The organism is Paracidovorax sp. MALMAid1276 (genome assembly GCF_049198005.1).
In the GTDB taxonomy this organism is placed as follows: Bacteria; Pseudomonadota; Gammaproteobacteria; order Burkholderiales; family Burkholderiaceae_C; genus Acidovorax.
Genome location: NZ_JBMIRS010000081.1, coordinates 1 through 54,683, shown reverse-complemented (window position 1 = coordinate 54,683; position 54,683 = coordinate 1). Strand labels below are relative to the sequence as shown.

The window sequence follows — 54,683 nt, the reverse complement described above, 5'->3', positions numbered from 1 at the left end:
GGCGTTGCCAGACCCTCACCCTTTGGGCCGGGGCAGCGGCGGGCACCCGGCTGCGTTGCCTGCCTTGTCAAGGCAGCCAGCCTTGACTGCGCCAGGCGCCTGTCCGGGCATCCCGCTGCAGCCCCGGCGCACAGCCGATTTCTCGGATTCAGTGGACTAGGTGTGCAACGCCCGCGCGACCCAGCCCACTGAGGCAGGGTCTTGTTATGGCGATTCCCGGGCTCAGTGCACCAGGGCTTCGGCTGCGGCGCCGGTCAGGGCGGCAGACAGTGCGTCCAGCAGTTCCGACTCCAGGTTCCAGCAGTGCCAGTACAACTGCACCGGCAGTGAGTGCCCCGGCGCCAGATTCACCAGGCTGCCGTCTGCAATGCCCGCGCGCGTCATCAGCTCGGGCATCACGCCCACCGCCCATCCGGCGGCCACCGCGCGCATCTGGGCCTCGCTGCCGGGCACGAACAGGTGGCTCAGCGCCACGCGCTTGAGGCCGAAGGCCCGCGCCACGAACTCGGCGGCCATGTCGTCCTTGCGGTTGAACGAAAGAAAGGACACGTCCCGAAACGAGTGGGGAGTGAGCCCCTGCGGCAAATGCTGCCGGGCGAAGTTGGCCGAGGCCACGGCCACATAGTGCATGGCGCCCAGCGGCACCATCTTGCAGCCCCGCAGCGCCTGCTTGAGGGTGGTGACGCAGCCCAGCACCTGGCCTGACCGCAGCCATTCCTGCGTGAAGTCCTGGTCGTCCACGATGATCTCCAGCGGCACGCGCTGGCGCACCAGGTCGTGCAGCGCGCCCATGGCCCAGGTGGCGATGCTGTCGGCATTGATGGCGATGGAGATGCGTTCGTCCTCGCGGGTGCCGCCGGGCGCGCTCGGGGCCAGCTCCTGCAGGTCGCGCTCCAGGTCGGCGCGCAGCAGGCGCATCTGCTTGGTGTGCTTGAGCAGCAGCTGCCCGGCCGAAGTCGGCCGCAGCGGCCGGCTGCGCACGATAAGCACCGAGCCCACTTGGGCCTCCAGCGCCCGCAGTCGCTGCGACACGGCCGACTGCGTCACGTTCAGCCGCTGGGCGGCCCGCTCGAAGCCGCCCTCTTCCACGATGGCGGCAAGACATTCCAGGGCGGCTGGATCGTAGGTGCTCATACTATTAGATGGTCTGATGTTTTTGGATCAAGTTTAATTTTGCTTTTAGTAGAAAGCAATGCGGGGCACACTGCGCTCATGCGCGGCAGCCGGTTGGCGGGCCGCACGTCCTGGTTCACAACGCACCCTGTCTGTCCCATGAAAACCATTGTTCTCGGCGCCGGCATCATCGGCATCAGCACCGCGTGGCACCTGCTGGAGCGCGGCCACGAGGTCATCGTGGTCGACCGGCAGCCCGATGCCGCGATGGAAACCAGCTTCGCCAACGCGGCGCAGATCTCGGTCAGCTATTGCGAGCCGTGGGCCAACCGCGACGCGCCGCTGAAGGCGCTCAAGTGGATGTTCGACAAGGAAGCGCCGCTGCTGTTTCGCCCGCAGCTGGACTGGCAGCAATGGCGCTGGGGCCTGCAGTTCCTCGCGCAATGCAACGACGCCGCCTTCGAGCGCAACGTGGCGCAGATCGTGGCCCTGGGCGCCTACAGCCATGCGGCGCTCAAGGAGCTGGTGGGCAGCACAGGCATCGAGTACCACCGGCTGGAGCGCGGCATTGCCCACTTCTACACCGACCAGAAGTCGTTTGACGCCGCAGGCCATGCGGTGGAGCTGATGCGCAAGCATGGCGTGCAGCGCCGCCTGGTCAGCCGCGAGGAGCTGCTGCAGATTGAGCCGGCGTTCAAGGCCTATGGCGACCACATCACCGGTGGCACCTACACCAGCACCGACGAAAGCGGCGACGCCCGCGTGTTCACCCAGGAGCTGGCCCGCCGCTGCGCGGCGCGGGGCGCGCAGTTCTACTACGGCCACGACGTGTTGCGCCTCAACAAGATCGGCGATGCTATTGATTCAGTAGCTGTCATCCCTCGCCAGTCAAGCGCTGGGGGCAAAAAAGACTTCATATTGAAGGGCGACGCCGTGGTGGTGGCCTGCGGCTCGTACAGCGCACCGCTGCTGCGCACCGTGGGCGTGGATTTGCCCATCTACCCCGGAAAGGGCTACAGCGCCACCTTTCCGCTGCTCAAGCCGGAAGGGGCGCCGATGGTGTCCACCATCGACGACGGCAAGAAGATCGCCATGAGCCGCCTGGGCAACCACCTGCGCGTGGCCGGCACCATTGAGCTCAATGGCTGGGACCTGACGCTCGACAGCCCCCTGGCCCGCGCGCGCTGCCACATGCTGTCGCGCCGCATCGAGGCCATCCTGCCCGGCGTGTGCGACACCCGCACGCCCGATGAAGGCGGCAACCCGCAATACTGGGCCGGCCTGCGCCCCGCCACGCCCACCAACATCCCGTTCATCGGCCAGACCCGCGTGGGCAAGCTGTGGGTGAACGCCGGCCACGGCACACTGGGCTGGACCCACGGCGCGGGCTCGGGCAAGGCGCTGGCCGAACTCATCAGCGGCCAGGTGCCTGCCATGAACTTTGGCTTCTGCGGCGTGGACCAGCACCCACGCGGCCTGCACGCGCGGGCCGCCTGAAGCAAACCGCCGGCGCACGCGACCGGTTCCCATGCCGGGCCGGTACAGCCCCTGCCGACGGTATCAGGCAGAGAAAAAGCCTGCCAGCATGGCCACCAGCGTGCCCGCCAGCAACACCCCCACGGCCAGGGCCATGGCCAGGGCAGGCGCCCGCTGGCCGTCCCGGAGGTTCCAGTACAACGCGCACCCCACATGGGCGCACAGGGCGAACACCGCCAAGAAGTAGTACGGCGCAAAGAACCACTGCTGCGGCGGCGTGTGCAGGCCCGCGGCCGCAAACTGCAGGTTGGTGTCCACCCCCTGCTGGCGGGCGGCCAGCACGGCAGCCACATGGATCAGCAGGAACAGCGCCAGGTACGCGCCCGACACCGCCTGCAGCCACGCCACGCCCCCCTGGCGCTGGCGCCTCCCCCGCCACAGCAGCGTGAGGCCGCTGCCGCCCTGAAACACCACACAGCCCAGCAGCACGGCTTCGACCACCGGCTGGCGGTAGATGCCGCGCAGCGCCTCCAGCACCACCTGGTGGGCTGCGGCGCCCGCAACGCCGGCCAGGTGCCCCAGCACATGGGCGGCAATGAACACGGCCAGCAGCATGGCGCTGGCACGGTGCAGGCTGCGCAGCGCGGGGCGGTGGCGCGCAAGCGGCGTGCCGGCAGGGGCTGTGCGGGGCACTGCGTTGAGAGGGGTGTGGGGGCTGTGGGGGCTTTCGTGCATGCCAGGCTTCTCCGGTTGGCGGGGTCGATGGACAGCGGCAGAATAGGCCGCCCCCCGCCGTCTGCCTACTCGCATTGCGCTCAGGTTTGCATGTCCAAAGCCCCCACGCCCCCCCGCCGCATACCCCGTCGCACACCCCGCCAGGAACGCTCGCAGCTCACGGTGGACGCCATCTTCGAGGCCGTGGCGCGCATCGTCGCCACGCAGGGCGAGGGCGCACTCACCACCAACCGCATCGCAGAACTGGCCGGCGTCTCCGTGGGCTCGCTCTACCAGTACTTTCCGAGCAAGGAGGCCATCCTGCTGGCCATGCTCGATCAGCACTGCGACCGCACGATGCTGGCGCTGGACGCGCTGCTGGCCCAGGCGCGCGCCGAGGGCTGGAGCCCGCAGCAGCAGGTGCGGCAGTATGTGCGCCACTACCTGCAGGCCTTTGGCGGCGGGCCGCAGCCGCTGCGGCCCCTGGCGCGCCTGTCGTGGACGCTCGACTACCGCGCAGCGATGCTGGTCTCGGTGCGCGGCACCAGCGAGCGCATCGCGCTGCACCTGCAGCGCATGGCCGATGAACACGGGCTGCGCCCGCCCACGGCCGCGCAGCTGTTCGTGCTCACGCGCGCCTTCATGGGCGCGGTGCGCGCCGCGTCGCTGGAGCAGTCGCCGCTGCTGGACAGCGCCAAGTTCGAAGACGCGCTGGTGCAGCTGTGCCTGGCCTTTCTGCTGCCGGCTGCGGCGTCTGCGGCGCCCGCGCAGGCCGACGCCCCCGGCGCTACGATGGCGGCATGACGCCTTCCACCCCTGCACCGCACACCCTTTTCCTCACCACCTCCACCCGCGAGCCGGGCCATGTCGGCAACACCGAATGGCTGGCGCGCGAGGCCGCATCCCACCTGCCTGCCGAGGTCGGCCAGACCTGGCTGCACCTGGCGCGCATGGCGCTGCCGCCCTTTGTGGACCAGCGCCACACCACGGGCAGCTATGCGCCGCCCGAGGGCGACATGAAGACCCTGCTGGAGGCAACGCTGGCGGCCACCCACATCGTGTTCGTGGCGCCGGTCTACTGGTTCAGCATTCCCTCGCCGCTCAAGACCTATCTGGACCACTGGAGCGCCTGGATGCGCGTGCCCGGCCTCGACTTCAAGGCCCGGATGGCCGAAAAGACGCTGTCGCTGGTCACCACCAGCGGCGACCGCACCAAGGCCCAGCCCATGGTCGACTCGGTCATCCTGTGCGGCGACTTTCTGGGCATGCGCTGGGGCGGCGTGCTGTGGGGCAAGGGCGGTGCACCGGGGGCCGTGCAGGCCGACACGCAGGCCGTGGCCGCTGCGGCGCGCCACTTCGCCGCGCACTGACACGCGAAGCGCCAACTACCAGCACCCGCATCAGGGGCGGGCGGCCGCGTCCACCTGCGGCCAGTGCTCGCCCATCCAGCGCAGCAGGTCTTCCCACATCGACTGGATCTCGGCGGCGCGCGGCATGTCCAGCGCGTGCGGCAGCTCGATGGTCACCACCGGTATGCCCCGGTGCACCCCAGCGTAGTGCCCGAGCGAGCCGGGGAAGATGCCCACCTGGTCCAGCCACAGCCGCCCCAGGCGTTCGGGGGGTGACTGCGGGCCGTCAAAGTCCAGCACGCCATACGGCGCGTGGATGCTCACGATCAGCTGGGGCTGGAACGCGGCCATCTGCGCATGCAGGAAGCCGGATTCCGGCTCGGACAGGGGCGCAGTGCCGGGCCAGCGACGTGGGTCGCGGCGGGTGCGCTTTTCCCAGTAATGGGGCGCGTCCTGCGCCCAGCCCGGCGTGGGGAAGTTGCGGTTCAGGTCCACCCCCCGGGCGTTCGTGCGGGTGGCGGGCCGCGCCAGCAGCCCATCGGGGTTGAGCACCGGGATGAAACGCCAGTGCACCGGGCGGCGCGCCTGCTCGGCCAGCGCGATCCAGCGCACCGCGAGTGACGCTGACGTGATCTCGTCGCCGTGGATGGCGCCGGCCACCAGCACCCGCAGCGGCCGTTCGGTGCCCTGCGGGCCTTGAGCCCGCGCGGCGCCGTGCCCGGCTGCGGCGGCGGCCGGCACATCGCGCCAGTACAGCGGAACACCTTTGACCGACTGGGCTCCGCTGGGCGCCAGCGCGGCGCTCTCGCACTGGGCCCGAGACACCGTGGGCAGGCGGTGCAGCAGCACATCGCACGCCGACGGGGGCGGGGGCTCCGGCGGCACGGCAGCCGTCACGGATGAAGCGGCAGAGGCAGCGGCAGCCACCGGTGCCTGCGCCGGCGTACTGGCGGAGGCCTTGGCAGGGGCACTGCGCGCTGCTGCGCCTTGCGCGGCCCCGGCCGGGGCGGGCCGCGCTGTCTGGCCACGTTCCACGGCGTCGCCCGGGGCCATGCGCACGCCCACGGCAGCCAGCACCGCCAGCAGGGCGGCGGCCAGTGCGGGCGCGGCGCGCACGCGGTGCAGAGGGCCGGCGCTCAATGCAGAACCCGCTGGCTGGCCAGAAAGTCCAGCAGCGCGCCGTCAAAACCGTCCGGGTCTTCCAGCTGCGGCCAGTGGCCCACGTTGGGCAGGCTCACGTGCCGCGCGTCGGGCAGCACCTGGGCCAGCGCCTGCAGGGCGTCGGGGGGCGTGCAGCGGTCGCCTTCTCCGCTCACCAGCAGCACCGGAACATGCAGCCGCACCAGCTCGGCGGCGCCCCGGTCAAAGGTGGCCAGGGCCTCCAGCGCGCGGCGGTAGCTGCCGGCATACACCTGCGACAGCGCATGGACGGCCAGGCGCACGCCCTCGGGCAATGCACCGGTGCCGATGTAGCGTGGCACCAGCGTCTGCGCCAGCTGCTCCATGCTGCCGCCCGCTGTCTGCAAGGCCTGCAGCGCTTCGAGCCGGGGGGTGGCCCAGTCGTCCAAGGCCTGCGCATCCAGCGCGGGTCCGCCCGCGCACAGCACCAGGCGCTGCACAGCCGAGGGCGCACGCACCGCCGCCTCCAGCGCCACCATGGCGCCCATGCCGTGGCCCACCAGGGTCAGATGCTCGGCCTGCAGCGCGTCGACAAGGGCCAGGCAGCTCTGCGCAAGGCCCTTGAAGGTGTACGGCTCGATGGGCGCGCTGTGCCCGTAGCCGGGCATGTCCCAGGCAACCGCGCGGTAGCCCAGGCTGGCCAAGGTCTCGACCTGCGGCGCAAACGTGAGGTGCCCGCCGTCGGCGTCGTGCAGCATGAGCACGGTGGGGCCCGCGCCCAGGGTGGTGAAGTGGGGAAGAACTGCCATGCGTGAACCAGAACAGGGTAAGCCCCCGCCACAGCACCGTGGCGGGCAGCGCCCCATAATAGTTGCATCGCTGCAGCCCTCCGGCCGTGGCCGCCTCTTGTGATCTCGTGAGCCTCCCCGTGACCCGCCCTGCACTCGCCCGCCCCCCCAGTTTCTCCTCCCGCGAGTTCCGCGACGCGCTGGGCATGTTTGCCACGGGCGTGACCATCGTCACGGCGCGCGATGCGCAGGGCCAGCTGATCGGGCTCACCGCCAGCTCCTTCAATTCGGTGTCGCTGGACCCGCCGCTCGTGCTGTGGAGCCTGTCCCGCGTGGCCGCCTCCATGCCGGTGTTCGCCAATGGCTCGCACTACGCCATCAACGTGCTGGCAGCCGACCAGAAGGCGCTGGCCGAGCGCTTCGCGACGCGCGGCGTGGACCGCTGGAGCGGCGTGGAACACAGCCCCGGCATCAGCGACGCCCCCGTGCTGGCCGGCTGTGCCGCCACGTTCGAGTGCTTCAACCGCAGCCGCTATGAAGAGGGCGACCACGTGATCTTTGTCGGCGAAGTGGAGCGCTGCGGCCACCGCGCAGGCGTGCCGCCGCTGCTCTACCACGGCGGCCGGTTCTACACGGAGCACCCGCTGTAGCCCCACGGAGCGGCAACGAGGCATCGACACGCACGGCGCGAGGCCGGTGCATCTTCCGCCTCGCAGACGCGCCGCGCAAAACCATGCTGCGCGGTGCGACAAACCTCACTTTTTTTGACATCCGGCGTGCGCCTGAAAAAATGTCTGGCGTGGCCGCGCCAGCGGCGTGCGATGGGCGCACGCCGCGCTGGCAGGCCCGTTCAGGAACTGGAGCCCCATGCCCTTGACCGTTTCGTTTTCTTCGCCCCGACCCCTGCGCGGACTTCTTGTTGCACTGGCCCTGGCCGCGGGTGCCGCCAGCACGGCCGCCCGGGAGATGGTCAGCGTGGCGCGGCCCGAGATCAACATGCGCGCAGGTGCGGGCACGCGGCACCAGACGCTGTGGTCGCTCAGCCAGGGCTTCCCGCTCGAAGTGACCGGGCGCAGCGGCAAGTGGCTCAAGGTGCGCGACTTCGAAAACGATACCGGCTGGGTCTACCGGCCCCTGGTCAGCAAGACCCCCCACCACATCGTGAAGACGCGCGTGGCCAACATCCGCAGCGCGCCGACCACGCGCAGCCGCGTGCTGGGCAAGGCGGAGCGCGGCGAGGTGCTGCGCACGCTCGAGCGCCGATCAGGCTGGGTGAAGGTGCAGCAGCCGGGCGGCGTGCGGGGCTGGATCTCGCGGCCGCTGCTCTGGGGCTGGTAGACCGGCGCACCGCCGGCCTCTTTGCGCATGCGGATCGAAAGCATCAACCTCGGCACGCTCGAGCGCATCCGCATGGGCGAGCGCTCCATCCTCACAGGCATCGGCAAGCGCCCGGTGCTGGGCCCCGTGGCCGTGGGCCCGCTGGGCCTGCAGGGCGACGAACAGGCCGACCTGAGCGTGCACGGCGGCCTGCAGAAGGCGGTGTACGCGTACCCCGCCTCGCACTACCCGTTCTGGCAGGCGCAGCGCCGCCAGCACGGGGTAAGCCTGCTGGACGAGCCCCTTCCGGCAGGATTTATGGGCGAGAACCTCACGGTCGATGGCCCGCTGGAGCGTGAAGTCTTCGTGGGTGACGAGCTGCACTTCCCGGACTGCGTGCTGCGCGTCACGGCGCCCCGCGAGCCGTGCTTCAAGTTCAATGCCGTCATGGGGTTTGCGCAGGCCGGCCGGGCCATGGCGCTGGCGGGCAACTGCGGCTATTACCTGGCGGTGGACCAGCCCGGCACGCTGGCGCCGGGCCAGCAGGGGCAGTGGATTGCCGGGCGCCGCAGCCTCAGCATCGCGGCCGCCTTCGCGGCCAAGTTTGCCAAGCACGCACGCTGAAGCCGCCCGGCTGCGGCGGCCTTGCGGGGCGCTCAGAGCAGTCAGCGCTCTCAGCGCACGGCGTCGGGCAGCTCGATCTTGACTTCGAGCACCTCCAGGTTGTCCTGGCGCTCCAGGTGCACCTTGAGGTCTTCGGGGTTGATCTTCACGTATTTGGAGATCACGGCCACCAGCTCGCGCTGCAGGGCGGGCAGGTAGTCGGGCTCGGACGCATTGCGGCCGTTGCGCTCGTGCGCCAGGATGATCTGCAGGCGCTCTTTGGCAACGCTGGCGGTCTTTGTCTTTTCGCCCAGCAGGAAGGAGAGAAAGGATGCCATGGCTTACTTGCTCCCGAACAGGCGCTTGAAGAAGCCGGGTTTCTCGGCCTCGATGAAGCGCAGGGGTTTGTCGGTGGCGCCCAGGAAGCGGTCGATCACGTCCTTGTAGGCTTCGGACACATCGGTGCCCTGGGCGTGGATGGCCGGCGTGCCCTGGTTGGACGACTGCAGCACCACTTCGGACTCGGGGATCACGCCGATGAGCTTGATGCGCAGGATGTCCTGGATGTCCTCCAGGCTCAGCATCTGGCCGTCTTCCACGCGGCTCGGGTTGTAGCGCGTGATGAGCAGGTGCTCCTTGATGGGCTCGCCGCCTTCGATGGCGCGTTGGGTCTTGCTGCCCAGCATGCCCAGGATGCGGTCGGAATCGCGCACGCTGGACACCTCGGGGTTGGTCACCAGCAGGGCCTCGTCGGCGTAGTGCATGGCCATGAGCGCACCGCTCTCGATGCCGGCGGGCGAGTCGCAGACGATGTACTCGAAGTCCATCGCGGCCAGGTCCTTGAGCACCTTTTCGACGCCGTCCTGCGTGAGCGCGTCCTTGTCGCGCGTCTGGCTGGCAGCCAGCACGAACAGGTTGTCGCACTGCTTGTCCTTGATGAGGGCCTGGTTCAGGTTGGCCTCGCCCTGGATCACGTTGATGAGGTCGTACACCACGCGGCGTTCGCAGCCCATGATGAGGTCCAGGTTGCGCAGGCCGACGTCGAAGTCGATCACGGCGGTCTTGTGGCCGCGCAGGGCGAGGCCGGTGGCAAAGCTGGCGCTGGTGGTGGTCTTGCCCACACCACCCTTGCCGGAGGTCACAACAACGATTTTGGCCATGGGTCTACTGTGTTTCTCGGGGGTTGATACGTACGGGGTTGCGCAGGGGCTCGATGAGGAGCTTCTCGCCTTCGAGCCGCACCTGGGCGGGCTTGCCGGCCACCTCGTCGGCCAGCGCCGTCTCGGTGGTGCGGTAGATGCCCGCGATGGAGACGAGCTGCGGCTCCAGGCAGGTGGAGAAGATGCGGGCCTCGGTGTTGCCGCGCGCACCGGCAATGGCACGGCCGCGCAGCGGTGCATACACGTGGATGTTGCCGTCGGCGATCACCTCGGCGCCAAAGCTGACCACCGCCAGCACCACCAGGTCGGCGCCACGGGCATAGACCTGCTGGCCCGAGCGCAGCGGCTTGTCGATGACCACCGTGCCGGGGCCGGCCACGGGCACTTCGACATGCACTTCGCGCACCACCTCGACCTCGCGCACCACTTCGCGGGCTGCGGCGGCCGGGGTGGGTGCGGGTGCCTCGGCGCGCGCAGCAGGCGCGTCGGGCGCGGCGGCCAGACCCGCAGCGCGGGCCGCGTCCATCTGCGCCGGGCTGCCGCCGCGCACGGCCACCGGCAGCGTGCTGTGGCTGCGCAGCGCCGCCACCAAGGCGGCAAAGTCGACAGGCTCCGGCGCCTCGCGCACGGCGGCCAGGTCGATCAGCACCGGGTCGTTGTCGAAAAATCCGGGGGCCTCGGCCACGCGCTCGGCCAGGTCGGCCGCGAACACGGCCGCGTCGGTGGTTTTGAGCATCACGGCCACCACGGGCAATGAGGCGCTCTTGAGGTCAAAGCTGGTGCGGGACGGGGCCGACGTGGGGGAGACCATGGAAGGGTGCGCCGGGACGGCGAAGCGGTCTAGGGTGTTTCAGAAGCCGCAAAGTGTACCGTGCGCTGCAGGCCCGGCGGCCTGCGCGGCCCCGCACCCGCTGGATGGCCGCCGAGGGCGCAAAAAAGCCGGGCAAGCCCGGCGTTTCTGTGCGGCAAGCGCGGGGGGGCGCCATCAGTTGCGGTCGGCGCGCGCTGGTCGGGTGTTCTGTGCCACGGTGGTGCTGTCGGTAGCGCCCATGTTCGAGCCCTGCATGCTGGACGTGCCCATGTTCGTCGTGCCGCTGTTGTTCATGGTGGCCGTGCCGGCGCCGCTGCCGACAGGGGTGCCGGTGCTGCCCATGGGGGTGTTTTGCGTGCTGCGCTGGCCGGCGCCGGTGGCGGGGTCTGCGCTGCTGGTGGTGGGCGGTGTGCCCTGGGCGATGGCGGTGCCGACCACGGCGACGGCGGCGATGCTGGCCAGAACGGTCTTGAGGGACGTGGATGCTGTCATGTCGTTGCTCCTTGAGGTTTGAAAAAACGTGAGAAGGATGGTGACCGGCGGCGTTTGCGCCAGCTGTGTTTAAGTTAGCGGCTGGCGGTTTGGGCGGCGTCGTCCTCAGGCCGCAGGGTGTGTCGGACGACGCCTGCCGAGCGGGCAGGGAATCGGGCAGCCGGTCGCCAACTCCTTCACCGCGCCGCACTTTGCGCGGCCGCCGCGTGCGCCGCCAGCTCGACGCGTTCAGGCACCTCGTGGGCCCCAAAAAGCGCTGCGGCCGTCCGGGTTTCGGGCAGTACGTACACCACCGCCCCGCTCGTGCGCACGGTGGGGCTCAGCACCTTTTCATAGAACGCCACGGGCAGGTTGATGCACCCATAGGTGATGCGGTTGTCGGCGACGGTGTGTGAGGCCAGCCGCTCGAGCCGGCGTTCGGCCTTCACGGTGGGCCGCACGCGGTGCATGGAGACGGCGGCATCGTAGTCCACCCACACCACGTCTTCACCCTGGGCGTTCACGCCCATCTCGGCAACAAACCGCCCGGCGGGCGTGGTGCGCTCGGACGGCAGCACTTGCGCGATCGGCTTGTCACCCACACCGGGCACCGTGTGGTCGCCCACGGCAGAGCCGACCAGCGCGGGCGAGGCCCCCCGCAGCGTGCCATCGGGGTGGAACACGAACACCCGGGCCTGCGGCTTGTCGACCAGCACCACGGCCCGCCCGCCGTGGTCGCCGGACTGAAACGCCCAGCGCGCCACCAGGCGGGCGTCGGCCGAGGCCGGCCCGGGGCCGAAGCGCGGCCATGCGCGCGCCGCACCTGCGGGCGGGTTGGCAATGGCAAGAGCGGCAGGGCGCGCGGCAGGGTCGCGCGGCGCGGCCAGGGGCGCTGCGGAGAGCGCGGGCGGCTGCGTCTGCGCGTGGGCCTGCGGTGCGGGCGGCCACAGCGCCAGCATCATCGCGACGACGCCGCCCGCGAAGGTGGCGAGGCTGCCCAGGAACGCGGCGTCGGCCGGGCGCGCATTCCCACGGCCTGGGCCATCGGTGCCGGTGCCGTGGTGCGGTGGGGTGTGGGGTGTCGCAGGACGGGTCATGGGCCGACCTTAGCGAGCCGTCGGCCGCGCTGGCGTGCGCGTGCGCCTACGCAGCCTGTCGGACCAGGCCACAGGCCGACTGCGCGGCAGGGGCCGGGCGCGCCGCCCATCAAGGGATCGGGGCGGGGCGCACCCGGCCGCCACCCATAATCGGCCGATGCTTTCTTCTGACCGCAAGACACACCTCGATTCCCTGGCCGTTGCGCTGCTGCTGGCCTGCTGCATGTTCTGGGGGTTTCAGCAGGTGCTGGTGAAGGCCACCGTGGGCGAGGTGGCGCCGGTGTTTCAGGCGTTCGTGCGTTTTGCCATCGCCACCGTGGCCGTGGCCGCGTGGTGCGCGTGGCGCGGGGTGCGCCTGTGGGACGGGGCGCAGGACCCACCCGGCGCGCTGCGTGCGGGTCTGCTGGCGGGCGCGCTGTTTGCGGGCGAGTTCGCGTGCATTTATGTGGGGCTGCAGTTCACCACCGCATCGCGGCTCACGGTGTTTCTGTACTCGGCGCCCTTCTGGGTGGCGCTGCTCTTGCCGCGCTTTGTGCCGGCCGAGCGGCTGCACGGCTGGCAGTGGCTGGGCCTGTGTGCCGCCTTTGTGGGCGTGGGCCTGGCGCTGGGCGACAGCCTGCTGGGGCCGGCCAATGCGGCCATGCCGCGCGCCTGGGTGGGCGATGTGCTGGGGGTGGCCGCCGGCGTGCTGTGGGCGCTGACCACGGTGGTGATCCGCAGCACGCCGCTCGCGCGCGTGGCGCCCGCACGGCAGCTGTTCTACCAGGTGGGCGTGAGCGCCGCAGCCCTGCCCCTGCTGTCGCTGGCGCTGGGCGAAACCTGGAACTGGCAGTTCAGCGCGTTCGCCTGGACGTCGTTGCTGCTGCAGTCGCTGGTGGGCGCGTTTGCCAGCTATCTGGTGTGGATGTGGATGCTGGCGCACTACCCGGCCACGCGGCTGTCGGTGTTCGTGTTCCTCACGCCGGTGTTTGCGCTGCTGTTCGGCGCCTGGTGGCTGGGCGAGCTGGTGACGGCCGGGCTGGTGGTGGCGCTGTTGTTGGTGGCCACCGGCATCGTGCTCGTCAACCGCCGCGGTCGATAGCCAAAATATGCCTAAAAATAGCCCTCAGCGCTTTACCATCAACGATTTGTAGCTATCATTTTTAAAAACTCTTCTTCATGCAGCCGGGCCCGCCTGCGTTGGCGGGGGGCGGCATGTCAGAGCTTGGGAATCTTGATGCGGCTGATCATCAGCGAGCCCGACAGTGCAAACAGCAGCACCAGGGGGTGCAGGGTGAAACCGCCGATCAGCAGCTGGCCGAACCACAGGTGTTCGCGCACGGCGCCCGTCCACGCGGCCAGGGCCAGCAGGCCCACCAGCACGATGGACGTGGGGATGGGCGTGCCCTCGAAATACTTCACCTTGCCCGTGCCTTCGGACAGCGTTTCGGCCGTGACGTTGTAGCGCGCCAGGCGCGAGACTCCGCAGGCCACGAAGTAGGCCAGCACGACCCGGTCGTACAGGCCCTGCATGCCACAGGCGTAGGCAATGATGGCGGGCGCCACGCCGAAGGAGATCACGTCGGCCAGCGAATCCAGCTCGCGGCCCATGGCCGAGCTTTTCTGGCGCCAGCGCGCGATGCGGCCGTCCAGCACGTCAAAGATCAGCGCGGCCAGCACCAGCGCGGCCGCGAAGTACACATGCACCACGTCGCCGGTTTCGAGGTAGGTCATGGACGAGAACAGCGCGCCCACGCCGCACACGGCATTGCCCAGCGTGAACCAGTCGGCGAGATGGAACTCGCGGATCATCGAGAAGCGTTTGGGGTGGGAGGTGGGGGTGGTCATGGCGGGCTCTCCTGCGGCAGGCTGGGCGGTGCGGGGTGCGCATTATGTCGGGCGGCCCGCCGGCGGGCATTCATTCGGTCGGTCGGGCGGGCGCGTAATCCCATAGGGTGACGGGCCCCGGCCGCCGCGTATGTCAGCCAGAGCCCCTTCTTTGCCCCCCGCTCGGGGCGGGACGCGCTAGGCGGCAGCGGCCTGGCTGCGCTGGCGCGCAAAGTCCACATACCAGTCCAGGCACCCCGGGTTGGCCATGGCGTCCTTGTTGACCACCTTGTCGATGGGCTGGCCGAGCAGCAGCTTCTTGATGGGCAGCTCCTGCTTCTTGCCGGAGAGGGTGCGCGGCACTTCGGCCACGGCAAAGATGTCGTCGGGCACGAAGCGCGGGCTCAGGGCCGTGCGCACGGCGGTGTGGATGCGCGCGCGCAGCGCGTCGTCCAGCGTGTGGCCGGGGCGCAGCACCACGAACAGCGGCATGTAGCTCTCGCGGCCCAGGTATTCCAGGTCCACCACCAGGCTGTCGAGCACTTCGGGCAGCGATTCGACCGCGCTGTAGATCTCGCTCGTACCCATGCGCAGCCCGTGGCGGTTGATGGTGGCGTCGGAGCGGCCGTAGATCACGCAGCCGCCGTTGGCGCCGATCTTGAGCCAGTCGCCGTGGCGCCACACCGCGCCCATCGCGGCGGGGCCATCGCCACCGCCGGGCTGGCGGCCGTGGCCGGGCGGGTACATGTCGAAGTAGCTCGACAGGTAGCGGCTGCCGTCCTTGTCGCCCCACAGGTACAGCGGCATCGACGGAATCGGCTGCGCGCAGACCAGTTCGCCCACCGCGTCCTGCACCGGGCGTCCCTCGGCGTCCCACGACTCCACGGCCGCGCCCAGCATGCGGCACTGCATCTCGCCGGGCACCTGGGGCAGCTCGCGGTGTCCGCCGATGAAGGCGCCGCAGAAATCCGTGCCACCCGAGATGTTGTTCCACCAGATTGGTTCACCCCCACGCTCCCCCACTGCGTGTGGGTCGCTGCCCCCCGAGGGGGCCGCGCCTTGCTTGGGGCGGCCCGGCGCTGCGGCGGCATGGACGATGGAGGCGCTGCGAATGTGCTCGAACTGCTCCGTGCCCCATTCCTGCACCTCGGGCGACAGCGGCGAGCCCGTGGTGCCCAGCGCACGGATGCGCGAGAGGTCGCCATAGTCGCTCAGCGTGATGCCGGCCTTCATGCAGTTGGCAAAAAACGCCGCGCCCGCGCCGAAAAAGGTCACGCCCGTCTCGGCCGCAAAGCGCCACAGCACGCCCCAGTCGGGGTGGTCCTTGCTGCCGCCGGGGTTGCCGTCGTAGATCACGCAGGTGGTGCCCGACAGCAGGCCGCTGAGCTGCGCGTTCCACATCACCCAGCCGGTAGAGCTGTACCAGTGGTAGCGCTCGCCAAAGCTGTTGGGCTCGTAGCTGCAGCCGATGTCGTTGTGCAGCACCTTGAGCTGCAGCGCCACCAGCACCGTGCCGCCATGGCCGTGCACGATGGGCTTGGGCAGGCCCGTGGTGCCGCTGGAGTAGACGATCCACAGCGGGTGGTCAAACGGCAGCCACATCGGCTCGAACGCCGCCACTTCAGCATCATTTTGGGCGGTAGCGCTTGTCCAGCTTGCCCAATCTGCTATTGAAACAGTAGCATCTAGATTGCCCAGCACGATGGCATGGCGCACGCTGGGCAGGGCCGCGCGCAGTTCGGTCAGCACGGGCCGGCGGTCGTGGTCGCGGCCGCCGTAGGTCACACCGTCCACGCCGATCAGCACCGTGGGCTCGATCTGGCGGAAGCGGTCGAGCACCGCGTGCGTGCCCATGTCGGGTGCGCAGATGCTCCACACGCCGCCGATGCTCACCGTGGCCAGGAAGGCGACCATGGCCTCGGGCACATTGGGCAGGTAGGCGGCCACGCGGTCGCCGGGCTGCACGCCCTGGGCCTTCAGGTGCAGTGCGAGCGACGCCACCTGGCGGCGCAGCTCGGGCCAGCCCAGTTCGCGGTGGTTACCCTTTTCGTTGCGGCTGACGATGGCGGGCAGCCCGGCGGCGTGGGCCGCGTCCACATGGCGCAGCACCTGGCGCGCGTAGTTGACCTGGGCGCCAGGAAACCACTCTGCCCCGGGCATGGTGTTCTTCGCCAGCACGGCCGTGTGCGGCGTGGGCGACTGGATGTCGAAGTAGTCCCACACGCTTTGCCAGAACGCATCCAGCTCGGTGGTGGACCAGCGCCAGAGCGCGTCGTAGCTCTCGAACTGCAGGCCGCGCTGGTCGCGCAGCCAGTGCTGGTAACGGCGGATCTGGGGGATGTAGGGCGGGGTGGGGGGTGTTGTTGTCTCCATGGCGACGCAGCGTACCAGCGGCAGGCCAGCGGGGCCAGCCGCGCCGGTCGCGGGCTTGACAACGGGCGGGGCACGCGCTGATCACGCAGCGGTAACAAATCCGCACAACTGCGGGGCCGCGCTGTCAGCGGGCGTTGGGGTGAGCGCCGCCACAATGCGCCGCGCAAACGCCATCTCGCCAAAGGCCTGCGCTGCGGCGGGCATCTGAACGACGGCGTTTTTCGTCGCGCTCGCTGCGGATGCGGCACGGCGCAACTCCGCAACGCACACCCATTGCAACCATGCACCCTGCAAGCTGCCCCGGCCCGTCTGCGCTCTCTGCCGCCCCCAACAACCCCACCCTCCTAGAAGTCCGCGCGGCAGAAGGAGCATCGGCTGCAACGCGCGATAAACCGGGCCCACGGGGTCAGCCCGCGTGGGCGCGCACCGGGGCTGTATGGGCCGCATGGGCCGTGGCCGCCACGCTCGCGGCCTGCGGCGGGTCCGACAGCGCCCCGTCAGACACCCCTTCCGCCGCCGTGCCGCCACCGGTCAGCCCTGCCCCTGCCCCTGCCCCTGCCCCTGCACCTGCACCTGCCCCTGCACCTGCACCTGCACCCACTCCCACTCCCACTCCAACTCCTGCCCCTGCGCCTAGTCCTGCGCCGACGCCCACTCCAAGCCCCACGCCTGCACCGGCACCCGCACCGGCCGCTGTCTCGCTGCAGGTGCGCGTGCAGGGCCTGGGCCTGGGTGAATCGGTGTCGCTGGCCCACGGCCAGGCCACGCTGCAGGCCACGTTCAACCACCAGCCCTACGCCTTCGCGCCCCAGGCTCCTGCGGGCGCGCCGCTGGACCTGCGTGTGGTGGCGCAGCCCACCGGCCAGGTGTGCGCCGTCTCCGATGCCGCGCCCGCCACGGTGCCCGGCGACGGCGCCCCCGTGTTCGTGCGCTGCCGCCACACCGCAGCGCCGCGCGCGGCCATGCCCGCCACAGCGCCGGGCGGCGCACTCGCCCTGGCCTTTGGGTGGCGCGACATCGCCCATCCGGGCATCGCCTACGAGAGCCGCCCGGGCCTGGTGGGCGGGCTGTATCCGTATGAGTACCGGCTTCAGAGCCTGACCCTCAACGGCGTGGCGCAGAGCCTCGCGGCCGCCACGCTGGACGCGCGCCTGGGCACGCTGCGGTTCACGCCCCGCAGCGAAGGCACCTACCTGGCCACCGTCGAGGTGCGCGACAGCAGCGCGACCCCGCAGCTGATGACCACCACCGTGCAGATCGAGTCTGCGGCGGCGCGCTTTGTGTTTGTGGCGCCCCAGGGTGTGGACGACGCAGCGCGCGGCAGCATGGCGGCGCCCTACCGCACCCTGGCCTACGCGCTGGCCCGCACCACCGGGCAGCAGGCGGTGGTGCTGCGCCGTGGCACCTACGCAGCGGCCGGCGTGCAGCTGATCGATTCGCGCGCCAAGCAGCTGCTTGCCTACCCCGACGAAGTCGTGACGCTGGACATGGCGGAGGCAGGCAACCTCACGGTGCGCACCACGGCGCTGCCCATGGCCCGCATCGAAGGCATGGACGTCATCAACGTCAAGCAGTACGGCATCGTGAGCGACCCGAGCCGCGCCGGGCTGGTGGTGCGCAATGTGCGCTTCGTCAATGGCGTGGAAGGGCCCAACAGGAGCGAGAACCCGGGCTTCATCCTCGGCTGGGGCGACACGAGCCCGGTCTCGCGCCACAAGCTGCTGATCCAGGACAACGACTTCGGCCGCTATCGCGGTGCGGCGTATGCGTTCGTGCTGTTCGACGCCGGAAACTCCCTGGTGGAGGAGAACCAGGTACGCCTGGGCGCCGGCGTGAATGGCGGCTTCCACGACAAGGACAACGCGCAGAACAACACCTACCGGCGCAACTACCTCGAGTTCGACGCCGCCGAAAGCGGCAATTCGGGCATCCACATCTCGGCGCAGGCCAATTCCGAGAACGTGCACATCCACCACAACCTGCTGGTGAACGCGCCCATCGTGCTGGGCACCCAGTGTTTCCAGTCGACCTGCTTCATGCGCGAGCACAACGTGCACCACAACACGCTGGCCGGCGGCCGCATACGGCAGTCGTGGGGCGTGTTCAACCCGTCCAGTGACGGCACGCGGGTCTTCCACAACATCATTGCGTCGCGCACGCTGCCGCCCTACGCGGGCCTGAGCTGCAGCGCCGGAGTGCCCGCGGGCTTTGCCACCCAGATGACCACCGGCGCCAACCTGATCGAGAGCACGCACCGCCTGGCGCACAAGGACACCGAGTGCACGGGCAATGACATGGATTGGGCCGCCTGGCGGAGCACCTGGGGCCGCGACACGGTGGCGTCGGGCAGCGTGCTCTCGGGCTCTGCCGTGCTCACCGGCAGTGGCATCACCACCGGCCTGCCCGCAGGCGACCCGCGCCGTTCCGCTTTCGGCCACCAGCTGCCCTGACCCCGCCTCGCGCAGCGCGCCCCCGCTGCGCCCGCCGGATGGGCCCGGATTCCCGCCCCCTTGCAATTTAGCACGCATGTGCTAAATTGCGAACCATGGACGCCAAGACGCAGAAAGCCGAACTCACCCGCGCCGCCATCATCGGCGCCGCGCTGGACCTGGCCGCCACCGACGGGCTCGAGTCGATCACCCTGCAGGCGGTGGCCGACCGGGTGGGTCTGTCCAAGAGCGGTGTTTTCTCCCGCGCAGGTTCGCGCGAGGCCTTGCAGAAAGCGGTGATCGAGGAGTTCGGGCGGCGCTTTCTGGCCGACGTGTTCGTGCCGGCCATGCAGCAGCCCAAGGGCCTGCCCCGGCTCCATGACATCGTGCGCCGCTGGATCGTCCGCACGCGCGACGTCGAGGCCACCACCGGCTGCCTCTACACCGCCGGCGCCTTCGAGCTGGACGACCGCGAAGGCGAGCTGCGCGACCTGCTGCACAGCGAGATCACGCGCTGGCGCGCCGCCCTGCGCCGCACGGTGATCCAGGCCATCGAGGCCGGTCACCTGGGCGCCGACACACCGGCCGACCAGCTGGTGGGCGAGATCTACTCCATGATCATGGGCCTGCTGCACGACGTGCGCTTTCTGCGCGACCCGCAAGCGGTGCCGCGCACCGAGGCATCCTGGACCCGGCTGGTGAAAAGCTATGCCCCCGAAGCACCCGCCCCCACGCGCTGAAGCGCGGCGCCGCCGCCGCACGGCACACCCGTGCGCCGCACACCCGGCAGTCGCCCCCGCGGGCGGCCGCTGACTCTTTTTTTCCGTTCCCGTTTTCTTCCGACGATGGCCATCGTTTTTCTTTACCTCAATTTCGCACAGTCGTGCGAAGAAAGGACAAGCCATGTTGACGATGTTTTGGACTGCCGCCGCCCTGGCCGTGCTGGCGGGGCTGGGTTGCGCGGCCCAGATGGTGCGCGACCTGCTCGCCCGGTTGCCCGGCAGCAACGGCGACTGGGTCTTTTATTGAGGGTGCCGCTGCGCACGGCGCCCCTGAACACCCTTGAACGCTCTCGCCCCACTTGCGCGCCCTATCGGTGTCCTTCGCACCCGCCTGCCTTCTCTATCCCTGTTCACGCTTCACAGGAGCCTTCATGACCTCCCCCACACACCCCTCTGGCTCTGCGCTGCAGGCCACACAGAGCTTTTACGGCGACCACCCGGTCATGCGCGTGCTGCGCGCGGGCCTGGGCGCCGCCGAACGGCTGTGGCCCGCGCTGGCTGTGCGCGCGGCCTACCGGCTGTTTGGCACGCCGCTGCCGCTGCGCCGCCCCGGGCGACGCGCTGTGCCCGCTGGCGCCTGGCGCGCCGAGCGCTGGCCGTTCGAAGACGCCGAGATCAGCGTCTACACCCCGCAGGCCCAGCCCCATGGGCCGGCCGTGTTGCTGCTGCACGGCTGGGGCGGCCATGCGCGGCAGATGCGGCCCCTGGCCGATGTGTTGGCGGCGCGCGGCCTGCGCCCCGTGCTGGTGGACCTGCCCGCGCACGGCGGCAGCCGGGGCCGGGTGAGCAACCTGCCGCAGTTTTCGCGCGCCATCGAATACGCCACGGCCCGCCTGCATGCGCAGGACGCTGCTCCAGTTGCCGTGGTGGCGCACTCGCTGGCGGCCAATGCTGCCGCACACGTCGCCAGCCGGGGGCTGACCACGGGGCGGCTGGTGCTGATCGCGCCACCGGCGTCGCCGCATGAGTACACGCGGCTGTTCGCGCAGGTGTTCGGGCTGGCCGAGCGCACGCGGGCGGCGATGCAGCGGCGCATCGAGGCGCGCGAGGGCATCCTGATGCGCCAGTTCGAGCCCCCGGCCGTGGGCCCGCGCATTGCGCTGCCCACGCTGGTGGTGCATGACCGGGGCGACCGCGTCAACCGCTTTGCCGACGGCGAAGCCTTCCGCGACCACATCGCGGGCGCTCGAATGTTCGCCACCGAAGGCCAGGGGCACCGCAAGATCCTCCAGCAGCCGGACGTGCTGCAGGTGGTGGCCGACTTCGCGGCCGAAGGGGCGCTGCCCGTGGCCGGCGCAGGCGGTTGACGCTCGCAGCGCGGCAGGCGGGCAGCGTTAGACGGCCTGTGGACGGACCCGCCGCGCGGGCGGGCATCTCCCCGGGCTTGACTGCGGTATTGCCCGCGCCGTAGATCGCCGGTTGTCTACAATGCCGCCCTTTTCCACTTGCGTGCAGCCTGCCCGCCCCTTGCGGCGCAGCCGCCGCGCAAGTGCCCTGCCTTGCCGCGCCCCTGGTTTGCATGCGCGCATCGGCGCCGGGCCCTGCCTTTTTCCTGTGTCCTGCCGGTTCCGGCATGCGCGCTGCGGCGCAGCACCCACTGCGGTGCGCGCGCCGCTCGGGGGGTCCGTTTTTTTCCCATTGAAGATGTGCTGCTGCCGTGGTCTGATGCGCCTGCGGGCGCCGCGCCGCCGGCCTTTGGCTTTTGCGCCCTCCGGGGCCTGGTGCTGGCCGGGTGGCCTGCGCGAGCGGGCTGCGCGGAGGGTGGGCGGCAGAAGGCATTGAAACGGAACGCGTGAAGTCCCTGGATCGCGTGCTGCTGCCGATGCTCCTTCTGCCATCCACACTCCGTGGGTGCCACGGGCCGCGCCAGTGCGGCGCGTCTTCCTGAAGACTCAGCAGAAGAAAGGTGATCATCCATGGAACTTCTCATCTCGGCGGGGCTGATCCTCGCCATCGTGCTCTGGGGCGTGATCGCGCCAGACTCTCTCGGGGGGGTGTTCGACACGGCGCTGGCCTCGATCACGCGCAACTTTGGCTGGTTCTATCTGTGGGTGGTGCTGGGCCTCGTGGTCATGGCGCTCATCCTGGCGTTCAGCCGCTACGGCGACCTGAAGCTGGGCCAGGAGGACGATGAGCCGGAGTTCTCCATCGGTGCCTGGTTTGCCATGCTGTTCGCGGCGGGCATGGGCATCGGACTCGTCTTCTGGGGCGTGGCCGAGCCCATATCGCACTACGGCGCGCCGCCGCCCGGCATTGCCGCCAACACGCCCGAGGCGGCCAACGCCGCCCTGCGCTACAGCTTCTTCCACTGGGGGCTGCACCCCTGGGCGGTGTACAGCATCGTGGCGCTGGCGATTGCGTTCTTCCAGTTCCGCAAGGGCGGCTCGGCCCTGGTGAGCACGGCCGTGCAAAGCCTGCCGTGGGCGCCGCTGCAGCGGCTTGGGCCGCTGATCAACGTGCTGGCGGTGATCGCCACGGCATTTGGCGTGGCGGCATCGCTGGGCATGGGGGCGCTGCAGATCAACAGCGGCCTGCACGCGGCCTGGGGCCTGCCCGTGGGCGAGGCGTCGCAGGTGGGCATCATCGTGGTGACCACGGTGCTCTTCCTGACCTCGGCCATCACCGGCGTGGCGCGCGGCATCAAGTGGCTGTCCACCATCAACCTGATTCTGGCGGGTCTGCTGGCGCTGGCCGTGTTTGCGCTGGGCCCCACGGTGATCATCATCGACACCTTCACCAACACGCTGGGCAGCTACCTCAGCGAGTTCGTGCGCATGAGCCTGCGCATGACGCCGTTTCGCGACAGCAGCTGGGTGAGCGGCTGGACGGTGTTCTACTGGGCCTGGTGGGTGAGCTGGTCGCCTTTTGTGGGCCTGTTCATCGCGCGTGTCTCGCGCGGGCGCAGCATCCGCGAGTTCATCCTGGGCACGGTGCTGGCGCCCACGCTGGCCGCTTTTGTGTGGTTCTCCGTCTTTGGCGGGGCCGCGCTGCACCTGGAGATCGCGCAGGGTGTGCCGCTCGCGCAGGCCGTGGGCGCCGATGTGTCCACCGCCATGTTCGCGCTGTTCAACGCCCTGCCCTGGAGCGCGGTGATGTCGGTGGCGGCCACGGTGCTGGTGCTGGTGTTCTTCGTCACCTCGGGCGACTCGGCCACGCTGGTGCTGGGCATGATGAGCACGGGCGGCAACGAGAACCCCTCGGCCCGCGTGAAGATCATCTGGGGCGTGCTGGTGTCGGGCATCGCCATCAGCCTGCTGCTGGCCGGTGGCGTGAAGGCCGTGCAGACGGCCACCATCGTGTTTGCGCTGCCCTTCACCGCCGTCATCCTGCTCATGGCCGTGGCCCTGTGGCGCGGTGTGAAGGCCGACTGGGAAGCCGACGACCGCCGCGACCGTGCCCTGCGCCGGCGCATGCGCGAGATGATGGGGCCCGGCAGTTCATCCGGGTAGCGGATCCGGCAGGCCCGTTGCGGATGTTTTTGGCCGCCAGCGCTTGTCCATCAAGCGCTGGCAGCTATTTAATCGATAGCGGTCACGATCAGCCTGCGCCGCCCCATCCTTCACACACGCAGCAGGCCCCGGAAGCCGCGCGCCGCATAGTAGGACTGCGCGCCGTTGTGATAGACGAAGACCTGGCCGTAGCGCCGATCGCCGAACAAGGCACCCCCCAGTGCACGGACCTCCGGGGGCGTGGCGATCCAACTGGACGTCTTGGTGTCGAATTCGCCCAGTGCCTGCAGCGCGCGGTATTGCGCCTCGTCCAGCAGTTCGATGCCCATCTCGCTGGCCAGCGCCAGCGCACTGCCCTGCGGCTTGTTTTCCTTGCGCGCATGCAGCGCGTCCGCGTCAAAGCACAGGCTGCGACGGCCCTGCGGGCTTTCGGCGGAACAATCGCAAAACAGGACTGCGCCGGTGGCCGTGTCGCTGCCTATGACGTCGGGCTCGCCTCCGGATGCCTCCATCCACGCCAGCGTCCGCAGGGCGGCGGGGTGGTCGGCGAGCCGCGCCGCCACGTCCTTCCAGGCCAGGCCAGTGCGCCGGTGCGGGTGGCGGGCGAACCGGTCATGCAACGGTTCCAGCAAAGGGTGCGGGGTGCGTGTCGCCATGGAATCAGCCGAACGGGCGGGGGTTGGGGGGCTGGCAGTATGCAGCGCCGACGCGCCGAGCGTCTATCATCCAAAGCCCCATCGCCTTCGCTGGCATCAAGCTCCACTTCCTGCGCATCCCTGCGCCTCCCCCACATGCCGCTCGTATCGTCCGCCTGGCCCGCTGTGGCCTGGGTTCTGCCTGTTTTGGCGCTGCTGTCGGTCCTGTACTTTCTGGCCAAGGGCGACCGCCGGGCGCTGGGCCATGTGCTGGCGCTGGTCGCGTGCTTTCTGATCGGTGCGCTGCTGATGGAGTTCTTTGTCTTCATGGCCGCGCGCATGGCGCGCTCGGGCAGCGCACAGGCCGACCCGGCGCTGGGCACCGGCACGCGGCAACTGCTGCAGACCCTGGCCAATCCGCGTTCCATCACCGCCCCCGCCGGATCGCTCGCCTGGGTGGCCGCGTGGAGCGTGCCCGTGGCCTACCTGGGCCTGGTGGCAGCCTGGGCGGTGCACCTGTGGGGCCTGCGCGCAAGCCCGGCACGCAAGAAGGCCGTCAAGACCGGCACAAGCGGCCGCAAGAGCCCCCGTGCCCGCAAGGCCCCGGCGGCCCGGGCCTGAGGCGCTGCGACCGCAGTCTTGGTGGCCCACACCCACCGCAGATACAAACCGTCGGCGTTGCAATAGCTCAGGATCGCGTGGGGACGGGCTGCGGCAGCGATGGGCAATTTGTCGGGACGGCCGCCGCGCCCCCACGCACCCTGCGGGCCTTGAGGTTCATGGGTCTTTTTGGCTTTCAGCGCTTATCCATCAAGCGCCGACAGCTATTATAAAAATAGCAAACGATTCGCCGCTTCATTCCGCCGCGCCCAGCGTGGCCAACCCGTACAGCGGTGCCCCCAGCCATGCGCGCCACGCCATGTCGAGCGCAATGCCCGGCCAGCCGTAGCACTCCAGCACGCTCTGTTCGTGCAGCAGCGCCAGGCGCGGATGGGCCTGTGCCAGCTCGGCCATGCGGCCCACGCCCCAGCAGAACTGCGCCCCGGTGGGCCCCACGCTGGCATGGCGGGCGGCCTGCCCCACGGCCTGGCGCGTGAGCACGTCCAGCACCATGCGCGAGCCCGCAGGCGCGTGCTCTGCAAACTCGACCAGCACCGCCTGCACCTGCACGGGCTGCAGGTACATGAGCACGCCTTCGCACACCAGCAGCACGGGCTGGGCGCGGGGCCCCTCGGGCAGCGCCAGCCGCTTCCACCAGCCGGGCTGGCCGAGGTCCACCGCCGCCTGGCGCACGCGCGCATTCGCGGGCGGCAGCAACAGCTGGCGCAGCGCCATCACGGGAGGCAGGTCGGCATCCAGCCAGTGGTTGTGCCCGGTGTCGAGCCACTGGAAATAGTGGGTCAGCCCGCAGCCCAGGTTGGCCCCCCAGGCGCGCGGATGCTGTGCAAAGAACGCCTGCCCCAGCGCCCTGATGGCCCGCGTGCGCCACAGCACATTGAGCACCGTGGGCAGGTCGTCCAGATACGCCTGGACATCCGTTCCCAGCCGCTCCAGCAGGGCCGGCGCCACGGTGTCGCCGCAATCGAGCCACGGAAAATAGGCGCCCCCCCGCGCGCGCGCAGCCAGCGGAATGAGCAGGGTGCTGGGCACGGGCGGCAGCTCTGCGCAGCGCTGCCGCGCGCTGCGGGCAGCGGCGACGGCAGCGGGGGCTGCCCGACGGGTGCGGGTGGCATGGGCGGTGGCGGATGGCTGCGGCACGCGTGTGTCCTCCGTGGCGGCGTCGTCGGGCTGCGTGCCCCAGCGGCCGGCGCTGCGGGAACGCGCGTGCACACACGCCTGCATGCGGGCGGCAGCAGCGCGGAAACCCGATAAAGGCATTGTGGCCCTGCGCCGCGCTGCGCGCGGGGATGGCCCCCTGCCGCGCTGGGGCATCGGCGCCGCGTCCTCGCGCGTCAGCCTCAGTGCCTGCGGATCAGCGCGTTCCAGACCAGCTCCACCCCGGCCGCCACCAGGTCGGCCGCGGCGCTGTCGGAGTTGTGGGCCCAGGTGTGCACGGTGCTTTTCTGCCGTTCGCGCTCGGCCCGGGCGCGGTCGCGCTCCAGGGCCACCAGGGCATCGCCGATGTCCACGGGCTGCACAGGGTCGGGCGCCGGGCCGGTGCGCTGGCTGGCCGTGGCATAGCCCTCCAGCGCGCGGGCCACCGCCTGGGGGTCGATGAGCGAAAACGCAGCGCGGCAGTAGGGGCAGGCGTGGTCTTTGCGGATGTCCACGGGCGCGCCGCAGCTGGTGCAATAGATGGCCCCCACCCGCTGGGCGAGGTCCTCGATCTCCGGGCGGGTGAGATGGCGCACAAAGCCCTTTTCGACCATGAACGAGGCAAAGGTGCTGAACCGGCCGTGCTGTCGGCCGCAGCGGTAAATCATGTACCGCCCGCTGCGCACCACATCGAAACCCTGGGCCAGCGTGGTGTTGCAGCGGGGGCAGGCCATGGCGCTGCCCAGCGGTAGGTGCTGGTCGGTGCGGTGCTCGTGCAGCAGCCGGAACAGCTCCACCACCGAGGCGGGCGAGAGCTTCAGGTTCTCATGCCGGTCAAACCACAGGCCCTGGCACGCGAAGCAGATGTCCAGCTCCAGCGGCTCGCCCTGGTTGCTGGTGAAGCGGTGCGCCTGCAGGGGCTGGCGGCATGAGGGGCAGAGGGGCTGTGTCATGGTCTTCCGGAAAGCGAGACGCGCGGATCTTGAACGTGCACTCCGTTCGCAGGTTTATTCACCGTGAAGCAGGGCAGCGCAATGTACGCAAGGTGCCTGAATCTAGACCCCGCCAATCATGAGAGCGGGGCGGCGCTTGCCAAGTGCCCCTCACTGCATACGTACGACTTATATGGTGCTTTTGCTCTGGCCCATAGCTTCCGCAACCCCCGCTGTCACGCTACGCGATGCCGCAACGCGAACATCCCCACGGCCATCGCCAAAATTGACATGAAAGCCAGCGCCCATTGACTAAGTACAGGAATTGCATGCATTCCCCCCGAGGCTGGCACCATCAGAGGAGCAAACGGATCTGTGATGGCGCCGACAGCTGGATCGCTATCTCCCACTCCGTTGTCTGCGATGGTGTACGTGACGGTGTCGCCCGTTACGCTTCCGTGGGCAAACCAGCGTGCAGGCCCGCCAACCGTTGCTGGGCCGAATTTGTACGGCGTAAGTCCAGCCAACCTGCCGGCTGGATAGTCAATGCGTACTGACAAATTTGCGGCGCTGCATCCTGACCCGTTGGCGGTGAACCGCAGAACCCCAGCAGGAGCGACTGCGCCAACTGGCGCGCCCGCAGGCACCGTGGCGTCAATGCTGATGCTGCTTACAGAGCAGCCTGGCGGAGCTCCGATCTGCACCGCTGCTGTGCCCCCTCCGGGCAGCGCAATAGCTGGTTGACTGTACGCCTGCGGAGTGGTCACTACACTGGTTGAAACAGCGCTCTCACCCACACCGTTGGTGGCCTTCACGGTAAACGTATAGGCTAGCCCGTTGGTCAAGCCACCGATCGTGCAACTGGTGATCGTCGCTGCCACAGCACAAGAGCCGCCCGGGGCGCCTGAGACGATGTAGCCAGCAATAGGGCTACCGCCGTTGTTCACTGGCGCTGACCATGACAGGCGCACAGCACGATCGCCCGCAACGGCCACCAGCCCTCCGGGCATGCTGGGCACGCTCAGTGGAGTTGCTTGGGCGTTCCCCGAGGCAACGCTCTCACCGACAGTGTTGGTGGCCTTGACAACAAACGTATAGGCAGTTCCATTGGTCAGGCCAACGACGGTGCAGCCGGTGGCTGGCGCTGCAGCGGTGCAGGATCCGCTTGGTGTGCCAGTGACGGTGTAGCTCGTGACCGCGCTGCCGCCGTCGCTGCCGGGCGCGGTCCAACTCATTGCAACTTGACTGTCGCCAGCTGTAGCCGTCAAACCGGAAGGTGCACTGGGGACTCCGTACAAGAACACTTGTCGTACAGTTTGCACGCCAGAGGTAGATGCGTTGTTCGATCCGCCCAACGCCATACCCTGACCCTTGATCCATAGGGTGGCGCCTTTGGGCAAGCTCAGTCCATCGAGCATCCATCCGCCCGCCACCCTCTCAGCTGCGCCGAGGTGGGTCCAATCCGAGGCGACGGCATCTTCAACGAGAGAGTATGAGAAATGGGCCTGATTCACCTCTGGTCCTGTGCCACTGCGCCACCAGCGCAGTCCGTCAGTGCCAGTCGTGACCTGTAGTGATTGCTGCGCCGATTCATTCAGACTGAGTCGACCAATATTGCTCCGCGGCTGCCCGCCAAGGCTTGTAAAACTGCCGCCCACCAGTATCTTTCCGTCTGGCTGCGCAGCAAGACTTTGGACGAGAGAATTTGCTGCCGCAGTGAATGTGTTGTCGACAAGGCCCTGGGAATCCAGGCGGCCGACATAGTGACGAGCCAGCCCCCCTAGCACTGTGAATTCGCCCCCGACCAATATCATTCCGTTGGGCTGCAGAACCATGCTGAGCACGGGTTGGTCGGCTCCAGGATTGAAGGCGCTGTCCAGTGCGCCATCAGCCTGCAGCCGCCCAATATAGTCACGCGCTTGACCACCCAAAATGGTAAAGCCCCCTCCCACCAGAACTCTGCCATCGGGCTGCAGGGCAAGGCTTTGCACTGGCCCGCCGGCCCCTGGATTGAAGAGGGTGTCCAGTGCTCCGTTCCCATGAAGTCGAGCAATGAAATCGCGCACTTCGCCGCCGACCACTCTGAAATGCCCCCCAATGATCACCTTGCCATCAGGCTGCACCAGCAAACTGGATACGGATTGGTCTACCGCAGGATTGAACGTGCCATCGAGCGACCCATCTACATTCAATCGGGCAACATAGCTACGGGCCTGTCCACCGATTTGGGTGAAGCTTCCAGCAACCAGTACCTTCCCATCAGACTGCAACACCAAACCGAGCACTGACCCGTTTGCAGCAGGCGTGAAGCTTGTATCCAACGTACCGTCGACATTGATGCGAGCAATGCGGCCGCGCGCCTGACCTCCAAATGTCGTGAAATCCCCTCCCACCAGCATCCTGCCGTCCGGCTGGATTGCCAGACTACGAACCGTTCCATCGGACCCTGGATTGAATGTGCCGTCCAGCGTCCCATTGGGAAAAAGTCGTGCAATGTGATGGCGCGTTTGACCACCGATTGTCGAAAAGTCGCCACCCAGTACGATTTTGCCGTCGGGGTGCACTGCCAGACTTCGGACCACGCCGTTACCTGCGGGATTGAACGTGTCATCCAAGGTTCCATCGGTATGCAGCCGCGCGATCCGACCTCGCGTTTGTCCACTGATACCGGTGAACCAACCGCCGACCACCAGCTTGCCGTCGAGTTGCACAACCACTGCTTGCACCCAGTTATTGGGATTTGGGTTGAACTGGCTATCCAAGGTGCCATCCGCATTCAGGCGGGCCATGAAATCACGCGCATGTCCACCAACAGCGGTGAATTGACCAGCAACCAACACCTTGCCATCGGGCTGGGCCACCATGCGCAACACCCAATGGTTGGCGCCAAGGTTGAACGATGTGTCCAGGCTGCCGTCGCGATTCAGTCGCGCCAAGTTGCTACGAGCGTGCCCACCCATGGCGGAGTAAGACCCGCCTGCCAAAATCCGTCCATCTGCTTGGACCACAAGGCTGAACACCGGCGCACTGCTATTGGGATTGAACGACACATCGAGCGTGCCGTCCGCATTCAACCGCGCAATGTAGTTTCGAGTCTGCCCCCCAAGACTGACAAAGTTGCCGCCCACAAGAACCTTGCCGTCCGGTTGCCCGACCAGAACGTTGACCGAATTGCTAGCGCTAATGTTGAATGCGGTGTCCAGACTTCCGTCGGGGTTCAGCCGGGCAATGCGGTTACGAGTCTCGCCGCCCACTGAAGTGAAGGTGCCTCCCAACACCATCTTGCCGTCTTGTTGCAAAACAAGCGTCGAGATCGATCCATTGAATTGCGGATCGAAGGCGCTGTCCAATGACCCATCGGGATGCAGCCGAGCAATCTGGCTACGTGGCTGCCCCGCCAAGACGGTGAACGAGCCGAAGACGATCAACTTCCCATCGGGCTGGACCACCACACCACTCACACCATTGTTCGCTCCTGGGTTGAAGGTCATGTCCAGCGAACCATCAACGTTCAAGCGCGCAATGTAGCTTCGTAGCTGCCCTGCGATGCTGGTGAACGATCCGACCACTAGTACCTTGCCGTCGCCCTGTAGAGCCATCGCGGACACCGCTCCATTGGCGGAAGGGTCGTATCCGTCAATCACATTTTGCGCACCGGCTGACTTGAACGCGAGCAACAGAACCAAGAAAACCGCCCACGCTATCCAATGAGCGATTACGCGGGGAAACCCTGACCATCCAGAGCCTTGTCGTATGAGGCAAAGACTGTTAGAACAAGCGGGAAGAGTGACAAGCGCCATGAATGGGACGGGAATTGCGTCAGCCAAGGGCCAATCGCGTTGTTACACAATGAAGCGGCCGGATAGTAGCCGATGTTTCTGCTTGAGCAACAAACGATTCACATTTGGTCCTTGTGTAAGGATCGGTGAGAAGTTGTTACGGAGTGCCGGCTGGAGTCGACAACTTCCGCGAAGGCTTGCTGCTAAGAAGCACTTGCATTGGCCTTGGCACAATCGGCGGCTTGCACTGACTTGGCCCTGCCGCCGCTTTTGAACACCATGCCCATCTGGAAGAAACCCATTGACCTCGCCCTGTTGAAGGCCGCCAACCAGAACACCGCTGTGGAACACCTCGGGATCGAGTTCACCGAGGTGGGCGACGACTTTCTGCGCGCCCGCGTGCCCGTGGACCACCGCACCGTGCAACCGTTCGGCCTGCTGCACGGCGGCGTCAGCGTGGTGCTGGCCGAGTCGCTGGGCTCCACCGGCGCCTTCTACAGCCTGCCCGAGGGCTACCGCGCCGTGGGCCTGGACATCAATGCCAACCACCTGCGATCGGCCACCAGCGGCTGGGTGACGGGCACGGCCAAACCCGTGCACATCGGCCGCAGCACCCATGTGTGGCACATCGACCTGCACAACGAAGCGGGCGAGCTGACCTGCGTGTCGCGGCTCACCATGGCGATCCTGGCGCCGCGCTGAACACGCTTGCTTAAACGCCCGCGCAGCTCCCGTCAGCGCGCGGGTCGGTCGCACCCTCGATGCGGCCGTCGGGGTGGAACGCCACTGCGCCGGCATGGCCCATCATGTCCTCGAAGGCCCCCACGACCTGCACATCGTGGCCTGCGGCGCGCAAGGCGTCCACCAGGGCCGGGTCGGCGCGCGATTCGAGCTTGAGGTTGGTGGACTGGTCGCCCCAGGTGCGGCCCAGCAGCCAGCGCGGCGCCGTGACGGCGGCCTGCAGGTCCTGCCCGAACAGCACATGGCGTGTGAACACCGCCGCCTGGGTCTGCGGCTGGCCCTCGCCACCCATGGTGCCGTAGGCCAGCACGCGCCCGTCCTTGAGGTGCGCCAGCGCCGGGTTGAGGGTGTGGAACGGCAGGCGCCCTGGGGCCAGCTGGTTGGGCCCGGCGCCCAGCGTGAACGAGGCACCACGGTTCTGCCAATGCAGGCCGGTCTCGGGCAGCACGATGCCGCTGCCGAACTCCCAGTAGATGCTCTGGATGTAGCTGACGACGTTGCCGTGCGCATCGGCAGCCCCCATCCAAACCGTGTCGCCGGGCTCGGTGGGTTCGGGCCAGGGTGCGGCGCGCTGCTTGTCGATGCGCGCAGCCTCGCCGTCCAGGGACGCGGCCTGCAGGAAGGCCGCCGGGTCGGCCTGCATGAAGGCCGGGTCACCCACATGCCGGTTGCGCCAGGCAAAGGCGCGCTTGGTGGATTCCACCAGGCCATGCACATGGGCAAAGCCCTCGGCCTGGCCCACGCCCAGGCGATCGAACAGGCCCAGGATGGCCAGCGACGAGACGCCCTGCGTGGGCGGCGGCTGGTTGAACACGCGGCCGGCCGATAGCTGGACCGACAGCGGCGCCACCCGCGCGGCGTGCCAGCCCTCCAGGTCGGCCAGCGCCAGCGGGCTGCCCAGGGCCTGCAGGTCGCGCGCCATGCTGCGCGCCAGGTCGCCGCGGTAGAAGTCGTGCAGCCCGGCCTCGGCCAGGCGCTGCAAGGTGGCCGCGGTGCGCGGCTGGCGGAGGGTGTCGCCGCGCTGCGGCTGGCCCTCGGGCGCAAAGGCGGCGGCAAAGCCGGGCACATGTTCGAGCTCGGCCCATTTGGCGCGGGTCAGCTCGACCTGCGAGGTGGTAATGGGCACGCCGTCGCGCGCATGGCGGATCGCGTCCTCCAGCAGGCGCGCCAGGGGCAGCGGCTTGCCGCCCCAGCCACGGGCCACGTCCAGCGCCTCGGCCCAGCCGCCGATGGCGCCGGCCACGGTGAGCGCCGCACGCGGGCCGCGCGTGGGAATGGCCGCATCGCCATGCGCCTGGTAGAAGGCCGCATCGGCCGCCTGCGCCGCGCCGCCGCAGGCGCGCACCGCCACCGGGGCCGCCGTGCCCGGCCGGTGGATGAGCCAGAAGCCATCGCCGCCCAGGCCGTTCATGTGCGGGTAGACCACTGCGATGGCAGCGGCCGCCGCGACCATGGCCTCCACCGCATTGCCGCCCTCGCGCAGCACGGCGGCGCCGGCCTGTGCGGCCAGGTGGTGGGGGGCGGTGACCATGCCACCGCGGCTTTGCAGGCTGTGCAACATCGGAATGTCTCCTGGGGTTTTGGAAGATGCTAGTCCATCAGCGAGACATGGGCTGCAACCACGCACCACCCCTGTCCGGGCATGCGCACCCAGGTCTGCTGCTGGCGGCCTGTGCGGGCGCTGCCTTCGCGCGTGAATTCGGTGCTGGCGGTGGCGAAGTCGCGGCCGTAGGTCGTGATGCAGGTGTTGCGCAGCGTGCGCGCCAGCCCTGCGGGCGAGCGGCCGCTGCGGAAAGCGCGGATCGCGTCGATGCCGTAGAGGCATTCCGTGGCGCCGTAGCGCACGGTGTGCGAGCTGTGGAAGAACAGCGCGTCGAGCATGTCCACCTGGTTGTGGACCAAGGCATGCTCGTAGCGTGCAAACGCGGCCGTGACCTCGGCCAGCACATCCGGCAGGTTGATGGTGGTGTCCTCCATGGCGCTCAATGTCCTCCGCCCAGATAAGCGCGCGTGAGCGCGTCGTTGGCGGCAATTTCCGCCGCCGTGCCCTGGGCCACCACGCGCCCACCTTCGAGCACATAGGCGCGGTCGGCCAGCGACAGCGCGAGCGCCGCCATCTGGTCCACCAGCACCAGGGTCATGGATTCGTCGCGCAGGCGCGCGAGCGAGGCGAACAGCTCCTCGATGACCTTGGGCGCCAGGCCCAGCGAGGGCTCGTCGAGCAGCAGCACGCGCGGGCGGCTCATGAGGGCGCGGGCGATGGCCAGCATCTGCTGCTCGCCGCCCGAAAGCAGGCCGGCGCGCTGGTGCAGGCGCTCGCGCAGGCGCGGAAAGCGCTGCAGCATCTCCTCCACGCGCGCCTCGCGGCCCTCGGGGTGGAGAAAGGCGCCCAAGCGGATGTTGTCGAGCACCGAGAGCTCAGGAAACACCTGGCGCCCTTCGGGCACCAGCACCAGGCCGCGCGCCACGATCTGTTCGGCGCGCAGCGGGCCGAGTTCCACACCCTGCAGGTGGATGCCGCCCTCCACCGGCCGGTGCAGGCCCGCCAGGGTGCGCATCAGCGTGGACTTGCCGGCGCCGTTGGCGCCCAGCAGGGCCACCATTTCGCCCTGGCGCACGCGCAGGTCCACGGCATGCAGCACGGGCTCGGCGCCGTAGCCGGTGGTGAGCCGGCCCACGCCCAGCACCTCGGGTGCATCGGTGGGCAGGCCGCGGTCGGCGGCGGCATGCACGGCCACGGCGCCGCCCGCACCTTCGCCCAGGTAGGCCTTGCGCACGGCGGGGTGGGCCTGCACTTCGGCCGGCGTGCCCTCGGCCAGGTGGCGGCCCGATTCCATCACCACCACATGGTCCGACAGGCCCATGACGAGGGCCATGTCGTGCTCCACCAGCAGCACGCCCACGCCCTGGTCGGCAATGCGGCGCAGCAGCGCCGAGAGCTGGTCCTTGTCTTCGGTGGACAGGCCGGCGGCGGGTTCGTCGAGCAGCAGCACCTGGGGCCGCATGGCCAGGGCGCGCGCGATTTCGACCAGGCGCCGGTCCACATGCGCGAGGTCGGCCGCAGGCACCTGCAGGGCGCCCCGGTAGCCGCACCAGGCGAGCAGGGCACGCGCCTCATCGCGCGCACCGGGCGAGCACACCCGCCCATCGCCCAGCAGCGGGCCCAGGGTGCCGCGCGCCAGCGCCAGGGCCACGTTGTCGAGCACGCTGAGCGAGCCGAAGAGCTGCGAGGTCTGGTAGCTGCGCGCCACACCGGCCCGCGCAATGCGCCAGGCGCCCCGGCCCTGCAATGGCTCGCTGCCCAGCAGCGAACCGCCAGCGGTGGGGGTGTAGAAGCCGCTGAGCATGTTGAGCACCGTGCTCTTGCCTGCGCCGTTGGGGCCGATCAGGCTGGTCACGGCTCCGGGGCGCACGGAAAAGGACAGCTCGCTGACCGCACGCACGCCACCGAACACCATGGACAGGCCCTGCGCGCTCAGCGCCCGCGCCTCGGTGGGCTGCAGCGCGGGCGAGGCATCGCCAGGCGCGGCGCCGGCCATCGCAGCAGTGGGTGCCGCGCGGCGCAAGCGCGCCAACAAGCCCACCAGGCCCTGCGGCGCCACCCACAGCACCACCAGCAGCAGTGCGCCGAAGAACAGCAGCCGGTATTCCTCCAGGCTGGAGAGCAGCTCGGGCAGCAGGCCCACGATGACCGCGCCCACCAGCGGCCCGGCGATGCTGCCCGCGCCACCGATCATCACCACCAGCACGAAGAGGATGGACTGCAGGAAGGAGAAGCTGTGCGGCGTGACGAAGCCTGACAGCGGCGCATACAGCCCGCCCGCCAGCCCCGCGAGCAGGGCCGACACCGCAAACGCCATGGTCTTGACCACCAGCGGGTTCAGGCCGATCGATTCGGCCGCCGTTTCGGAGTCGCGCACCGCGCGCAGCGCCGCACCCCAGGCCCCGCGCGACAGGCGCACAAAGGCCAGCAGCGCCACCGCCGCCGCCACGATGGCCAGCACGGCGATGGCCCGCTCGCCACGCAGGGACTCGATGCCCAGCGCCGGCGCGGCAATGCCCATGATGCCGTTCTGCCCGCCAGTGAGGTCGCGCATCTCCACCGCGCTGTGCTCCACGATGAGACCGAAGGCAATGGTCACCATGGCCAGGTAGGGGCCCTTGACGCGCAAGGCCGGCAGCGCGAGCAGTGCGCCCATGGCGCCAGCCAGCAGCGCAGCAACGGGCCAGGCAGCCCAGAAGCTCCAGCCCGCCTTGGTGGTGAGAATGGCCACCGCATACGCGCCGATGGCGTAGAAGCCCACATGCCCGAACGACACCTGGCCCGACAGGCCCAGCAGCACGTTCAGGCCGATGCCCACCAGCGCCAGCAGCGCCACATTGGCCAGCACGAAGACGTAGTAGCCATTGACCTGCGCTGCCAGCGTCAGGCCCGCGGCCACACCCAGCGCGGTGAGGCCCAGCAGCGCCGGCATGGCCAGCCCGCGCGCGGACGAAGGGGGAGAGGATGCTTTCTTGTGCATGGGGAAGGTGGAGGTCGTCGTCATACCTTGCGCACCAGGGCACGCCCGAACAGCCCGTTGGGGCGCACGGCCAGCGCCACGATGACGAGCGAGAAAGTGAGAATCTGCGTGTAGCCCGAGCCCAGCGTGGCGGTGATCAGCGCCTCGGCCACGCCGAAGATCAGCCCGGCGGCCATCACGCCCCAGGCGCTGCCGATGCCGCCCAGGATGGCCACCGCAAAGGCCTTGAGGCCGAACAGCGTGCCCATGTCGGACTGCACGTTCACCAGCGGGGCGATGAGCACGCCCGCAATGCCCGCGAACACGGCCGACAGCGCAAAGGCCGCGGCCACCACGCGCCCGATGGGAATGCCCATGAGCCGCGCGGCATCGCGGTTCTGCACCACGGCCAGCATGGCCGTGCCCCAGCGCGTGCGCCGCGCCACGAAGTGCAGCACGGCGGCCAGCACCAGGCCGATGGCCGGGATGAGCAGCTGCAGCGGGTACACGCCCAGCCCGATGTCGCCCAGCTTCATCGGCGCCTGGGCCAGCGGCGAAGGCAGGCTGCGCGGCTCCTTGCCGAAGGTGAACATGGCCAGGTTGTCGACCACGATGCCCAGCGCCACCGTGGCCATGAGCCAGGCATCCGAGTTGCGGCGCGCGAACGGCCGCACGGCGAAGAACTCCACGGCCAGGCCATAGAGCGCGCACAGCAGCAGCGCCAGCAGCACCGCCAGCGCCATGGGCCAGCCCAGCACCATGGCGAAACCATAGGTGAGCACGGCGCCCAGCATCATGGAACTGCCCTGGGCGAAGTTCACGGTGCCGGAGACCACGAAGGTGACGTGAAAACCCAGGGCCATGAGCCCGTACATGCTGCCCAGGCCGATGCCGCTGATGAGGGCGGAGAGAAAGAGCATCGTGGTGATCGAGGAAATGGGGAAAGGCAGAGGAGGCCCTGCGCCGCATGGGGAGCAGGACCGCGAGGCGTGCAGGGCTTATTTTTCGAGGCCGACGGGCAGGATGCGGTTGCCGATGAACTGCGCCCACACATAGTCGTTCTCGCTCAGCGCATCGTGGTTGGCTTCGTTGAAGGGCTTGTCGTAGCTCTTGATCAGGCCCTCGTACTTGCCGATCTTGTAGAAGCCCTGGCGCACGGCGTCGCCCTCGGTGCTGCCGGCCTGAGCGATGGCCAGGGCGGCGAGCTGCATGGCGTCATACGCATTGGCCACGCCCACGGCGGGGGTGATGTTGTCGGGGCCCTTGATGTCGGGGTACTTGGCCTTGAGCGCGGCCACCACCTTCTCGCCCACCGGGCTCTGCTTGCCAAAGAAGCTGTAGGTCTGCACGAAGTGCACGTTCTTGGCGTTGGGGCCGGCCAGTTCGGTAAAGCGGCCGCCCGCAGGGCCCCAGTGCGAGACGATGGGCACCTGCCAGCCCATGCGGTCCAGCGACTTGACCACCTGGGCCGAGGGACCCACGTTGCCCACCAGGAACAGCGCATCGGCGCCTGCAGCCTTCAGGCGCGTGAGCTGGGGCACCACGTCCACGTCGCTGTCGCCGAACTTCTCGATGCCGGCAGCCTTCATGCCCTTGGCGCTGAGCGCGGCGGTCAGGCCCTTCTCATTCGATTCGCCCCAGGGGTTGTTGATCAGGATCATGCCTGGGTTCTTGGCGCCGAAGGTCTTCTGGGCGTAGGCCAGCATGCCCCGGTCCACGATCTCGTCCACCGCCGAGACGCGGAAGGCGAAGTTGGGCTTGGCGCCGTTCTTGGTCACCGGCGTGCCGGCGGCCCAGGGGCCCATGAAGGGCACCTTCTCCTGGTTGGCCAGCTGCACGATGGCGATGGAGACGGGCGTGTCGAGCCCGCCGAAGAGCACGGCCACCTTTTCCTTGTAGATCAGCTCGCGCGCGGCCGTCACGCCCTTGGCGGGGTTGGCCTCGTCGTCGCGGCGCACCAGTTCGAGCTTGCGGCCGCCCAGCAGGCCGCCCTTGGCGTTGATCTCGTCGATGGCCACGCTCAGGCCGCGGGTGATGGCCTCGCCGGCCAGCGCGGACTGGCCCGACAAGGCCGTGACCAGGCCGACCTTGATCGGTTCGGCCGCATGGGCGCTGCCCAGGGCGGCCCATGCGGCAGCGGTGGCCAGCGTAGCGACGGTGAAGCGGCGACGGTTGGTGGTGGTCGCGGTGGTGGTGAATGCCATGGCGGGTACTCCTGCGGTTGCTGTTGCGGGTGGACGTTGGGGGGAACAAAGGCGGGTTCTCGCCGCCACACCGCTGACACCAGCAAGCACCATGCCAGTGTCGACAAATAGCCGTAAAAATTGATAACGCTACAGATACTTAATTGTCGACAATCTGGCACGTGCTTTGCTGACAAACAAATCACAAGGGCATTTCAGCCTTTTTGCCCCAATCCGCAGCATTGCGCACCCCAGCGGTGCAATCAGGAGCACCAACATGCAGCAGTCCACCACCACCCCACCCCACCAGAGCGCCGGCGCCATCGTCGAAGAATTTCTGCGCCTCGTAATGATTCCGGACCCCGTGGCCGCCAGCCGCTTTGTGGCGCCCGACCTGGCCATCCGTTTCACGGGCGGGCGCCCCATGCGCCAGCCGGCAGAGTGCAGCGCCTTCAATGCCACGCGCTATGCCTGGGTGAAAAAGAAGTTCGAGAGCACCGACGTGGTGGCCGGGGCCACGCACGAGGAGGCCGTGGTCTACAACACCGGCACGCTGTACGGCGCGTGGCCCGACGGAACGCCCTTCGAGGGCAACCGCTATGTGGACCGCTACGTGGTGCGCAACGGCCTGATCGTGCAGATGGATGTGTGGAACGACAGCGCCGAGTGGCTGCTGGTGCGCGCCGGCCTGGCCGCGCCCTGGGCGAACCAGGGTGCCGACGCATGACGGCCCGCATCTATGGCGACGGCCCGCTGCCCGCGCACGGCCGCTTCGGCTACAGCCCCATCACCCGCCGGCCGGACTACACCTGGCCGAACGGCGCGCGCCTGGCCGTGTACCTGGGCTTCAATCTGGAGCATTTCGCCTTTGGCGGCGGGCTGGGCGCGCGCATCGGCCCGGCATCGCCCGAACCCGACGTGCTGAACTACAGCTGGCGCGAATATGGCAACCGCGTGGGCGCTTGGCGCTGCCTGGAACTGTTCGACCAGTTGGCCCTGCCGGCCGGCTGCATTTTGAACACCGCGCTCTACGACCACTGCCCCGAGTTGCTGGCGGCCTGTGCGGCGCGCGGCGACGAGCTGATCGGCCACGGCCACACCAATGCCGAGCGCCAGGGCGACTTTGCCGAAGGCCAGGAGGCCGCGCTGCTGGCCGCCTGCCGCGAGCGCATCGCCGCCGAGAGCGGCACGGTGCCCGCAGGCTGGCTCTCGCCCTGGATCTCGGAGAGCCCCATCACGCCCGACCTGCTGGCCGAGGCCGGCTACCGCTACACCCTGAACTGGGCGCATGACGACCAGCCCGTGCCGATGCACACGCGCAGCGGCCAGCGTCTGTGGTCCGTGCCCTACCCGCAGGAGCTCAACGACATTCCGATGATCATTGCGCGCCAGCTCGACGGCAAGGATTTCGCGCAGATGATTGTCGACAATTTCGACGAGATGCTGCAGCAATCCGCAGGGGAGCCTCTGGTGATGGGCATTGCCCTGCACCCTTATCTGGTGGGCCAGCCCTACCGCTTGCGCCACCTGCGGCGCGCGTTGGAACACCTGGCGCGCGCACGCGATGCCGGTGCCATCTGGTTCACCACGCCCGGCGCCCTCTGCGCGCATGTGGATGCCCTCTTCCCCGTTTGATTGCAACGCCATGCACACGCTTTCTCCTTCCCGCCCCGGGTTGCCCTTCACAGACACCGCGCAGGCCTGGGTGCCACACGGACATTTCACGCTCAATGGCGCGCCGCAGGGCCCGCTGACCGGCCTGCGCTTTGCCGCCAAGGACGTGTTCGATGTGGCCGGCCACCCCACGGGCGCCGGCAACCCTGCCTGGCTGGCCAGCCACCCGGTGCCCACGCGCCACAGCGCACTGGTGCAGCAGGTGCTCGACGCGGGCGCCACGCTGTGCGGCAAGGTCATCACCGACGAGCTGGCCTACAGCATCCACGGGCACAACCTGCACTACGGCATGCCGCTCAACAGCGCCGCGCCCGAGCGCATTCCGGGGGGGTCGTCGAGCGGCTCGGTCGCCGCTGTGGCCGCGCGGCTCGTCGACTTTGCGCTGGGCACGGACACGGGTGGCTCCACCCGCGTGCCCGCCAGCTACTGCGGGGTGTGGGGCCTGCGCACCACCCATGGCCTGCTGCCCCGCGAGGGCCTGGTGCCGCTGCACCCGAGCTTCGACACCGCCACCTGGCTGGCGCATGACCCCGCCGTCTTCGAGCGGGTGGCGCAGGCTCTGCTGGCGCCCTCAATCTGGCGGGCCGAACGCGCGGTGCTGCTCGAAGACGCCCTGGCCGAGGCCGACACCGAACTGGCGGCACTGGCGCAGCAAGCGGGCAAGGCCTTGTCGCGCCTGCTGCGAGGCGGAGTCGGCGCGGGCCGGGCCGCCCCCGGCGCGTCGCTGGAGGACTGGCGCCGCCACTACGTGACCTGGGGCTCGCACGAAGCCTGGCAGGTCCACGGCGACTGGATCGCGCGCTCGGGGCCCGGCTTCGAGCCTGCGATTGCGGGCCGCTGGCAGGCGGCATCCCAGGTGACCACCGAAGCGGCGGAGGCCGCACGCACCGCCGGACTTGCGGCCCGCACCCAGGTGCGTTCGCTCGTGGGTGACAACACCGTCTTGATCGTGCCTTCGGCCGCCAGCGTGGCACCGCTGCGCAGCGCGGGTGGACCCGAGATCGACGCCATCCGCATGCGCACCCTGCGCATCTGCTGCATCGCGGGCCTGGCGGGCTTGCCGCAGGTCAGCCTGCCCGGGGTGGCGGCCAGCGGCCTGCCGGCGGGTGTCTCGCTCATCGGCCCCGCAGGCAGCGATCGGGAACTGGTCCGCCTGGCTGTGCAAACCTGGCACGCGCTGCAGGACGGACGCTGCTGACGCGCGACAATCGGCGCAACAACACCCGACAGCCCTTGCGATAACGAGCAGCTGGCGCTTCGGGCGAACACCATGGCCACCAAAACCCCTCCCCGCGCCACCCACAGGCCAGCACAGGCCCCCACTTCAGCTGCCGTCGCAACTGCAACCGCAACCCCGCCACGCTCTGCCGCAAAGCAGCCCCGCGCGGCTGCGCCGCCTCTGCGGGAGAGCCACCTGCCCGGCCTGCCGGGCCTGCGCACGGGCGACGACGTGGAAACGCGCATCTACAACACCGTGTACGAGAGCGTGATGACGCAGCGCCTGACGCCCGGCACCAAGCTGCCCGAGGCCTCGCTGTGCGAACTGTTCGGCGTGCGCCGTGCCACCGTGCGCAAGGTGCTGCAGGCGCTGGCGCACGACCACATCGTGGCGCTGCGCCCCAATCGGGGCGCCATCGTGGCCGAGCCCACACCCGAGGAGACGCGCCAGGTCTTCGAGGCGCGCCGTGCACTTGAAAGCGCCATCGTGCGCCTGGCCACCCGGCACGCCACGCGCGAGGACATCGTCTCGCTGCGCCGCCAGCTGGAGGCCGAGCACGAGGCCATGCACCGCTTCACCCAGCCCGCGTGGGCGCGGCTGGCCAGCGCCTTTCACTTGCGCCTGGCCGAGCTGGCGCGCAACCCGGTGCTGCAGCGGTATCTGATGGAACTGGTGTCGCGCTGTTCGCTGATCGTGGCGCTGTACGAGCCACCGGGCAAGGCCTCGTGCGAGCACGATGAACACGCTCGGGTGGTGGACTGCATTGCGCGGGGCGATGCCGATGGCGCAGCCCGCGAAATGGAAGCGCACCTGCAGGCGCTGGAACACAGCATTGCGCTGCAACAGGCGCGCAGCGACAACAACCTGGCGCGCATGCTGGGCATGGGCTGACGCTCCCGCCAGAGGCCCCCTTTCAGCGGTCGGTGGCCTGTGACCGGGCCAACCGTTCGCTCTTCCAATAAACGTCGTCGCCACCATCCAGGCGGTTGAGCACGCGGGCCAGCACGAACATCAGGTCCGACAGGCGGTTGAGGTACTGGCGGGGCGCGTCGTTCAGCGGCTCGGCGCTGCCCAGCGCCACCACGGCGCGTTCGGCGCGGCGTGCCACGGTGCGGCAGATGTGCGCCTGCGACGCGGCGCGGGTGCCTGCGGGCAGGATGAATTCCTGCAGCCGTGGCAGCTGCGCGTTGTGCTCGGCCAGCGCTTCGTCGAGCGACAGCACCGCTTCAGGCTGGAGCAGCACAAAGCCCGGGATCGACAGTTCGCCCCCCAGGTTGAACAGCTGGTGCTGCACTTCCACGAGCAGCGCGCGCACTCCCTCCGGCAAGCGCTCGCACAGCAGCAGGCCGATGTGGGAGTTGAGCTCGTCCACATCGCCCATCGCGTGGATGCGCAGGCTGTCTTTGGAGACGCGCTCGTTGTTGCCCAGGCCGGTGGTTCCGGCGTCGCCGGTGCGGGTGGCGATCTGTGTGAGTCGGTTGCCCATGGGGATAGTTCTCTTCGGGGGGTGTCACAGCGCCATGCAGCCTGTGACCGGTGCGCTTGTGTATGGGCAGATTGTGCGCCAGGGCCCAGAAAGCACCGCGCCCCGCGGCCATTCAGGGCCCGCGGGGCGTGCTTGCGCAGGCGCTCGTCGCGATTCTGTCGACTATGCGGCGCGGTGTTGGCGGGCGAGAGCTTCGTGCGCCCCAACGGCGCACTCAGCGTCCATCACACCGCATCAATTTGTCATCGACGTGCGGTTCAAGCGGTCGATGTCCGCCGTGGACACGCCGGCCGCCGTGGGCTGCAGCTTGTTCCACGCGCTCGTGTGATAGGCGTCCCATTCGGCGCGCGACACCATGCCGTCGCCGTTGCTGTCCATCAGACGCGCATTCACGCGGGCATCGGCATGTGCAGCGGCCTTGCCACCGGCTGCGCTGGGGTTGATCTCTGCCACCGGTGCAGCCTTGCCGTCTCCCTTGGCAGGGTTGGCAGGTGTCGCCATGCTCTGGGCGGCGCGCTGGTCCACGTTGGCTTGCGCAGCAGCTGCGGCCGCGCCGCCGGACTTGATGGGGCTGACTTCCGCCGCAGGGCGTGCCGTGACAGGCGCCGGCGCCTGCGCCAGAGCTGCGGAACAGGCGACGGTAGCGAGAGCGGCAATGAGGGTGTGCTTAACCATGGATGAACTCCTTATTGAATGGATCGAAGGTTTGATAAATGAATAACCAGCGAAGTGGTGGTTTTCATTGTTTTGGCCCATGCGTGCCGGGGATGTAGGACATGCACCGTGACGGCGGTCGTCCCTCTCCCGCCTGATTTCTTTACGTTCCGCTACAACCAGCGGACGGTCCTACACAAAGGCGGCTTTGCGGGTTACACCGCGCTGGCAAATGTTGGTGTGCGCAACAGCCGGCAAGATTGCTGGCGCGGGCAGGCGTGCTGCGGTGCAATGCAGTCCTGTTCAACTTCTAAGGAGTTCTGCTTTGACCCAAGCACAGCAACGACGCACCCGCTTCGATACGCGCAGCGTGATGCTTTTTGCCGCCATCTCCCTCTCTGGAGCCGGCGCCCTGCACGCGCAGGGCCAAACTTCCTCCTCCTCCTCTTCTTCCGCCCCCGCGTTCGGACCGACCGAAAAATCAGCACCGGCCGCAGAAAGCTCCAAATTCGTGATCGGTGGTTCCGCTTCGCCCCAGTCGGCCAGCATGGCCTTCGACCGCGCGGACACCAACAAGGATGGGCAGCTCAGCGCGCAAGAGGCCGCCAAGCTGCCTGCCATCGGCCAGCGATTCAAGGAGCTGGACACCGACAAGAGCGGGATGCTGTCCCGCGAAGAATTTGAGAAAGGCGCGAACTCCTGACCCTCTCGGGGTAAGCCCGCGCTTGACCGGACGCCATACCGCAAGCGCGTTGAACCCCTTTTGATGCGGGCCGCTGGCGCCCGCGGGCCTGTGCATGCTGGAACTCCAGGGCATGCACAGGCCCTTGTGCGTTGTCAACGCATGCGCGCGGGCCCTCCCACACGGGCCCTCCCCCTGCGTCAGTCGTGCAGCGACGACAGGAACTGCTGCAGCTCCGGCGTTTTCGGCTGGCCGAACACTTCGGCTGGCGGCCCCGCCTCGTGCACCCGGCCCTGGTGCATGAAGATGACGCGGTCGCTCACCTTGCGCGCGAACGCCATCTCGTGCGTGACCATCATCAGCGTCATGCCCTCCAGCGCCAGCGACTCCACCACGCGCAACACCTCGCCCACCAGTTCGGGGTCCAGCGCCGAGGTGATCTCGTCGCAGAGCAGCACCTGCGGCTCCATCGCCAGCGCGCGGGCAATGGCCACGCGCTGCTGCTGGCCGCCCGAGAGCTGGTCGGGCATGGCGTCGAACTTTTCGGCCAGACCCACCCGGTCGAGCAGCTTGCGCGCCTGCGCCGCAGCCGTCGCTGCATCGCGCGCCTTGACCAGCGTGGGCGCCAGCATGATGTTGCGGCCCACGCTCAGGTGCGGAAACAGGTTGAAGCCCTGAAAAATCATGCCCACCTGCTGACGCAGCTCGCGCATCGCAGCGGGGCTCTCGTGGCGCAGCTTCTGGCCGTTCACGCTCAAGGCGCCGTCCTGGAACACCTCTAGCCCGTTGATGCAGCGCAGCAGCGTGCTCTTACCCGAGCCGCTCTTGCCGATGATGGCGACCACCTCGCCGCGCCGCACTTGCAGGTCGATGCCCTTGAGCACTTCGGTACTGCCGTAGGACTTGCGCAGTGCGGTGATGTCGACGATGGGACGCGCAGGGGCGTTGGTCGCAGCCGCCGGGAGCGGCGCGGTGTCAGCGGCGGGGGCCATGGAGTTTCCTTTCAAGCGACTGCGCGATCAGGCTCACCGGAAAGCACAGTGAAAAATACAGCAGCGCCACGCAGGCGTAGACCAGGAAGGGCTGGTAGGTGGCGTTGGAGATCATGCTGCCGGCCTTGGTCAGCTCCACGAAGCCGATCACCGACGCCAGCGCCGTGCCCTTGATCACCTGCACCAGAAAGCCCACCGTGGGCGGCACGGCGATGCGCAGCGCCTGGGGCAGCACCACATGGCGCAGCTGCTCGTAAAAGCTCAGCGCGAGGCTCTGCGCGGCCTCCCACTGGCCTTTGGGAATGGCCGCCACGCAGCCGCGCCAGATCTCGGTGAGGTAGGCGCTGGTATACAGCGTGAGCGCCACGGCCGCCGCCGTCCAGGGCGAGGTCTTGATGCCGAACAGCGCAATGCCGAAGTACGCCAGAAAGAGCTGCATCAGCAGCGGCGTGCCCTGGAATACCTGCACGTAGCCGGCCACCGCGCGGTCCACGCCGCGCACGCCCGACAGGCGCAGCACCAGCAGCACCAGGCCCACCAGGCCGCCGCCGATGAAGGCGATCAGCGACAGCGTGACCGTCCAGCGCGCCGCCATCAGCAGGTTGCGCAGGATGTCCCACAAGGAAAACTCGACCATCTCAGCCTACCTTCCAATCAGAAAGCGCCCACCCACCCACATCAGCAGCCGGCGGGTGAGCATGGACAGCACCAGGTACACGGCCGTCGCGAGGATGAAGGCCTCGAACGCGCGGAAGGTGTTGCTGGAGATCAGGTTCGCGGCGTAGCTCAGCTCGGGCGTGGAGATCTGCCCGCACACGGCCGAGCCCAGCATCACGATGATGATCTGGCTGACCATGGCCGGCCACACCTTGATCAGCGCGGGAGGCAGCACCACGCGGCGGAAGGTCTGTCCGGGCGTGAGCGCCAGGCTCTCGGCCGCCTCGATCTGGCCGCGGGGCGTGGCCTCGATGCCGGCGCGGATGATCTCGGCCGAATACGCGCCCAGGTTGACCACCATGGCCAGCACCGAGGCCAGCTCCGGCGACAGCTTGACGCCCAGCGCCGGCAGGCCGAAGAACAGGAAGAACAGCTGCACGATGAACGGCGTGTTGCGGATCAGCTCCACATAGGCCGCCACCGCCGCGCGCAAGGGCGCGGGCCGGTGGCCCAGGTTGCGCGCGCGGGCCCAGGCGCAGGCGGTGCCCAGCAGCAGGCCCAGCGTGGTGCCCACCACCGTGAGCCCGATGGTCCAGGCCACGCCACGCAGCAGCAGCGGCCACGCGGCCAGCACGGCAGAGAAATCAAGCTGGATCAGCATCGGAGTCGGTCCGGTCAGGGCTCAGTGCGGCGCGCAGATCACAGCGGCAGGTCGCCGGCCGGGCGGCCCAGCCACTTCTGCGACATCTTGTCGATGTCGCCGGCTTTCTTGGCCTCGGCAATGATCTCGTTGACCTTGGCGCGCAGCTTGTCCTCGCCCTTGGCCACGCCGATGAAGTTGGGGCTGTCCTTGAGCAGCAGCTTGTATTCGGTCTGCAGGTTGGGGTTCTTCACCATGATGGTGCCGGCGGTGGACGCGCTGGTGGCAATGGCCTGCGTCTGGCCCGACACGAAGGCCGAGATGCTGGCCGCATGGTCTTCAAAGCGCTTCACGTCCACGCCAGGAGGCGCCACCTTGGCCAGTTCCTGGTCTTCCATCGCGCCGCGGGTCACGGCCACCGTCTTGCCGGCCAGGTCGGCAAAGCTCTTGATGTTCAGGCTCTTGCTCGCAAACACCGCCTGGAAGAAGGGGGCGTAGGCGGCGGTGAAATCAATCACCTTCTCGCGTTCGGCATTCTTGCCCAGCGTGGAGATCACCAGGTCGGCCTTCTGCGTCTGCAGGTAGGGAATGCGGTTGGCGCTGGTGACGGGAATCAACTCGACCTTCACGCCCAGCTTGGCGCCGATGTAGTTGGCCATCTCCACGTCCAGGCCCTGGGGCTTGAGGTCGGTGCCGACGAAGCCGTAGGGCGGGTAATCGGTGGGGATGGCGATCTTGATTTCCTTGGCCTTCAGGATGTTGTCCAGCGCGTTCTGCGCGTGGGCGGCCGGGGCCACCAGGGCGGCCGCGAGGCCGGCGGCGGCCAGCATGCTCAGGGTCAGGCGGCGGGTGGACGAGGTGACGGTGCGGACGGTGGTCATAGCAGGGCTCCTAGGTAGGTGGATGCGTCGGCAGGCGCGTCTGGGTTAGACGCTGGGGGGGTGGAACTCTTGGTGGCGCGGGACTTCCGCGCGCGGGCTGGTGAACTGGCTTGTGCAGGGCTCTTGTGCACCGGCGCCAGGGCATTGCGCAGCCCCGCCAGCGGGTCGCTGCTGGCCTGCAGGCGCAGGGCCGACTGCACGGTGCCGATGTGCTCGGCCATCAGCGCTTCGGCGCGGGCGATGTCGCCGGCCTCCAGCGCATCGACGATGCGCACGTGGTCTTCGCAGCTTTGCGCCGCATCGTGCGACGACTGGTACAGCATGGCGATCAGCGTGGTGCGCGCGGTGAAGTCGCGCAGCGTGTCGGCCAGCAGGCTGTTGCCCAGGCATTCGGCCAGGCACACGTGGAAGTCGCCCAGCAGAAAGCTGCGCGCGCCCACGTCGCTGCCGGCCAGCGCGGCTTTCTCGCGCTGCAGATGGCTCTTGAGCTGGCGCACGGCGGCCTTGTCCACCGCCTTGAGCTGGTGCAGCAGGCCCAGCTCGATCACGCGGCGGGCCTCGAAGGCCTCGCGCGCCTCGTCCTCGGACGGCTCGATCACATACCAGCCGCGCCGCGCGCTGACGGTGACGATGCCGCGCGTGGCCAGCCGCGTCAGCGCCTCGCGCACGATGGTGCGGCTGCAGTCGAACAGCATGGCCAGCTGCTGCTCGCCCAGGCGCGAGCCGGGAGCAAGCTTTTGCGCCATCACGGCTTCGATGATGCGGTTGCTGATTTCTGTGGCGGTGGTCATCCCCCAAGGCAGAGCAGGTTCCGTGCCAACTGGTATACAAGCCCGATGCACCACCGTGGCGCACACGGCGGCATCCCACCCGGACGCTGCGCACCGCAAGCGCAACGCTTGCACCAGCCTGACCCCTGCCATGGCGCCCGGCAATGCCCGGTGTTATTCTTTTCGACCGCCCCCCAGGAGACACCCCATGAACGCCCCCACCGCCGCCGCCCACCTGCTGCCCGAAATCCACCTGCGCGACGTGCCCCAGGCCCTGATCGATGCGCTGCAGCAGCGCTTTGGCGCGCAGTGCTCCCTGGCCCAGGCCGTGCGCGAGCAGCACGGGCGCGACGAGGGCTCGCTGCAGGCGCCGCCACCCAGCGCCGTGGTGTTCGCCGAGAGCACGCAGGACGTGGCCGACGCCGTGAAGCTGGCCAGCCAGTACGAGGTGCCTGTGATCCCCTATGGCGCGGGCTCGTCGCTCGAAGGCCACCTGCTGGCCGTGCAGGGCGGCATCAGCATCGACGTGAGCCGCATGAACAAAGTGCTGATAGTGAACGCCGAAGACCTGACCGTCACTGTGCAGCCCGGCATCACGCGCAAGGCCTTGAACGACGCCATCAAGGACACCGGCCTGTTCTTCCCCATCGACCCCGGCGCCGACGCCAGCATTGGCGGCATGTGCGCCACGCGCGCGAGCGGCACCAATGCCGTGCGCTACGGCACCATGCGCGAGAACGTGCTGGCGCTGGAAGTGGTCACGGCCAGCGGCGAGGTCATCCACACCGGCACCCGCGCCAAGAAGAGCAGCGCGGGCTATGACCTGACCCGCCTGATGGTGGGCAGCGAGGGCACGCTGGGCATCATGACCGAGATCACCGTGCGCCTGTACCCCCTGCCCGAAGCCGTGAGCGCCGCCATCTGCTCCTTCCCCAGCATCGAGGCGGCGGTGCGCACCACCATCCAGACCATCCAGCTGGGGGTGCCCATCGCCCGCGTGGAACTGATCGACCACCACACGGTGCGCATGGTGAACGCCCACAGCAAGCTGGGCCTGCGGGAAGAGCCCATGCTGCTGATGGAGTTCCACGGCTCGCCCGCCAGCGTGAAGGAGCAGGCCGAGATGGTGCAGGACATCGCCAGCGAGTTTGGCGGCCAGGCCTTTGAATGGGCCAGCACCCCTGAGGAGCGCACCCGCCTGTGGACCGCCCGGCACAACGCCTACTTCGCTGCCGTGCAAAGCCGCCCCGGCTGCCGCGCCATCAGCACCGACACCTGCGTGCCCATCAGCCGCCTGGCCGACTGCCTGCTTGAATCGGTGGACGAGGTGGAAGCCAGCGGCATCCCTTACTTCCTCGTCGGCCACGTGGGCGACGGCAACTTCCACTTCGGCTACCTGATCGACCCCAACAGCGCCGAAGAACGCGCCCAGGCGGAGGCCATGAACCACACCCTGGTGGCCCGGGCCCTGAGCATGGGCGGCACCTGCACCGGCGAACACGGCGTGGGCGTGCACAAGATGGGCTTTTTGCTGGACGAAACCGGCGCGGGCGCGGTGGACATGATGCGCGCCATCAAACGCGCGCTGGACCCGAAGAACATCCTGAACCCGGGGAAGATTTTTGCGCTGTGAGCCAGGGCCGGCCATGGTGTCTGTGGCCCAGCGCCGGGCTGGTTTGATTAGCCATCAAATTGATAGCTAAAAACCTTTTACCAGCAAGCGGTTAGGCGCTTTTTTATTCATATCCGAGGCCCTGAGACACGGGAGTTATGCGGTCCCGTGGTGGGGGGCCGACGTCGAGTTCCACGCCCATGCGCATCGCCATCGTTTCCGACATCCACGGCAACCTCGCGGCCCTTGAAGCCGTGGCGGCCGACATTCGCAGCCAGGGGGCGGACAGGGTGGTGAACCTGGGCGACAACCTTTCCGGCCCTTTGCTGCCGCGCGAGACGGCGCAATGGCTCATGGCGTCGGACTGGCTGTCGCTGGCTGGCAACCACGAGCGCCAGGTGCTGCAGCTGCGCCCGGGCCACGGTGGCGCATCGGACCAGTACGCGCACAGCCAGCTCACGCAAGCGGAGTTCGCCTGGATGCGCAGCCTGACCCACACCCTGCGCCTGGACGACGACGTGCTGCTGTGCCACGGCACGCCGCGCAGCGATCACGAATACCTGCTCGAAACGCTGGACGGCTCCACGGTGCGCGCGGCCACCCCGGCCGAGATCGACGAACGGCTGTCGGGCCAATACGCGCCGCTGATCGCCTGCGGCCACACGCATGTGCCTCGCCAGGTGCGGCTGGGGGCGGGCGTGCTGCTGGTCAACCCCGGCAGCGTGGGCCTGCAGGCCTACGACGACGATCACCCCGTGGCCCACAAGGTGGAAAACGGCACGCCCGATGCACGGTACGCCATCGCGGAGCGCGCTGATAACGGCTGGCAAGTGCGGCACCACTCGGTGCCCTATGACCATGAATCCATGGCGCTCCTGGCGGATCGCAACGGCCGGCCCGGGTGGGCGCACGCCCTGCGCACCGGACGGATGCCCAGCTGACTCCGCCTTTTTCAACCATGCACCGCCCGCGAATCACCGGGCGCCTGCGCCCGGTCGTTCATCCCATAGTCGCGCACCACGGCCGCCACGCGCAGCCGGTAGTCGGCAAAGACGTGATGGCGCCCGGCCGACTGGGTGGTGCGGTGCGCCTCCTGCTGGCGCCACCGCGCCACGGCATCTTCATCGCGCCAGAACGACAGCGACAGCAGCTTGCCGGGCTCGCTCAGGCTTTCAAAGCGCTCGATGGAGATGAAGCCATCGATCTGCGCCAGCAGCGGCTTGAGCGCGGCCGCGGCATCCAGGTAGGCGCCGCGCTGGCCGGGCGCGGGCGTCACCTCGAAGATCACGGCCATCATGCGGTGGCCTCCTGCGGGTGCGCCGGCAGGCCCAGCGTGCCCTCCACCCCCTGGGTGAAGGTGCGCTCCTCGCGCAGGATGAAGCGCTTTTCCTGCGCCAGCGCAAAGTTGGCGCGGCCCTCGGGGTCGGTGCGCAGGCGCGCGCGGTAGGCCTCGTAGGAGGCCAGCGATTCAAAGCCGATCAGGCCCCAGGCTTCGTAGTTGCTGCCTTCGTGCGGCAGGAAGTAGCCCAGCAGGTGGCCGCCGCAGCGGGGGATGATCTGGCCCCAGCGGCGTGCGTATTCGGCGAACAGGTCGCGCTGGAAGGGGTCGATTTCGTAGCGGATGAAGCAGGTGATCATGGTGTCGTCAAACCGGTGGTGAAAGAGAAGGCCTCCACGATAGGCGCTTGACGCACCTCGATAGTTCGCCCAAGATCGAACCATGAAAGACGGACCCCACATCGCGCGCATTGCGGCGCTCATCGGCGACAGCGCGCGCGCTGAAGTCCTCACGGCCCTGATGGCCGACCGCGCGCTCACGGCGACCGAGCTGGCCGATGTGGCGGGAGTGACCAAACAAACCATCAGCGCGCACCTCGCCAAGTTGCTGGATGCCGGTTTGCTGGCGGTGGAGAGCCAGGGCCGGCACCGCTACTTCCGCTTGGCCGACCGCGATGTGGCGCAGTTGCTGGAATCGCTGATGAATGTGGCTTTTCGCTCGGGTGCCGTGCGCCTGCGTGCCAGCCCGCGCGAGCCCGCCCTGCGCCGCGCGCGCGTGTGCTATGACCACCTGGCGGGTGAGGTGGGTGTGCAGTTCTATGAGGCGTTGCTGCACAACGGCCTGGTGCAGGCCACAGCGCACGGCACGGAGTTGACCGCAGCGGGCGCGCAGTGGTTCAGCACGGTGGGCATCGACACCTCGCGCCTCGCACAGCAGCGACGCACGCTGTGCCGCCCCTGCCTGGACTGGAGCGAGCGGCGCCACCACCTGGGCGGCGCGCTGGGCGCAGCGCTGTTCCAGCGCCTGCTGGAGGGCGGCTGGGCGGAGCGCGCGGCCGGTTCACGCGTGGTGCGCTTCACGCCCCGGGGTGAGCTGGCACTGCGCGAGTGGCTGGCGGGGCACGGCGCCTAGCATGCGCCAACCTGAGGCCTGACCCAGTCACCGCAGCGCCAGCGATAGGCGCGGCCTCAGGCCAGGGCCGCCGTGCAAGGGCCGCCCCGCCGCACGGGCGGCGTCCCCCAGGGGGGGAAGGCGCGCAGCGACTCAGGGGGGGGCTTCAATTCATCTTGATCAGCCGCCAGTCGATGCGGTTGTCGGTGCGTTGCACCAGCTCCACGTTCTTCTTCATGGCCCAGGCCAGCATCTGGTTGTGCAGGGGGATGTGGGCCACGGTGTCGTTCTGCAGCTGCAGGCCTTCGGTCAGCAGGCGGTTGCGCACCGGCAGGTCGGTCTCGGTCTTCACGCGGTCCACCACATAGTCCATGCGTTCATTGCTGTAGCGGCCCAGGTTGTAGTTGCCGTCGCCGCCCGTGGTCTTGGTGCGGGCGAGCGACTGCAGGGTGTAGAGCGCATCGAACGTGGGCACGCCCCAGCTGAGCAGCGCAATGCTGGCTTCGTGCCGCTGCGCCATGGGGTAGTAGCTGACGGCGGGCGAGGTGCGCAGCTTGGCACGCACGCCCACGCGCGACCACATGGCGGTGATGGCCTGGCACAGCTGTTCGTCCTGCACGATGGCGTTGTTGCTGCAGGCAAAGTCCACCTCGAAGCCGTCGGCATAGCCCGCCTGGGCGAGCAGATCCTTCGCGGCCTGCGCGTCGAACGGCAGGCGCTGGTCCACGGCCTCGGTCCAGCCATTGACCAGCGGCGGCACCAGCGCGCCCGTGGGCGTGGACATGCCGCGCATGGTCACGCGGTGCAGCGTGGCGCTGTCGATGGCCTGGTACAGCGCCTTGCGCACACGCAGGTCCTTGAGCGGGTTCTTGCCCTTGACGCTGCTGCCCGGCAGCTCGTCGCGGAACTGGTCCAGCGCCAGGTACACGGTGCGGTTCTCCACCATCTCCATGACCTTGAGGCCGGGATGGGCCTTGATGCGCGCCAGGTCCTGCAGGCTGGTGTCGCGCACCATGTCCACCTCGCCCGACAGCAGCGCCGCGATGCGCGTGGCCTCGGACTTGATGGGCAGGTAGGTGATCTCGGTGACGTTGCCTTCGGCCTTGCCCGCGTTCCACCAGTGCGCGTTGGTGGCAAACACGATCTTCTGGTCGGGCACCCATTCCTTGAGCACGAAAGGCCCGGTGCCCAGCGCGTTGCGGTGCGAGAAGGTCTCTTCCTTGGCCTTGATGTCCTTGGGCTCGACCGAATTGTTTTTCTCGGCCCAGGCCTTGCTCATCACGCGCAGCTCGGTCAGTTGGTTGAGCAGCACGGGGTTGGGGTTCTTCAGGAAGATGTCGATGGTCTCGCCGTCCACCTTGGCGATGCGGTCCATGCCCTGCGTGTAGATGGAGTAGGTGGAGGTCTTGCTCATCGCGCGCTGCAGCGAATACACCACGTCGTCGGCCGTCATCACCGAGCCGTCGCTGAACTTCACGCCCTGGCGCAACTTGAAGCGCACCTGCGTAGGGCTGACCTGCTGCCAGGACGTGGCCAGCACGGGCTCGACCTTCAGTGTGCGGCTGTTGAACATGACCAGCGACTCGTACACCGCCGCGTGGATGCCATTGCCCAGGGCACTGTTTTGCGAGTGGATGTCCATGGTCTGGATGTCGCTGGAGCCGGCCCACTTGAATGGTTTTGCCGATACCGTGGCGGGGACAAGACACGCCAGAACGACAGCCAGCACGGGGGCGGGTAGGTGGAAAGCAGGAGCGAAACGCGATCGCATATGAACCTCCAAGTTTGTTGTGAGCACGCAATGTGCAACACCTTCCTCCCAGAGCTGATAAGGAATTCCCTTGGACTGGGCGGCGGCATGCAACTGGCAGGCCTGGCGTACGGCCCATTACAACTCTTACACCGGTGTCGCAGGGCTTCAAAGCCAGAATCGTCTGGTTTTTTGCGCCGACCTCTTGGACGTCGGCCGTCCAATGGCAATGTATTCCCTTCGAAACATCTTTCAAGTGACCGCTGCCATGACTGCGGTTGTTGGCATGGCTGCGGTAGCCACGGTGGGCTATCTCTTTGCAGTGGAAGACTATGTAACGCAACCCGGTTCGCCCGCGTATTACCTGGGAATCTCCTCGTTGATTCGCGATCTTCAGGTGCCCGACTTCGCACAGGGCCGCGAGTATTTCGGCTCGGTGGGTGATGGAAATAAGGCACCGCAATCGCAGCTGAGCTTCAAGGTGCCACCGGAAGCTGTCACCGCTGTCTGGGACCAGATGAACCTGCAACTGCAGGCGCTGAATGTGCAACCCGTCGGCACGGGGCCTGATGCGCAGGCTACCAGCAATATGCACGCCGTTTCGCCCGGACTCCGTGAGGCGGCGTACACCTCCAAGACGCACGATCTGGTTTTGCTAGCAACCTACGAAGACAGTGATGCCGGCACACCATCCATCCGCTTTGAGATCACCCATTTCGACTGATCTCACAGGACTTGGCCGGCACCCCGGAAAGTCCGTTTCCTCCAACTACACGCCTCCCCAACATGTCTTCCCGCTCTGACATCCCCAACCGCCTGATCTACACATGCAACTGTGGTTGGATAGATATAGGCCATCTGGTTTCGGTCGAAAAGCCGGCAAACCGGCACGCGAGCGCTGCCTACCTGTGGAAGGACATATCGCTGGAGCGCGGCCTGCAAGTCCCTGGGCGTCCGGACCACCATCTGGTGATGTACCGACAGGGGATGCGCAAGTTCGGCCTCTCGCGCGACTTCATGAAGTTCTACTTCGTCCGCAAGGGGTTGCCGCTGGCCTCACAGCGCTCAGTGGCGCTGGCCATCTTCAAAGAGGTTTCTATGGGCTTCGAAGATGTCCAGGCTTCATTGTCTGCCTTCACAGACAGCGGGTTCAGCGAAGAAGACCTGGTGTCCAACCTTCTCGGCTTCTACGTGGCTGTGATGGGGAATGTGGATTGGCGCAATCACTGCAAGCCGGTGTCTGCCGAAGCGTCACGCGTCGTCTGGGACACCCTGGGGCCGGTGGGATCACGCAAGAACCGCCAATTTCTACCCAAGCTGCATGCATGCGACGAATGCAAGACCAAGCACCACATCAGCCAGCCTCAGTTTCCGCCTATTTTTTCGTCCATCCGGCCAGCCCAACAGGGTCCGGACTTCTTCGAAGCGACGGACGCCACGCCCGGTTTGCCAGTGCCAGTGCACCTGCTGTCCACGTTATTCGTCTAGGAGCCTTGGCGCGCCGGGGACTGCGGCGCTTATCCGCACAAATGCGCACGACCCTTCACCGGTGCAAGCTTGGATAGCGCACCCCCTCACGCGCCGTTCCCACCTGCAGCAGGTTGATCACGCCCATCACATCGCCCACCCGCCCCACCGCTTGCTCCATCGCCGCCGCGCCTGCCCGGCGGTCTGCACGCAGCCCATGAGCGTGACCGGCGCTGCGGCAGCGCCGCGCTTTGACCGGGGGACGCAGCGGGCGCGAAGTCTGTGCGCATCGAAATGCGGCTTTGGACTGCAGACGGGCGCAACGGCGCCGCAAAGATGAACGGATGACCCCCCCACACCGTGGGCACCGGGACACGCCCGCTGCCGCGCCAAGCTACTAAATTTATAGCTATCAACGCTTGATGG

Annotated in this window: 54 protein-coding genes; 24 read left to right on the top strand and 30 right to left on the bottom strand. The window is 68.3% G+C overall.

Features of this window, described 5'->3' with window-relative positions:
* Positions 1-222: 222 nt before the first annotated feature.
* Positions 223-1,134, bottom strand: coding sequence for a LysR family transcriptional regulator ArgP (locus ACOQFS_RS05360; protein WP_421561882.1), 912 nt, complete (start codon positions 1,132-1,134; stop codon positions 223-225).
* Between the two features lie 138 nt (positions 1,135-1,272).
* Here ACOQFS_RS05360 and ACOQFS_RS05355 point away from each other — a divergent pair, with 138 nt between their 5' ends.
* The gene (locus tag ACOQFS_RS05355) at positions 1,273-2,610 is read left to right on the top strand and encodes a D-amino acid dehydrogenase (RefSeq protein ID WP_421561881.1); all 1,338 of its coding nucleotides are present in this window, start codon (positions 1,273-1,275) and stop codon (positions 2,608-2,610) included.
* A 63-nt stretch (positions 2,611-2,673) separates the two neighbouring features.
* Here ACOQFS_RS05355 and ACOQFS_RS05350 read toward each other — a convergent pair whose 3' ends face one another.
* Positions 2,674-3,324 carry a hypothetical protein gene (locus ACOQFS_RS05350; RefSeq protein WP_421561880.1) on the bottom strand — a complete coding sequence of 217 codons (651 nt, stop codon included), beginning with the start codon at positions 3,322-3,324 and terminating at the stop codon, positions 2,674-2,676.
* A gap of 90 nt (positions 3,325-3,414) precedes the next feature.
* Between ACOQFS_RS05350 and ACOQFS_RS05345 the strand changes: the two genes are divergently transcribed.
* Both ACOQFS_RS05345 and ACOQFS_RS05340 read left to right on the top strand, forming a co-directional pair.
* Entirely contained in the window at positions 3,415-4,107 is a 693-nt protein-coding gene (locus ACOQFS_RS05345; RefSeq protein ID WP_421561879.1) for a TetR/AcrR family transcriptional regulator, read from the top strand.
* On the top strand, positions 4,104-4,673 hold the full coding sequence (locus tag ACOQFS_RS05340; protein ID WP_421561878.1) for a flavodoxin family protein: 570 nt from the start codon (positions 4,104-4,106) through the stop codon (positions 4,671-4,673). The genes ACOQFS_RS05345 and ACOQFS_RS05340 overlap by 4 nt, the downstream gene beginning before the upstream one ends.
* Positions 4,674-4,703: 30 nt before the next feature.
* On the opposite strand, the gene ACOQFS_RS05335 is transcribed toward ACOQFS_RS05340, so the two are convergent.
* On the bottom strand, positions 4,704-5,792 hold the full coding sequence (locus ACOQFS_RS05335) for a M14 family zinc carboxypeptidase (RefSeq protein ID WP_421561877.1): 1,089 nt from the start codon (positions 5,790-5,792) through the stop codon (positions 4,704-4,706).
* Positions 5,789-6,580, bottom strand: coding sequence for an alpha/beta fold hydrolase (locus ACOQFS_RS05330; protein WP_421561876.1), 792 nt, complete (start codon positions 6,578-6,580; stop codon positions 5,789-5,791). Before ACOQFS_RS05330 ends, ACOQFS_RS05335 begins: the two co-directional genes overlap by 4 nt.
* Positions 6,581-6,765: 185 nt before the next feature.
* Here ACOQFS_RS05330 and ACOQFS_RS05325 point away from each other — a divergent pair, with 185 nt between their 5' ends.
* From ACOQFS_RS05325 to ACOQFS_RS05315, 3 genes are all read left to right on the top strand, one after another.
* Entirely contained in the window at positions 6,766-7,209 is a 444-nt protein-coding gene (locus ACOQFS_RS05325) for a flavin reductase family protein (RefSeq protein ID WP_421561884.1), read from the top strand.
* A gap of 217 nt (positions 7,210-7,426) precedes the next feature.
* Positions 7,427-7,897 (top strand): SH3 domain-containing protein, encoded by a 471-nt coding sequence (locus tag ACOQFS_RS05320; protein WP_421561875.1) that lies wholly within the window; start codon positions 7,427-7,429, stop codon positions 7,895-7,897.
* Between the two features lie 27 nt (positions 7,898-7,924).
* Entirely contained in the window at positions 7,925-8,500 is a 576-nt protein-coding gene (locus ACOQFS_RS05315) for an MOSC domain-containing protein (RefSeq protein ID WP_421561874.1), read from the top strand.
* Positions 8,501-8,550: 50 nt separating this feature from the next.
* Here ACOQFS_RS05315 and minE read toward each other — a convergent pair whose 3' ends face one another.
* From minE to ACOQFS_RS05290, 5 genes are all read right to left on the bottom strand, one after another.
* The gene (gene minE / locus ACOQFS_RS05310) at positions 8,551-8,817 is read right to left on the bottom strand and encodes a cell division topological specificity factor MinE (RefSeq protein WP_421561873.1); all 267 of its coding nucleotides are present in this window, start codon (positions 8,815-8,817) and stop codon (positions 8,551-8,553) included.
* Positions 8,818-8,820: 3 nt separating this feature from the next.
* Positions 8,821-9,639 carry a septum site-determining protein MinD gene (minD, locus tag ACOQFS_RS05305; RefSeq protein WP_421561872.1) on the bottom strand — a complete coding sequence of 273 codons (819 nt, stop codon included), beginning with the start codon at positions 9,637-9,639 and terminating at the stop codon, positions 8,821-8,823.
* Positions 9,640-9,643: 4 nt separating this feature from the next.
* Positions 9,644-10,450 carry a septum site-determining protein MinC gene (gene minC / locus ACOQFS_RS05300; RefSeq protein WP_421561871.1) on the bottom strand — a complete coding sequence of 269 codons (807 nt, stop codon included), beginning with the start codon at positions 10,448-10,450 and terminating at the stop codon, positions 9,644-9,646.
* 174 nt (positions 10,451-10,624) lie between these two features.
* Positions 10,625-10,942 (bottom strand): proteophosphoglycan ppg4, encoded by a 318-nt coding sequence (locus ACOQFS_RS05295; RefSeq protein ID WP_421561870.1) that lies wholly within the window; start codon positions 10,940-10,942, stop codon positions 10,625-10,627.
* Between the two features lie 176 nt (positions 10,943-11,118).
* The gene (locus tag ACOQFS_RS05290) at positions 11,119-12,018 is read right to left on the bottom strand and encodes a hypothetical protein (RefSeq protein ID WP_421561869.1); all 900 of its coding nucleotides are present in this window, start codon (positions 12,016-12,018) and stop codon (positions 11,119-11,121) included.
* Positions 12,019-12,175: 157 nt separating this feature from the next.
* On the opposite strand from ACOQFS_RS05290, the gene ACOQFS_RS05285 reads away from it, so the two are divergent.
* Entirely contained in the window at positions 12,176-13,099 is a 924-nt protein-coding gene (locus tag ACOQFS_RS05285; RefSeq protein ID WP_421561868.1) for a DMT family transporter, read from the top strand.
* A gap of 116 nt (positions 13,100-13,215) precedes the next feature.
* On the opposite strand, the gene pssA is transcribed toward ACOQFS_RS05285, so the two are convergent.
* Together pssA and ACOQFS_RS05275 are read right to left on the bottom strand one after the other, a co-directional pair.
* On the bottom strand, positions 13,216-13,845 hold the full coding sequence (pssA, locus tag ACOQFS_RS05280; RefSeq protein ID WP_421561867.1) for a CDP-diacylglycerol--serine O-phosphatidyltransferase: 630 nt from the start codon (positions 13,843-13,845) through the stop codon (positions 13,216-13,218).
* A 177-nt stretch (positions 13,846-14,022) separates the two neighbouring features.
* Positions 14,023-16,197 (bottom strand): acetoacetate--CoA ligase, encoded by a 2,175-nt coding sequence (locus tag ACOQFS_RS05275; protein ID WP_421561866.1) that lies wholly within the window; start codon positions 16,195-16,197, stop codon positions 14,023-14,025.
* A 713-nt stretch (positions 16,198-16,910) separates the two neighbouring features.
* On the opposite strand from ACOQFS_RS05275, the gene ACOQFS_RS05270 reads away from it, so the two are divergent.
* The 5 genes from ACOQFS_RS05270 to ACOQFS_RS05250 all read left to right on the top strand — a co-directional run bounded on the left by ACOQFS_RS05270 (position 16,911) and on the right by ACOQFS_RS05250 (position 22,857).
* Positions 16,911-18,647 (top strand): right-handed parallel beta-helix repeat-containing protein, encoded by a 1,737-nt coding sequence (locus tag ACOQFS_RS05270; RefSeq protein ID WP_421561865.1) that lies wholly within the window; start codon positions 16,911-16,913, stop codon positions 18,645-18,647.
* 95 nt (positions 18,648-18,742) lie between these two features.
* The gene (locus ACOQFS_RS05265) at positions 18,743-19,366 is read left to right on the top strand and encodes a TetR/AcrR family transcriptional regulator (protein WP_421561864.1); all 624 of its coding nucleotides are present in this window, start codon (positions 18,743-18,745) and stop codon (positions 19,364-19,366) included.
* 163 nt (positions 19,367-19,529) lie between these two features.
* Positions 19,530-19,655 (top strand): hypothetical protein, encoded by a 126-nt coding sequence (locus ACOQFS_RS05260; protein ID WP_421561863.1) that lies wholly within the window; start codon positions 19,530-19,532, stop codon positions 19,653-19,655.
* Between the two features lie 124 nt (positions 19,656-19,779).
* Positions 19,780-20,715 carry an alpha/beta fold hydrolase gene (locus tag ACOQFS_RS05255; RefSeq protein WP_421561862.1) on the top strand — a complete coding sequence of 312 codons (936 nt, stop codon included), beginning with the start codon at positions 19,780-19,782 and terminating at the stop codon, positions 20,713-20,715.
* Positions 20,716-21,324: 609 nt separating this feature from the next.
* Positions 21,325-22,857, top strand: coding sequence for a BCCT family transporter (locus ACOQFS_RS05250; RefSeq protein WP_421561861.1), 1,533 nt, complete (start codon positions 21,325-21,327; stop codon positions 22,855-22,857).
* A gap of 110 nt (positions 22,858-22,967) precedes the next feature.
* On the opposite strand, the gene ACOQFS_RS05245 is transcribed toward ACOQFS_RS05250, so the two are convergent.
* Positions 22,968-23,513: a DUF4256 domain-containing protein gene (locus ACOQFS_RS05245; protein WP_421561860.1), complete on the bottom strand. Its 546-nt coding sequence runs from the start codon at positions 23,511-23,513 to the stop codon at positions 22,968-22,970.
* Positions 23,514-23,648: 135 nt separating this feature from the next.
* Between ACOQFS_RS05245 and ACOQFS_RS05240 the strand changes: the two genes are divergently transcribed.
* The gene (locus tag ACOQFS_RS05240) at positions 23,649-24,113 is read left to right on the top strand and encodes a hypothetical protein (RefSeq protein WP_421561859.1); all 465 of its coding nucleotides are present in this window, start codon (positions 23,649-23,651) and stop codon (positions 24,111-24,113) included.
* A gap of 234 nt (positions 24,114-24,347) precedes the next feature.
* Here the strand turns inward: ACOQFS_RS05240 and ACOQFS_RS05235 are convergent, their stop codons facing one another.
* The 3 genes from ACOQFS_RS05235 to ACOQFS_RS05225 all read right to left on the bottom strand — a co-directional run bounded on the left by ACOQFS_RS05235 (position 24,348) and on the right by ACOQFS_RS05225 (position 29,865).
* Positions 24,348-25,322 (bottom strand): class I SAM-dependent methyltransferase, encoded by a 975-nt coding sequence (locus tag ACOQFS_RS05235; RefSeq protein WP_421561858.1) that lies wholly within the window; start codon positions 25,320-25,322, stop codon positions 24,348-24,350.
* Between the two features lie 128 nt (positions 25,323-25,450).
* On the bottom strand, positions 25,451-26,200 hold the full coding sequence (locus tag ACOQFS_RS05230) for a zf-TFIIB domain-containing protein (protein ID WP_421561857.1): 750 nt from the start codon (positions 26,198-26,200) through the stop codon (positions 25,451-25,453).
* Between the two features lie 215 nt (positions 26,201-26,415).
* Entirely contained in the window at positions 26,416-29,865 is a 3,450-nt protein-coding gene (locus ACOQFS_RS05225; RefSeq protein ID WP_421561856.1) for a fibronectin type III domain-containing protein, read from the bottom strand.
* A gap of 372 nt (positions 29,866-30,237) precedes the next feature.
* Here ACOQFS_RS05225 and ACOQFS_RS05220 point away from each other — a divergent pair, with 372 nt between their 5' ends.
* Positions 30,238-30,660, top strand: coding sequence for a hotdog fold thioesterase (locus tag ACOQFS_RS05220; RefSeq protein WP_421561855.1), 423 nt, complete (start codon positions 30,238-30,240; stop codon positions 30,658-30,660).
* Between the two features lie 10 nt (positions 30,661-30,670).
* Here the strand turns inward: ACOQFS_RS05220 and ACOQFS_RS05215 are convergent, their stop codons facing one another.
* The 5 genes from ACOQFS_RS05215 to ACOQFS_RS05195 form a co-directional block, all read right to left on the bottom strand.
* Complete coding sequence (locus ACOQFS_RS05215) at positions 30,671-32,260, bottom strand: gamma-glutamyltransferase family protein (RefSeq protein WP_421561854.1); 1,590 nt, start codon at positions 32,258-32,260, stop codon at positions 30,671-30,673.
* Positions 32,261-32,289: 29 nt separating this feature from the next.
* The gene (gene hpxZ, locus ACOQFS_RS05210; RefSeq protein ID WP_421561853.1) at positions 32,290-32,676 is read right to left on the bottom strand and encodes an oxalurate catabolism protein HpxZ; all 387 of its coding nucleotides are present in this window, start codon (positions 32,674-32,676) and stop codon (positions 32,290-32,292) included.
* A gap of 5 nt (positions 32,677-32,681) precedes the next feature.
* Entirely contained in the window at positions 32,682-35,174 is a 2,493-nt protein-coding gene (locus ACOQFS_RS05205) for an ATP-binding cassette domain-containing protein (protein WP_421561883.1), read from the bottom strand.
* 68 nt (positions 35,175-35,242) lie between these two features.
* Positions 35,243-36,121 carry a branched-chain amino acid ABC transporter permease gene (locus tag ACOQFS_RS05200; RefSeq protein WP_421561852.1) on the bottom strand — a complete coding sequence of 293 codons (879 nt, stop codon included), beginning with the start codon at positions 36,119-36,121 and terminating at the stop codon, positions 35,243-35,245.
* 78 nt (positions 36,122-36,199) lie between these two features.
* Complete coding sequence (locus ACOQFS_RS05195) at positions 36,200-37,405, bottom strand: ABC transporter substrate-binding protein (protein WP_421561851.1); 1,206 nt, start codon at positions 37,403-37,405, stop codon at positions 36,200-36,202.
* A 256-nt stretch (positions 37,406-37,661) separates the two neighbouring features.
* On the opposite strand from ACOQFS_RS05195, the gene ACOQFS_RS05190 reads away from it, so the two are divergent.
* The 4 genes from ACOQFS_RS05190 (at position 37,662) to ACOQFS_RS05175 (ending at position 41,168) form a co-directional block, all read left to right on the top strand.
* Positions 37,662-38,111, top strand: a complete 450-nt coding sequence (locus ACOQFS_RS05190) for a nuclear transport factor 2 family protein (protein ID WP_421561850.1) — start codon at positions 37,662-37,664, stop codon at positions 38,109-38,111.
* On the top strand, positions 38,108-39,019 hold the full coding sequence (locus ACOQFS_RS05185; RefSeq protein WP_421561849.1) for a polysaccharide deacetylase family protein: 912 nt from the start codon (positions 38,108-38,110) through the stop codon (positions 39,017-39,019). The genes ACOQFS_RS05190 and ACOQFS_RS05185 overlap by 4 nt, the downstream gene beginning before the upstream one ends.
* A 10-nt stretch (positions 39,020-39,029) precedes the next feature.
* Positions 39,030-40,256 (top strand): amidase, encoded by a 1,227-nt coding sequence (locus ACOQFS_RS05180; protein ID WP_421561848.1) that lies wholly within the window; start codon positions 39,030-39,032, stop codon positions 40,254-40,256.
* 72 nt (positions 40,257-40,328) lie between these two features.
* Positions 40,329-41,168 carry a GntR family transcriptional regulator gene (locus ACOQFS_RS05175; protein WP_421561847.1) on the top strand — a complete coding sequence of 280 codons (840 nt, stop codon included), beginning with the start codon at positions 40,329-40,331 and terminating at the stop codon, positions 41,166-41,168.
* 22 nt (positions 41,169-41,190) lie between these two features.
* Here ACOQFS_RS05175 and ACOQFS_RS05170 read toward each other — a convergent pair whose 3' ends face one another.
* The gene (locus tag ACOQFS_RS05170; RefSeq protein ID WP_421561846.1) at positions 41,191-41,763 is read right to left on the bottom strand and encodes a cob(I)yrinic acid a,c-diamide adenosyltransferase; all 573 of its coding nucleotides are present in this window, start codon (positions 41,761-41,763) and stop codon (positions 41,191-41,193) included.
* A 234-nt stretch (positions 41,764-41,997) separates the two neighbouring features.
* On the bottom strand, positions 41,998-42,438 hold the full coding sequence (locus tag ACOQFS_RS05165) for a hypothetical protein (RefSeq protein WP_421561845.1): 441 nt from the start codon (positions 42,436-42,438) through the stop codon (positions 41,998-42,000).
* A 304-nt stretch (positions 42,439-42,742) separates the two neighbouring features.
* On the opposite strand from ACOQFS_RS05165, the gene ACOQFS_RS05160 reads away from it, so the two are divergent.
* On the top strand, positions 42,743-43,120 hold the full coding sequence (locus ACOQFS_RS05160; protein ID WP_421561844.1) for an EF-hand domain-containing protein: 378 nt from the start codon (positions 42,743-42,745) through the stop codon (positions 43,118-43,120).
* 179 nt (positions 43,121-43,299) lie between these two features.
* On the opposite strand, the gene ACOQFS_RS05155 is transcribed toward ACOQFS_RS05160, so the two are convergent.
* Genes ACOQFS_RS05155 through ACOQFS_RS05135 form a run of 5 tightly spaced genes read right to left on the bottom strand, consistent with a single transcriptional unit; the run spans position 43,300 to position 47,060 of the window.
* A complete protein-coding gene (locus tag ACOQFS_RS05155) occupies positions 43,300-44,091 on the bottom strand; it encodes an amino acid ABC transporter ATP-binding protein (protein WP_421561843.1) in 792 nt (263 codons plus the stop codon).
* Positions 44,075-44,728, bottom strand: a complete 654-nt coding sequence (locus tag ACOQFS_RS05150) for an amino acid ABC transporter permease (protein ID WP_421561842.1) — start codon at positions 44,726-44,728, stop codon at positions 44,075-44,077. The genes ACOQFS_RS05155 and ACOQFS_RS05150 overlap by 17 nt, the downstream gene beginning before the upstream one ends.
* A gap of 6 nt (positions 44,729-44,734) precedes the next feature.
* The gene (locus tag ACOQFS_RS05145) at positions 44,735-45,409 is read right to left on the bottom strand and encodes an amino acid ABC transporter permease (RefSeq protein WP_421561841.1); all 675 of its coding nucleotides are present in this window, start codon (positions 45,407-45,409) and stop codon (positions 44,735-44,737) included.
* A 38-nt stretch (positions 45,410-45,447) separates the two neighbouring features.
* A complete protein-coding gene (locus ACOQFS_RS05140) occupies positions 45,448-46,269 on the bottom strand; it encodes a transporter substrate-binding domain-containing protein (protein ID WP_421561840.1) in 822 nt (273 codons plus the stop codon).
* On the bottom strand, positions 46,266-47,060 hold the full coding sequence (locus ACOQFS_RS05135; protein ID WP_421561839.1) for a GntR family transcriptional regulator: 795 nt from the start codon (positions 47,058-47,060) through the stop codon (positions 46,266-46,268). Before ACOQFS_RS05135 ends, ACOQFS_RS05140 begins: the two co-directional genes overlap by 4 nt.
* 187 nt (positions 47,061-47,247) lie before the next feature.
* Here ACOQFS_RS05135 and ACOQFS_RS05130 point away from each other — a divergent pair, with 187 nt between their 5' ends.
* Together ACOQFS_RS05130 and ACOQFS_RS05125 are read left to right on the top strand one after the other, a co-directional pair.
* Positions 47,248-48,672 (top strand): FAD-binding oxidoreductase, encoded by a 1,425-nt coding sequence (locus ACOQFS_RS05130; RefSeq protein ID WP_421561838.1) that lies wholly within the window; start codon positions 47,248-47,250, stop codon positions 48,670-48,672.
* A gap of 179 nt (positions 48,673-48,851) precedes the next feature.
* Positions 48,852-49,592 carry a metallophosphoesterase family protein gene (locus tag ACOQFS_RS05125; RefSeq protein ID WP_421561837.1) on the top strand — a complete coding sequence of 247 codons (741 nt, stop codon included), beginning with the start codon at positions 48,852-48,854 and terminating at the stop codon, positions 49,590-49,592.
* A gap of 11 nt (positions 49,593-49,603) precedes the next feature.
* Here ACOQFS_RS05125 and ACOQFS_RS05120 read toward each other — a convergent pair whose 3' ends face one another.
* The gene (locus tag ACOQFS_RS05120; RefSeq protein WP_421561836.1) at positions 49,604-49,948 is read right to left on the bottom strand and encodes an antibiotic biosynthesis monooxygenase family protein; all 345 of its coding nucleotides are present in this window, start codon (positions 49,946-49,948) and stop codon (positions 49,604-49,606) included.
* On the bottom strand, positions 49,945-50,289 hold the full coding sequence (locus ACOQFS_RS05115) for an NIPSNAP family protein (RefSeq protein ID WP_421561835.1): 345 nt from the start codon (positions 50,287-50,289) through the stop codon (positions 49,945-49,947). Before ACOQFS_RS05115 ends, ACOQFS_RS05120 begins: the two co-directional genes overlap by 4 nt.
* Before the next feature lie 82 nt (positions 50,290-50,371).
* Here ACOQFS_RS05115 and ACOQFS_RS05110 point away from each other — a divergent pair, with 82 nt between their 5' ends.
* Complete coding sequence (locus ACOQFS_RS05110; protein WP_421561834.1) at positions 50,372-51,061, top strand: ArsR/SmtB family transcription factor; 690 nt, start codon at positions 50,372-50,374, stop codon at positions 51,059-51,061.
* 145 nt (positions 51,062-51,206) lie between these two features.
* Here ACOQFS_RS05110 and ACOQFS_RS05105 read toward each other — a convergent pair whose 3' ends face one another.
* A complete protein-coding gene (locus ACOQFS_RS05105; protein WP_421561833.1) occupies positions 51,207-52,811 on the bottom strand; it encodes an ABC transporter substrate-binding protein in 1,605 nt (534 codons plus the stop codon).
* A 70-nt stretch (positions 52,812-52,881) separates the two neighbouring features.
* Here ACOQFS_RS05105 and ACOQFS_RS05100 point away from each other — a divergent pair, with 70 nt between their 5' ends.
* Together ACOQFS_RS05100 and ACOQFS_RS05095 are read left to right on the top strand one after the other, a co-directional pair.
* Complete coding sequence (locus tag ACOQFS_RS05100) at positions 52,882-53,514, top strand: hypothetical protein (protein WP_421561832.1); 633 nt, start codon at positions 52,882-52,884, stop codon at positions 53,512-53,514.
* Positions 53,515-53,576: 62 nt separating this feature from the next.
* A complete protein-coding gene (locus tag ACOQFS_RS05095; protein ID WP_421561831.1) occupies positions 53,577-54,278 on the top strand; it encodes a hypothetical protein in 702 nt (233 codons plus the stop codon).
* Positions 54,279-54,683 lie beyond the last annotated feature (405 nt).

Bases quoted from the DNA above. Each gene is read 5' to 3' on its own strand.
- ACOQFS_RS05360 (WP_421561882.1), bottom strand. From the start codon at position 1,134: ATGAGCACCTACGATCCAGCCGCCCTGGAATGTCTTGCCGCCATCGTG.
- ACOQFS_RS05355 (WP_421561881.1), top strand. From the start codon at position 1,273: ATGAAAACCATTGTTCTCGGCGCCGGCATCATCGGCATCAGCACCGCG.
- ACOQFS_RS05350 (WP_421561880.1), bottom strand. From the start codon at position 3,324: ATGCACGAAAGCCCCCACAGCCCCCACACCCCTCTCAACGCAGTGCCC.
- ACOQFS_RS05345 (WP_421561879.1), top strand. From the start codon at position 3,415: ATGTCCAAAGCCCCCACGCCCCCCCGCCGCATACCCCGTCGCACACCC.
- ACOQFS_RS05340 (WP_421561878.1), top strand. From the start codon at position 4,104: ATGACGCCTTCCACCCCTGCACCGCACACCCTTTTCCTCACCACCTCC.
- ACOQFS_RS05330 (WP_421561876.1), bottom strand. From the start codon at position 6,580: ATGGCAGTTCTTCCCCACTTCACCACCCTGGGCGCGGGCCCCACCGTG.
- ACOQFS_RS05325 (WP_421561884.1), top strand. From the start codon at position 6,766: ATGTTTGCCACGGGCGTGACCATCGTCACGGCGCGCGATGCGCAGGGC.
- ACOQFS_RS05320 (WP_421561875.1), top strand. From the start codon at position 7,427: ATGCCCTTGACCGTTTCGTTTTCTTCGCCCCGACCCCTGCGCGGACTT.
- ACOQFS_RS05315 (WP_421561874.1), top strand. From the start codon at position 7,925: ATGCGGATCGAAAGCATCAACCTCGGCACGCTCGAGCGCATCCGCATG.
- minE (WP_421561873.1), bottom strand. From the start codon at position 8,817: ATGGCATCCTTTCTCTCCTTCCTGCTGGGCGAAAAGACAAAGACCGCC.
- minD (WP_421561872.1), bottom strand. From the start codon at position 9,639: ATGGCCAAAATCGTTGTTGTGACCTCCGGCAAGGGTGGTGTGGGCAAG.
- minC (WP_421561871.1), bottom strand. From the start codon at position 10,450: ATGGTCTCCCCCACGTCGGCCCCGTCCCGCACCAGCTTTGACCTCAAG.
- ACOQFS_RS05295 (WP_421561870.1), bottom strand. From the start codon at position 10,942: ATGACAGCATCCACGTCCCTCAAGACCGTTCTGGCCAGCATCGCCGCC.
- ACOQFS_RS05290 (WP_421561869.1), bottom strand. From the start codon at position 12,018: ATGACCCGTCCTGCGACACCCCACACCCCACCGCACCACGGCACCGGC.
- ACOQFS_RS05285 (WP_421561868.1), top strand. From the start codon at position 12,176: ATGCTTTCTTCTGACCGCAAGACACACCTCGATTCCCTGGCCGTTGCG.
- pssA (WP_421561867.1), bottom strand. From the start codon at position 13,845: ATGACCACCCCCACCTCCCACCCCAAACGCTTCTCGATGATCCGCGAG.
- ACOQFS_RS05275 (WP_421561866.1), bottom strand. From the start codon at position 16,197: ATGGAGACAACAACACCCCCCACCCCGCCCTACATCCCCCAGATCCGC.
- ACOQFS_RS05265 (WP_421561864.1), top strand. From the start codon at position 18,743: ATGGACGCCAAGACGCAGAAAGCCGAACTCACCCGCGCCGCCATCATC.
- ACOQFS_RS05260 (WP_421561863.1), top strand. From the start codon at position 19,530: ATGTTGACGATGTTTTGGACTGCCGCCGCCCTGGCCGTGCTGGCGGGG.
- ACOQFS_RS05255 (WP_421561862.1), top strand. From the start codon at position 19,780: ATGACCTCCCCCACACACCCCTCTGGCTCTGCGCTGCAGGCCACACAG.
- ACOQFS_RS05250 (WP_421561861.1), top strand. From the start codon at position 21,325: ATGGAACTTCTCATCTCGGCGGGGCTGATCCTCGCCATCGTGCTCTGG.
- ACOQFS_RS05245 (WP_421561860.1), bottom strand. From the start codon at position 23,513: ATGGCGACACGCACCCCGCACCCTTTGCTGGAACCGTTGCATGACCGG.
- ACOQFS_RS05240 (WP_421561859.1), top strand. From the start codon at position 23,649: ATGCCGCTCGTATCGTCCGCCTGGCCCGCTGTGGCCTGGGTTCTGCCT.
- ACOQFS_RS05230 (WP_421561857.1), bottom strand. From the start codon at position 26,200: ATGACACAGCCCCTCTGCCCCTCATGCCGCCAGCCCCTGCAGGCGCAC.
- ACOQFS_RS05220 (WP_421561855.1), top strand. From the start codon at position 30,238: ATGCCCATCTGGAAGAAACCCATTGACCTCGCCCTGTTGAAGGCCGCC.
- ACOQFS_RS05215 (WP_421561854.1), bottom strand. From the start codon at position 32,260: ATGTTGCACAGCCTGCAAAGCCGCGGTGGCATGGTCACCGCCCCCCAC.
- hpxZ (WP_421561853.1), bottom strand. From the start codon at position 32,676: ATGGAGGACACCACCATCAACCTGCCGGATGTGCTGGCCGAGGTCACG.
- ACOQFS_RS05205 (WP_421561883.1), bottom strand. From the start codon at position 35,174: ATGCCGGCGCTGCTGGGCCTCACCGCGCTGGGTGTGGCCGCGGGCCTG.
- ACOQFS_RS05200 (WP_421561852.1), bottom strand. From the start codon at position 36,121: ATGCTCTTTCTCTCCGCCCTCATCAGCGGCATCGGCCTGGGCAGCATG.
- ACOQFS_RS05195 (WP_421561851.1), bottom strand. From the start codon at position 37,405: ATGGCATTCACCACCACCGCGACCACCACCAACCGTCGCCGCTTCACC.
- ACOQFS_RS05190 (WP_421561850.1), top strand. From the start codon at position 37,662: ATGCAGCAGTCCACCACCACCCCACCCCACCAGAGCGCCGGCGCCATC.
- ACOQFS_RS05185 (WP_421561849.1), top strand. From the start codon at position 38,108: ATGACGGCCCGCATCTATGGCGACGGCCCGCTGCCCGCGCACGGCCGC.
- ACOQFS_RS05180 (WP_421561848.1), top strand. From the start codon at position 39,030: ATGCACACGCTTTCTCCTTCCCGCCCCGGGTTGCCCTTCACAGACACC.
- ACOQFS_RS05175 (WP_421561847.1), top strand. From the start codon at position 40,329: ATGGCCACCAAAACCCCTCCCCGCGCCACCCACAGGCCAGCACAGGCC.
- ACOQFS_RS05170 (WP_421561846.1), bottom strand. From the start codon at position 41,763: ATGGGCAACCGACTCACACAGATCGCCACCCGCACCGGCGACGCCGGA.
- ACOQFS_RS05165 (WP_421561845.1), bottom strand. From the start codon at position 42,438: ATGGTTAAGCACACCCTCATTGCCGCTCTCGCTACCGTCGCCTGTTCC.
- ACOQFS_RS05155 (WP_421561843.1), bottom strand. From the start codon at position 44,091: ATGGCCCCCGCCGCTGACACCGCGCCGCTCCCGGCGGCTGCGACCAAC.
- ACOQFS_RS05150 (WP_421561842.1), bottom strand. From the start codon at position 44,728: ATGGTCGAGTTTTCCTTGTGGGACATCCTGCGCAACCTGCTGATGGCG.
- ACOQFS_RS05145 (WP_421561841.1), bottom strand. From the start codon at position 45,409: ATGCTGATCCAGCTTGATTTCTCTGCCGTGCTGGCCGCGTGGCCGCTG.
- ACOQFS_RS05140 (WP_421561840.1), bottom strand. From the start codon at position 46,269: ATGACCACCGTCCGCACCGTCACCTCGTCCACCCGCCGCCTGACCCTG.
- ACOQFS_RS05135 (WP_421561839.1), bottom strand. From the start codon at position 47,060: ATGACCACCGCCACAGAAATCAGCAACCGCATCATCGAAGCCGTGATG.
- ACOQFS_RS05130 (WP_421561838.1), top strand. From the start codon at position 47,248: ATGAACGCCCCCACCGCCGCCGCCCACCTGCTGCCCGAAATCCACCTG.
- ACOQFS_RS05125 (WP_421561837.1), top strand. From the start codon at position 48,852: ATGCGCATCGCCATCGTTTCCGACATCCACGGCAACCTCGCGGCCCTT.
- ACOQFS_RS05120 (WP_421561836.1), bottom strand. From the start codon at position 49,948: ATGATGGCCGTGATCTTCGAGGTGACGCCCGCGCCCGGCCAGCGCGGC.
- ACOQFS_RS05115 (WP_421561835.1), bottom strand. From the start codon at position 50,289: ATGATCACCTGCTTCATCCGCTACGAAATCGACCCCTTCCAGCGCGAC.
- ACOQFS_RS05110 (WP_421561834.1), top strand. From the start codon at position 50,372: ATGAAAGACGGACCCCACATCGCGCGCATTGCGGCGCTCATCGGCGAC.
- ACOQFS_RS05105 (WP_421561833.1), bottom strand. From the start codon at position 52,811: ATGCGATCGCGTTTCGCTCCTGCTTTCCACCTACCCGCCCCCGTGCTG.
- ACOQFS_RS05095 (WP_421561831.1), top strand. From the start codon at position 53,577: ATGTCTTCCCGCTCTGACATCCCCAACCGCCTGATCTACACATGCAAC.